This is a genomic window from Streptococcus sp. AS20 (assembly GCF_000524255.1).
In the GTDB taxonomy this organism is placed as follows: domain Bacteria; phylum Bacillota; class Bacilli; order Lactobacillales; family Streptococcaceae; genus Streptococcus; species Streptococcus constellatus.
This window is the reverse complement of record NZ_JANS01000005.1, coordinates 402659-460329: the sequence shown is the minus strand read 5'-3', so window position 1 is coordinate 460329 and position 57671 is coordinate 402659. Positions and strand designations below refer to the sequence as shown.

Sequence of the window (57671 nt, the reverse complement as noted above, 5' to 3'; positions counted from 1 at the left end):
GATGAAGATTGATATTTTGACCCTATTTCCGGAGATGTTTGCCCCTTTAGAGCATTCAATAGTTGGCAAGGCGCGCGAAAAAGGATTACTAGAGATTCACTATCATAATTTTCGAGAAAATGCAGAGAAATCGAGACACGTTGATGACGAGCCTTATGGGGGCGGTCAAGGAATGCTGCTCAGAGCGCAACCAATTTTTGATGCTTATGATGCGATTGAAAAAAAGCAGCCACGAGTCGTTTTGTTGGATCCTGCTGGTCGAACATTTAATCAAGCCTATGCGGAAGAACTTTCTCAAGAAGAAGAATTAATCTTTATCTGCGGGCATTATGAAGGTTATGATGAGCGGATTAAGAGTTTGGTGACAGACGAGGTCTCTCTTGGAGATTATGTTTTGACCGGTGGAGAGTTGGCTGCTATGACGATGATCGATGCAACGGTACGACTGATTCCTGAAGTTCTTGGTAAGGAAGTTAGTCATACTGATGACAGTTTTTCATCAGGTCTTTTAGAATATCCTCAATATACTCGTCCTTATGATTTTCGTGGAATGGTTGTGCCAGATATTTTGATGAGCGGTCATCATGAAAATATTCGAAAATGGCGTCTGTATGAGAGTTTGAAAAAGACTTATGAACGTCGTCCAGATTTATTAGAAAAATATGAATTAACAGCCGAAGAAGAAGGAATGCTAGAAGAGATTCATAGAGAAAAGAGCAATGATATAAAAGATTAAAAGTTTTCTAATTTAGAGGACTTTTTCTTATTGTTAAAAAAATAGATAAAAAATTCTTGACAGTTAATTTCTATCGTGGTATCATATTAACCGGTTAATAAACTGGTTAAGGAGTAGTTTATGAAATTAAAGAAATATTTATTTTCTATTTTTGTGGTAGGATTGACTTTGTTGTTGACAGCGTGTGGAACAAATACAAAAAAACAGAGTAAAGGTCTGAAAATTGTAACAAGTTTTTATCCGATTTATGCTATGGTCAAAGAAGTATCAGGCGATTTAAATGATGTTCGGATGATTCAATCAAGTAGCGGTATTCATTCCTTTGAACCATCAGCCAACGATGTAGCAGCTATCTATGATGCAGATGTCTTTGTTTATCATTCTCATACGTTAGAATCTTGGGCTGGAAGTTTAGATCCGAGTTTGAAAAAATCTAAAGTGAAGGTACTTGAAGCTTCAGAAGGGATGAAGCTGGAGCGTGTGCCGGGATTAGAAGATGTAGCCGCTGGTGAAGGAGTGGATGAAAAGACTCTTTACGATCCACACACGTGGTTAGACCCAGAAAAAGTGGCAGAAGAAGCACAGATTATCGCTGATAAACTTTCGAAGATTGATAGTAAAAATAAAGAAACCTATCAAAAAAACGCGAAAGAGCTGGCAGGTAAGGCAAAAGAATTAACTAAAAAATATCAACCGATTTTCAAAGCTGCAAGGCAAAAAACATTTGTGACTCAGCATACTGCCTTTTCTTATTTGGCGAAGCGATTTGGATTGAAGCAGTTGGGGATTGCCGGGATTTCTCCAGAGCAGGAACCAAGTCCGCGCCAATTGACGGAAATTGAAGAATTTGTCAAAACTTATAAAGTTAAAACCATTTTTGTGGAAAGTAATGCTTCATCAAAAGTTGCGAAAACTTTGGTCAAATCTACAGGCGTTAAACTAAAACAATTAAACCCTTTGGAAGCTGATCCGCAAAATAATAATACTTATCTTGAAAATCTAGAAGCCAATCTAGCGACATTGGCAAAAGAATTGAAAAAATGAGGAGAATCATGAAGAAAAAATATCTTATCGGTTCTGTTGCAGTTGTTGTCTTAAGTTTATGTAGCTATGAGCTGGGGCGTCATCAGACAGTATCTAGCAAGGAAAATAACCGTGTTGCTTATGTAAATGGAAAATCTAAAGCAAACAAGGGCAAGCAAGCAGAGAATTTGTCGCCTGATGAAGTGAGCGCAAAAGAAGGAATCAATGCGGAACAGATTGTTGTCAAAATTACAGACCAAGGTTACGTAACTTCTCACGGTGATCATTATCATTATTATAATGGGAAAGTCCCTTATGATGCGATTATCAGTGAAGAGCTGATTATGCGGGATCCAAACTATACCTTGCAGCAGTCTGATATTATCAACGAAGTGAAAGATGGCTACATTATCAAGGTAAATGGGAAATATTACCTTTACTTGAAAGATCCAAATCATACCAGTAATGTTCGTACAAAAGAAGAAATTGCTCGCCAAAGGGCAGAATATAGTGGCAAAGGCCATAAGGGAGCGAAAGGTGGTGCTGTAACAACAGCTGTCAAAGAAGCTCGTGCGCAAGGTCGTTATACGACGGATGATGGCTATGTCTTCAATCCGACAGATGTGATAGAAGATACTGGAGATGGCTTCATCGTACCGCATGGTAATCATTTCCACTTTGTGCCTAAGAAAGATTTGTCTCCTAGTGAGTTAGCTGCTGCTCAGAGCTATTGGGACAACAAACACAAATCTGGCGGTACGACATCAACTCCGAGTCCAAGTCCAACGCCATCAAGACCATCAAATGGCGGAACTACACTACCTTCTATTCATTACCAACCATCAACGCCGGGAACACAGACCCATCAGGGCAATAATTATCATGCGCAGCCATCACAACCAAGTCATCAGAATACTCCATCTGCTCATCAAGAAATCATCAATCTGTTAAAACAACTGTACTTGATGCCGTTAAACCAACGTCATGTGGAATCTGATGGTTTGATATTTGACCCAGCACAGATTACTAAAAAATCTTCTAGTGGGGTGGCAGTGCCACATGGTAATCATTATCATTTCATTTACTATAGTCAAATGTCGCCACTAGAAGAAAAAATTTCGCGGATGATTGTTCCTGGTACGGACTATTCAGAAGCGAAAAAGCTAGCTGGTCAAAGTAATCAACAGACAAACCCAAGTAAACCGAACCAAGATACGGGCAAGGACCAAACACAGCCAAACAAACCTAATGATGGCAAGCAAACTGAGCCAAGCAAAGAGCCTGAAAATCCAAAAGAAGAACCATCTGAGACAGAAGTGACGGATGAACAGATTCAAACCTTTATCAATAAGGCTGAAAGTTTGATGAGTAAGGTGACAAATGCTAGTCAAAAGGCAAGCTTTGAAGAGCAACTCGCTGGTATCAAATCTGGCTTCACTCTTGGAACAGAAGAAAAAGCAACAGTGCTTCAAAAAGTGAAAGATTTGTTGTCTGAAATCGTCAAGGCGGTTGATCCGGAAACACAAGCGGGACTGACAAAGAAAAATGCTGAAATCGTTGCTGCTTTCAAGAAAGTCTTAACACCAATTCGTCAAACGCTTGAAAGCAAAGGGGATAAAGCACAACTGGCAATGGTTGAAGACCTCATGCAACAGGCTGCCAATCCGAATGTGGATAAGCTTGCCTTATTGGATAAGGTTTTGAAATTGTCAAGTGAGGTACAGCACCCTGAACGCGCAGGCAAAGCAAATTCGCAAATTGCTTATACGGCTGATGAAGTAGCATTAGCTAAAGCTGCAGGTCGTTATGCAACATCAGACGGCTATATCTTTGATCCACATGATTTGACGGAAGACCAAGGCGATGGCTATACAGCTCCGCACATGAATCACAGTCATTATATTCCTAAGAGCGATTTGTCCAAGTCAGAAAGACAGGCGGCAGAAGCTTATATGAAGAATAAAAAGCCTCAAAAATCTGAAGATAACCAAACGAATCCAAATAAGGAAACAGCTTTGTCTATTTACAATCGTGTAACCCCAGCTAAAAAGGTGCCGGTTGAAGCGATGCCTTATAACACAGCCTATGTTGTAGACATGAAAAACGGTCAGCTCATTATTCCGCATTATGACCATTATCATAATATCTCTCTTTCTTGGTTTGATCAAGGACTTTACAAAGCACCTGACGGCTACAGCATGGAAGATTTCCTTGCGACCGTGAAATATTACGTCACTCATCCAGAAGACCGTCCGCATTCTGACAATGGTTTTGGTAATTCTAGTCAGCATGGTAAGAAAAATCAATCAGATAACGGAAAGAACTATGCACCAAATGAAGAGCCAAAAGAGAACGAAGACAAGTCTGCAAATAAAAAATCGGATGCTCAAAAGGAAAAATCTGAGGAAACAGAAGAGCAGCCAACTGTTGATCCTGAAGAAGCGGCAGAAGATGCAAGAGCAAAAAGCTACGGTTTATCAGTACAAGAATTTAAAAAGAAACTGATTAAAATTGCTTTCAAATATAATGTTAGCTTAGAAAATCTCAGCTATCAACCAGCCAATAAAACAGTTAGCTTTACAGATGCTTCAGGTACAACAAAAATTGTCAATATCCTCACAGCTGAAGTGGTTTCTTAATATGCACCCCTCAAGAGTTGAAAACTTGTTTTTCAGCTCTTTTGCTTATTCTATGTTTATAGAGGGAGATTTTATCGTGTTCGCTGGGCAGCTAGGATAAATTAAAAGCGATTCATTCCGTCCGAGGGTCAGCTTGTTTCAACTAAAAGTGGTTCGCTCCATCCGAGGGTCGGATTGCTTCAACTAAAAGTGGTTCGCTCTATCCGAGGGTCGGATTACTTCAACTAAAAGTGATTCGCTCCATCCGAGGGTCGGATTACTTCAACTAAAAGTGGTTTGCTTCGTTCGAGGGTCGGATTGCTTCAACTAAAAGTGGTTTGCTCCATCCGAGGGTCAGCTTGTTTCAACTAAAAGTAGTTCACTCTGTCCGAGGGTCGGACGATCTTCTATAAATTGACAAATCTATCATTTTTGAGGAATTACTTTACTGGTGGTATAATAGGTCATAGAGAAAGAAAAAAGGGATACACGTAATGAAAGATAGACCAGATTTTACAACGATGAAAACCTATCAAGAGTTTTCACACTATTATTGGTATCGTACAGAATTAGCAGATATTTGTAAACAATTGGGATTGGAGTATTCAGGTGTCAAAACAGAGCTAGAAGAGGAAATCAAACAGTATTTTGCAGGGAATGTTGTTCAGAAGAAAGTTCCTTTAAAAACCAAGAAAAAGCAAGGCATAGAGCTTACTTTAGACACGCCCTTGTTATCCTGTGGTTTTGCCTTTAATACCCGCTTTCGGGAGTTTTTCGCCCAGCAGACAGGTGTTAGTTCATTCAAGTTTACAGCGGACATGGCGGCAGCTTGGCGGAAGGTAAAAGCAGAAAAGGATGGCGAGTTTACACTGCGAGATATGTTAGCAATTTATCAAGGTCAATCAACTTACGCTAAGTATGACAATACCAGCTGTCAATGGAATCAATTTGTCAAAGATTTCTGTGCTGATAAAAATAATGCTGCTTTCCAACAAAAACTTAAAGTTGCAGCTATTCTTTGGCAGAAAGTGAAACATTCAACTGCTTCTAAAGTCTATCACCAGCAGCTAGTAAAGAACTATTGGGATGATATTTTTATGTATCTGAAAGGGAAATAGGAGGTAGTACTTGTCCATTTGCGAAAAAACAGTCACGAGGCTGTTTTTTTGGTATAATAGAGAGTATGAATCAATCAGAAAAAATTTCAAATTATCAATTACTTTTAGCACAGCTTGAAGCATTACTTGAGGGTGAAAGCAATGCTTTAGCTAATCTGTCAAACAGCTCTGCTTTGCTAAATCAAACCTTGCCACATTCCGTTTTTACCGGCTTTTATCTTTATGACGGAAATGAGTTGGTTTTAGGACCTTTTCAAGGTGGTGTATCCTGTGTGCACATTGCGCTAGGAAAAGGAGTCTGCGGAGAAGCTGCCGCCAAACGGCAGACGGTGATCGTTGAAGATGTTACTCAGTATGGTAACTACATTTCCTGTGATAGCAGGGCACGTAGTGAGATTGTGGTGCCTATGGTAAAGGATGGTCGCTTAGTAGGAGTTTTAGATTTGGATTCTCATCTGCTGGGGGACTATGATGAGATTGATCGGGAATATTTAGAAAATTTTGTAGCCATCTTGCTAGAGAAAACAAATTGGAATTTTGAGATGTTTGGAGACAAAGCCTAATGTATCAAGCTTTATATCGGAAATACAGAAGTCAAACTTTCGGTCAGTTAGTTGGGCAGAAAGTTGTAGCAACAACTTTACGGCAGGCAGTTGAACAGGATAAAATCAGCCATGCTTATCTCTTTTCAGGTCCTAGAGGAACAGGAAAGACCAGCGTAGCCAAGATTTTTGCCAAAGCCATGAATTGCCCTCATCAAAAGAATGGTGAACCTTGTAATGAGTGCTATATTTGTCAAGCTATAACAGAAGGAAGCCTAGAGGATGTTATTGAGATTGATGCAGCTTCCAATAATGGTGTGGATGAAATCCGAGATATTCGCGACAAATCTACTTATGCTCCTAGTCTAGCAAAACATAAAGTTTATATCATTGACGAGGTTCATATGCTCTCAACTGGAGCTTTTAACGCTCTTCTCAAGACTTTGGAAGAACCGACAGAAAATGTGGTTTTTATCTTAGCAACGACAGAATTGCACAAGATACCAGCTACTATTCTGTCACGGGTGCAACGCTTTGAGTTCAAGTCAATTAAGACCAAGGATATTGTTGCTCATATTGAATGGATTTTGCAGCAGGAAAATATTGGATTTGAAAATGATGCGATGCAGGTTATCGCCAGACGGGCAGAAGGTGGGATGCGGGATGCCTTATCTATCTTGGATCAAGCTCTCAGTCTCACTCAAGACAATCAGCTGACAACAGCTATTTCAGAAGAAATTACTGGCTCTATTAGTCTAGGCGCACTAGATGCTTATGTGACAGCTGTGTTGACGCATGATACATCAGCAGCATTAGAAAACCTTGATGTGATTTTTGATAGTGGCAAAAATATGGCTCGTTTTGTCACTGACCTGTTACAATATCTTAGAGATTTGCTCATTGTTAAAACGGGTGGTGAAAATACCCATATAAGTGAAATCTTTTTAGGTAATCTCAATACACCACAAGAAAGATTGTTTGAGCTGATTGAGATTGCAACGAAAAGCCTTTCGGAAATTAAGAATAGCTTGCAACCCAAGATCTACACAGAAATGATGACCATTCGACTGGCAGAAGGGCAAGAAAAAGCAGAATTACCATCCAATCTAGTAAGCGAGATAGAAACACTAAAAGATGAAATTAGCCAGCTTAAGGGTCAATTGGCAAGTTTACAGTCAAGTTCTGCACCTAGCAATCCGGTACAGGGAACACAATCAGCCAAAACAAGCAAAGGATACCGAGTAGATCGTCATAAAGTAAATGCGATTCTGCAAGAGGCAGTTGAAAATCCTAGTCTGGCTCGGAGTAATTTAACTAAGTTGCAAAATGCTTGGGGAGAAATTATTGAAAGTTTAGCTGGTGCAGATAAAGCACTTTTAGTTGGTTCTCAACCTGTTGCGGCTAATGAAAACCATGCAATTCTTGCATTTGAGTCGAGCTTTAATGCAGAACAAACCATGAAACGGGAAAATCTCAATACAATGTTTGGGAATTTACTCAGCAATGTGGCTGGATTTTCTCCGGATATCTTAGCTATTTCGATGACCGACTGGACAGAGATTCGGGCTGAATTTTCCGCTAAGGCGCGTGGAGAAAATGTCAATTCAACAGAAGAGACAAAGGAAACCATCATTCCAGAAGGTTTTGCTTTCTTAGAAGAAAAAATTAGCATTCAAGAGGACTGAATTTAGATTTTTCTATTTTTTCATGCTATAATAGAATTATGACAAGACAACAATTTCTTACAACAGCTTTTTTCACAGCAATTGAAACCTATTTTTTTAACGAAGCAATGATGTCAGGACACTATTTATTTGCTGTTTTTTGGGCATTTCTAGTCATTCGCAATTTACAAGTGAGCTACGTCATGGGAAAAATAGTAGACGAAATCGATAAACATATCAAACGAAAAAAATAAAAAGAAAGGTTGAGGTAAAATTCCTTGACCTTTTTTCTTCTGTTTGATTTAAAAAATCTGCACATGGTAGAATAAAAGGAATTGATTTTGTTCCGAAAAAAGAAGGAGAAAGTTGATGGTTACTCAACCTTCTCCTTCTTTTATTTACCAACTTGTTAAAGAAACCTCACCGCTGTTTAGCCACATTTCTTGTCCGGTATCTAATTGGATCAATAGCTGCCCGGTATCTGATATTTCCTTGGCAACTCCTTTGTATTCTTTGTCATTCTGGCAAAAAGTGATTGTCCGACCTAAGATAAGAGAATGCTGTTTGTAAAGGTAAATCAGCTCGTCTGGATCACAATCATAAAAATCTTTCCAAATTTCAGCAATGAGTTCATTGCGCGTGATAGGTTGCTTTTCGTGGAAGAGAGAGTTAGCTTTATTTTTTAACTCTTTAGGAAAATTAGAGATTGCAAAATTGATACCCACTCCAATAATCACATCAGTGACTAAGCCGGTTTCGACAGAAGTAATAGCTTCAGTTAAAATGCCGGCTATTTTCTTGCCTTTGTAATAAATGTCATTCACCCATTTAATTTCCATCTCCATTAAAGTGAGATCTTTGATGGCCTTGTAAATGGCTCCGGCAGTCAGGATAGTATAGGCAGGAATTTGTTTAAAAGGCAGATTGGGCTTCAAGTGAAGCGTCATATAAATTCCTCCTTGTTCTGGAGCAAAATAACTTCTGCCAAAGCGTCCACGACCAGCTGTCTGAGAAGAAGCAAGATAGAGCGTATTGGCAGGCTTACCAGCTTCAATACCAGCTTTGGCATCCAACTGAGTGGATTGGCAGTTTGGATTGAAGGAAACGTGGATGGGAGCAGCTTCTTCTATTTTTTTAGTAATCAGCAAGTCACCAGAGATGAGTTTATAACCTTTATTTTTTATGGATTCAATACGAATCCCTTCTTTTTCCAAACGCTGAATAGCTTTCCAGATAGAAGTACGTGAAATCCCTAACTTTTGTGCTAATTTTTCACCACTGACATAGTCAGACTCTTGGCTAAGAATGTCAAATAAAATTTCGTATGTTTTCATGTCTATAAGCTGCTCTTTCTTAGGGTTAGTTTGGTGGCGAGTGTTACCATACGTGGAATGGTTGAGCTAGGATGTTGAAATTTCTCATGCAGCAGTTGTAGTCCTTGTCTACCCATTTCCTCTGTAAAGACAGTAACCGTGCTGAGTGGTGGATAGACGTACTTGGCAATAGACGTATCATTAAAAGCAATTACATTAACACGATCTGGCACAGGAATATCTGCTTCTTGCAGTGCTCGAAGTGCACCCACAGCTAAAGCATCACTTGCTATGAAAAATGCAGTCGGAAGTTGTTTGCCTAAATTTTCAATCAATTCTTTCATCATAGAATAACCTGATTCAGATGAAAAGTTTCCTATTTTGACATATTTTTCTTGATAGAGTTGTTTTTTAGTTAGGTAATGTTTAAATGCTAGCAAGCGTGGATCGGATAGAGTAGTGGTTTTGTCAGAAGTTTGTTCTTGACCAATCAGCAATCCAATTTGTTGGTGTTGCTTTTCTAAAAAGTGATTAAGAACAGCTATAACAGAATTTTCAAAGTCTGTCGTGACGCAGCTATGTCCATAGGCAAGCGTATTGCTATCAATAAAGACAAGTTTATCTGTGTAGAGTTCTAGTTCTTTAATTTTTTGAGTGCTAAATTTTCCAATCGCGATGATGCCATCAACTTGATCGAGATGATTTAATTCTTCATTATTGAAAAAGCGCATAACATCATAGGCCAATTCTTGAGCTTTTTTCTCTACCCCAATACGGATGGCATAATAGTAGAGGTCATCTAGTTCTTCCTCTTCGGTGTACCATTCTACAATCGCAATTCTACGACTGTGGGAATTGCGATTGCTTCCTCGTTTTATTTTTTTATACTGTAGTTCTTCTGCAATGTCAAATATTTTTTGGCGCGTCTCATCGCTGACAGACATGGATTTGTCATGATTTAAAACGCGTGACACAGTTGCTGGAGAGACACCAGCTATGTTTGCAATATCTTTAATGGTTGCCATTATTTTCCCTATTCTCTCTAACGAATAAGTATATTATACCTTAAAAATTAGTAAAATACAAAAAATATTTAGTAAAAACCTAGAAGCTTTTGTTATCGAATTTTATCTTTAAAGACCTTTAAATATCAGTAATTAAATTTGGTAAAAATTTACTAAAATACTTGAAATTTTACTAATGATGTTTTATAATAAAGATACTAAAACGGTTACAAAACTATACAAAAAGGAGATCTCTTATGTCAACTACTATGTCTATTCAACAATTGCGTTCAGATTTTGCAACAGTTTTTGGAGCAGAAGCAGAGCACACATTTTTTTCACCAGGCCGCATTAACCTAATTGGTGAACATACAGACTACAATGGTGGTCACGTCTTTCCTGCGGCTATTTCACTAGGAACTTACGGAGCGGCGCGCAAACGTGACGATAAGACACTTCGTTTTTATTCTGCGAACTTTGAAGACCAAGGGATTATTGAGGTGCCTTTAGAAAATCTTCGTTTTGAAAAAACGCATAATTGGACAAATTATCCAAAAGGGGTACTTCATTTCTTACAAAAGGCAGGGCATGTCATTGATAAAGGAATGGATATCTATGTCTCTGGGAATATTCCAAATGGTTCAGGTCTCTCTTCGTCAGCTTCATTGGAACTATTGACAGGAATTATTGTAGAGAAACTGTTTGATTTAAAATTGGAACGCTTAGATTTAGTAAAAATCGGTAAACAAACGGAAAATGAATTTATTGGTGTGAATTCAGGAATCATGGATCAATTTGCTATTGGCATGGGAGCTGATCAACGAGCGATTTATCTGGATACCAATACACTTGAATATGACTTAGTACCTCTTGAACTTAAGGATAATGTGGTTGTTATCATGAATACAAATAAGCGCCGTGAACTAGCAGATTCCAAATATAATGAACGACGTGCTGAGTGTGAAAAAGCTGTTGAAGAACTTAACCGTAAGCTGTCTATCGCAACCTTAGGCGAGTTGGATGAGTGGTCCTTTGACGAGTATAGCTATCTGATAGAGGACGAAAATCGTCTTAAACGGGCTCGTCATGCCGTCTTGGAAAATCAACGTACTTTGCAAGCGCGGGCAGCTTTGCAAGCAGGCGATCTTGACAAGTTTGGTCGTCTGATGAATGCGTCCCACGTTTCATTGGAGCGTGACTATGAAGTGACTGGTCTAGAGCTGGACACCTTGGTTCACACGGCCTGGGAGCAAGAAGGTGTTCTGGGGGCTCGTATGACCGGAGCAGGCTTCGGTGGTTGCGCCATTGCTTTGGTTCAAAAAGATGCAGTCCCAGCTTTTAAAGAAGCAGTTGGCAAAAGCTATGAGGAAGTAGTTGGATACGCTCCAAGCTTCTATATCGCTGAAGTTGCATCGGGGACACGAGTTTTAGACTAGGAGAGAAGTAAATGGAAGCTGTATTATTTGATTTGGATGGCTTATTAGCTGATACTGAGATCATTTCTCTAAAAGTTTATCAAGAATTGCTTGAAGATTTTGGAATTCCTTTCACAGAAGAAACATATTCTAGAGAATACAGTGGACATAGGGAAGAGGAGAATGTTCAACGATTTTTGGATACCTATGATTTACCTTGGAACTTTGACCAGACCTTGGATAAAGTTTATGAACTAGAAGCTCGAATATTAGCCAAAGGTGTAAATTTAAAAAAAGGTGCTAAAAATTTGCTTGCTTTTTTGCAAAGAGAAGGTATTCTAATCGCCTTAGCAACTTCAAGTGTTGAATCTAGAGCTAGAATTATCTTGGATAGTAATGGTATACTGTCCCTATTTGACCATCTAGTTTTTGCAAAAGATGTAAAGCGAAGCAAACCTTACCCTGATATATTTTTAAAGGCCTGTAGTGATTTGAATGTTTTACCAGAGAATTGCTTAGTACTAGAGGATAGTGAAGCAGGGATTGAGGCAGCGTATAGAGCTGGGATACCAGTCATTTGTATTCCAGACTTAAAAATACCAGCGCAGTCTTTCTTAAATAAAACAGAACAAGTTTTTCAGGATTTAGATGCTGTCAGAGACTATTTAGAATGTAAGAAGGAGAGTCAATGAGTCAGGGAGTTCTAGATGCATTTATCACAGAAGTCATTTCTGAAAGTTCATTTGAGGAAATGGATCGAATCTACCTGACCAATCGTGTTTTGGCACGAGTGGGAGATGGTGTTTTAGAAGTTGAGACTGAGTTGGATGACTTGATTGACATCAAGGACCAGCTGGTTGAGGAGGCAGTTAGATTAGAGACGATTGAGGATAGTCAGACTGCGCGTGAAATCCTTGGTGCTGAACTTATGGACTTGATTACCCCTGCCCCTAGCCAGCTCAATCGGGACTTCTGGACGACTTATGCCTCCAATCCCGAGCAAGCTGTAGCTGATTTTTACCAGCTTAGTCAAAAAAATGATTACATCAAGATCAAGGCTATTGCTAAAAACATTGCTTTCAAAGCACCGACCGCCTATGGAGATTTGGAAATCACCATCAATCTTTCTAAACCAGAAAAAGATCCCAAAGAGATTGCAGCAGCTAAGAAGGCCAAAACGAGCCATTATCCAGTCTGTCAGCTTTGTTTTGAAAATGAAGGGTATCAAGGTCGACTAGATCATCCAGCACGATCTAATCATAGAATTATCCGTTTTGACTTAGTCGGACAAGAATGGGGCTTTCAGTATTCGCCCTATGCTTATTTTAATGAGCATTGCATTTTTTTAGATAGCAAGCATACTCCTATGACTATCAGTCGTGCTACTTTTGAGCGCCTTTTGGACATTGTAGAAATTTTTCCGAGCTATTTTGCAGGTTCTAATGCTGACCTTCCTATCGTGGGAGGATCTATTCTCACACATGATCATTATCAAGGGGGAAGGCATACTTTTCCTATGGAAAAAGCAAATCTGGACAAAGTTTTCACCTTTGTAGGATTTGAAACCGTAGAGGCTGGTATTGTCAACTGGCCTATGTCGGTTTTGCGGTTGAAATCAACTGATAAAGCTGCATTGATAGAGTTGTCGGATACGATTTTACAGAAATGGCGTGCATACTCTGATCCGACTGTTCAGATTTTAGCTGAGTCAAATGGTGAACAACATCACACTATTACTCCTATTGCTCGGCGAAAAAAGGGCAAGTTTGAATTAGATTTGGTTCTTCGAGATAATCAAACATCCAAAGAGCATCCGGATGGTATTTATCATCCTCATCAAGATGTTCAGCATATCAAGAAAGAAAACATTGGTTTGATTGAGGTCATGGGCTTAGCGATTCTTCCACCTCGTTTGAAAAATGAATTAAAAGAAGTTGAAGAATTTCTTTTGGGACAAAGAGAAGAAGTGGCTCCTTATCATCAGGCATGGGCTGACCAGTTAAAAGCTCATCATCCAGATGCAACACTAGAATCAGCGCAAACAATCGTGCGCGCTTCAGTCGGTCGGATTTTTAAACGCGTCTTGGAAGATGCGGGTGTTTACAAGCGAACAAAAGAGGGGCAAGCGGCTTTTATGCGCTTCATTGAGTCTATAGGTCTTGTAAAATAATGCTCATTTTATGATAAAATATAAAAATTTAGGGTGAATTGGCTTATGTTAAGATAATGATAGAAACAACTTGAAAACAGTCTTTGACAATATTGAGAGTTACAATGTTTGATACTAAAATCCAGTGGGAAGTTTGCTGGATTTTTCTTTGCGGAAATTTGCAATTGAAATGCATTCTTTTCAGCTAGCATTTGAAAAACTCTCATCTTCATGTTACAATTAAGAGAGCAAATTAAATACATAGAGGTAATATTGTGGCTTTTGGTGATAATGGACAACGGAAAAAAACAGGATTCGAAAAATTGACTTTGATTGTAGTTGTTATCATGTTGTTGGTAACTGTTGGAGCGATCTTTGCAAGTGCGCTTGGTGCTCTGAGTAATTTCTAGTCCTCGAACGCTTGAAAGAGCGTTTTTTTAAAGTGAAAATCGAGAAAAGAGAAAAATATGAGTATGTTTTTAGATACAGCTAAGATTAAAGTCAAGGCTGGAAATGGCGGTGATGGTATGGTAGCATTTCGCCGTGAAAAGTATGTCCCCAATGGCGGTCCTTGGGGTGGCGACGGCGGTCGTGGTGGCAACGTCATTTTTGTCGTAGATGAAGGGCTTCGTACCCTGATGGATTTTCGTTATAATCGTCATTTTAAAGCTCAGTCTGGTGAGAAAGGAATGACCAAAGGAATGCACGGTCGTGGTGCGGAAGATTTGATTGTTCATGTGCCGCAAGGGACGACGGTTCGTGATGCCGAAACAGGAAAAATTCTAACAGATTTGATTGAAAATGGTCAAAAATTTATCGTGGCGCACGGCGGTCGCGGCGGTCGCGGCAATATCCGCTTTGCAACACCTAAAAACCCAGCACCAGAAATTTCTGAAAATGGTGAGCCAGGTCAAGAACGTGAGCTACAGTTGGAGTTGAAAATTCTAGCAGATGTTGGTTTAGTTGGCTTCCCGTCTGTTGGGAAATCAACTCTGCTAAGTGTTATCACATCCGCTAAACCGAAAATTGGAGCGTATCATTTCACGACAATTGTACCTAATCTTGGAATGGTTCGAACGCAATCTGGTGAATCATTTGCTGTGGCAGATTTGCCTGGATTGATTGAAGGTGCAAGTCAAGGAGTAGGATTGGGGACACAGTTTCTTCGCCATATTGAACGAACGCGTGTCATCTTGCACGTCATTGATATGTCAGCTAGTGAAGGGCGTAATCCTTACGAAGATTATCTTGCAATTAATAAGGAATTGGAATCGTACAATCTTCGTTTGATGGAGCGTCCGCAGATTATTGTCGCTAATAAAATGGACATGCCTAATAGTGCAGAAAATTTGAAGACATTTAAGAAAAAATTAGCAGAAAATTATGATGAATTTGATGAACTGCCACAGATTTTCCCAATTTCAAGTTTGACCAAACAAGGATTATCAATGCTGTTAGATGCGACTGCAGAATTACTAGATAAAACTCCTGAATTTTTACTTTATGATGAGTCTGAAATGGAAGAGGAAGCTTATTATGGCTTTGATGAGGATGCTCCTGCCTTTGACATCTCACGTGATGACGATGCAGCTTGGGTACTTTCAGGTGATAAATTAGAAAAACTTTTTGTTATGACGAACTTTGACCGTGAGGAAGCAGTCATGAAATTTGCCCGTCAATTGCGTGGTATGGGTGTAGATGAAGCCTTGCGAGCTCGTGGCGCAAAAGATGGGGACCTGGTTCGTATCGGCAACTTTGAATTTGAATTTGTGGATTAGAAAGGAGTGATACTGTGGGTGATAAACCGATATCCTTTCGTGATGAAAATGGTAATTTTGTTTCTGCAGCAGATGTCTGGAATGAAGAAAAGCTCGAAAAACTTTTTAACAAACTCAATCCGAACCGAAAGTTTCGTTTGGAGCGTGAGAAATTAGCACAAAAGAAAAAAGAATAGGACTTGCTCATTTTTGAGCTAAGTCCTATTTTTCAGTTTGTAGCAATTTCATTCAATAAATCTTGTGCAGTTGTTGTCGGATTGACGCGAACACGGTTGAGGGTTAAAAGTCCGTCATTAAGAGAAGCCAGTCCGTTGTTGGTTGTCAATCCCATTTTATAACCAAGGCTTTCAGCAATCTGTGTCGTTGTTTGAGTATAACGCCCTGAAGGATATGCAACCGTTGTCGTATTTTGTGAAAGGTTATTGTCTAGGTATTGTTTGGAAGCTTGTAATTCTGTCGTTTGTGTCTCTGCATTTGCAAGGGATAAATCCGGATGGTTAACCGTATGATCTTCAAAAGACATTCCCTTTTTTTTCATTTCTCTGATTTGCTGCAGAGTTAGCATATCTTCGCGCCCATTTTCGACAAAGCCAGTAATGACATTGTTTGTTGCTTTCATTTGATATTTTTGAAGCAATGGAAAGGCGTTTGTATAGAAATCCCTCAGACTATCATCGAAAGTCAACCAAACGACTTTTTTATTTTCCGGAAGGACATTTTCAGTCAAAACTTTATATGCTTCTTCTGGAGTAAGAGTATAATAACCAGCATCTTTTAAGGCTTTTAAATGACTTTCAAATGTTTCTGGTGAGACAATTAAACCTGCATTTGCTGCTTCAGAAGGATCCATATTATGAATCGCATGATACATCAAAATAGGAAATTTAACCGGTTGATCCTGTTTCACCCATTTGATTTTAGTCTTTTTGTGACTAGAGTCCATTGTCTTTTTAGCTGTTGATTGTGAGGAAGAAGATTTATTTACTGTTGAACCAGCAGATTTTGTTTGGTTATTAGCGAGGTTTACTCCAGAGTGTTTCCACATGAATGTCCCTGCGATTACTAGAATGACCAATAAGATGAGACTAATAATAGTGCGCCGTTGTCTCCTTTTACGAATACGATTTCGTGCAGAACGATTACCAGAATGTTTTCCCATTGTAGAACTCCTTTGATTATTAAATCACTAATTTTATTGTATCATAATTCTTAGCGTCAGTTTATAAAATTTTAAAGAATAATTTATTATTTTTATAAAAAATATAAGAATTTGCTCAGTAGAAAAAAATAAGTTTATTTGCTATAATGAAAAACATAAAAATCGCAAGGAGTGCCTATGTCTATTAAAATTGCTTTACTTGGTTTTGGAACAGTTGCTAGTGGTGTTCCATTTTTATTAAAAGAAAATAATGAGAAGATTGTGCAAGCAGCTCATTCAGAAATTGAAATCACGAAAGTATTGGTGAAAGATATTGCTGAAAAAGAGCGCTCGTTAGCAGCTGGGAATCATTTTAATTTTGTTACGACAATTGACGAAATTTTAAATGATAAGGAAGTAAGTATTGTTGTTGAGTTGATGGGGCGTATCGAACCAGCAAAAAACTTTATTACACGTGCATTAGAGGCGGGTAAGCATGTTGTTACCGCAAATAAAGATTTGTTAGCAGTTCATGGTGCGGAGTTGCTTGAAATTGCTAATAAAAATAAGGTGGCTCTTTACTATGAAGCAGCGGTAGCAGGAGGGATTCCGATTTTACGCACACTTGTTAATTCTTTAGCATCTGATAAAATTACGCGTATTCTCGGTGTGGTCAATGGGACGTCTAACTTCATGCTGACTAAAATGCTAGAAGAAGGTTGGTCTTATGAAGCAGCGTTATCTGAAGCGCAACAACTTGGATTTGCAGAAAGTGATCCAACCAATGATGTCGATGGCATTGATGCTGCTTATAAAATGACTATTTTGAGTCAATTCGCCTTTGGCATGACAGTTAAATTTGAAGATGTTGCTCATCAAGGCATTCGCAAGATTACACCAGAGGATGTAACAGTTGCGCAGCAATTAGGCTATGTTGTCAAATTAGTTGGTTCTATTGAAGAAACAAAATCAGGTCTTGCTGCAGAAGTCACACCGACTTTTTTACCAAAATCTCATCCTCTTGCTAGTGTGAATGGTGTGATGAACGCAGTCTTTGTGGAATCTATCGGGATTGGTGAGTCGATGTATTATGGTCCAGGTGCTGGACAAAAACCTACAGCAACAAGTGTTGTTGCGGATATCATTCGGATTGTTCGCCGGATCAACGAGAGAACTGTTGGAAAAGCTTTTAATGAGTTTCAACGTGAACGAGTCCTTGCAAAACCAGAAGATGTTAAGAGTTCTTACTACTTTTCAATATTGACACCGGATTCGAAAGGTCAAGTTTTACGTTTGGCAGAAATTTTTAATACTGAGGATGTTTCCTTGCAGCAAATCTTACAGCAAGGAACAGACGGAAATACTGAACACGTTGTGATTATTACCCATGCTGTCAACAAAACACAACTAGAAAATGTCACTCGAAAGTTGCAGGCAACTTCTGGTTTTAAATTATTGAATACGTTCAAAGTATTAGGAGAATAAAATGAAGATTATTGTACCTGCAACGAGTGCTAATATCGGTCCGGGATTTGATTCGGTTGGTGTAGCTGTCAGTAAATATCTGATCATTGAAGTTTTAGGAAAAAGTGACCAGTGGATTATTGAGCACGATTTAGGGCGGCGCATTCCTTCAAATGAACGGAATTTGTTGATTAAAGTAGCGCGTCGAATTGCTCCAGCCATCCGACCTCATCATTTAAAAATGACGACTAATATTCCTTTGGCGCGTGGTTTGGGATCTTCTAGCTCTGTTATTGTTGCAGGGATTGAACTAGTCAATCAATTAGCAAATTTGCAGTTGTCAAATGCTGAAAAATTGAATCTTGCGACCAAAATTGAAGGACACCCAGATAATGTGGCACCTGCTATTTATGGTAATTTGACGATTTCTAGTTATGTAAACGGAGAAGTTTCAACAGTTGTGACGAAATTTCCAGAAGTAAGCCTTATTGCCTACATCCCAAATTATGAATTGCGCACAAAAGATAGCCGTGGCGTTCTTCCAAAAGAGTTATCTTATCAAGAAGCTGTTGCTGCAAGCTCGATAGCAAATGTGGCAATTGCTGCTTTAATGAAGGGAGACATGGTAGTAGCGGGACAAGCTATTGAGTCCGATCGCTTCCATGAGCACTTTCGCCAAGGCTTGATTAAGGAATTTCCCAAAATCAAGATGATGGCAAAAGAAAATGGTGCGTATGCGACTTATCTATCAGGAGCAGGACCTACTGTGATGATTCTAGTACCAAAAGAGCGCTCGAATACACTAAAAGAGAAGATAGAAGAGCAACAATTTAAAGGACAAGTTTTTGAACTTCAGGTTGATTGCAAAGGCGTTCGAGTAGAAAAATAAGAAAAGGTAAAGAGTTGACATGACCTGCATCCCAAAAAGTTGGACAGAAACTTTAACGATTGGGGGTGCAGGTTAACATTAGTGCAACTCTTTTTATATTTCTACAACTAATTTCCTCTTGTCTAATTATTTAAAATTATGCTATAATAAAATTAGAATATATAAAGGGGTGTAATTATGAATAAACTTGATTTGCAGGCACTTGCGGATGAGTTGGGATTGCAGTTTGATGAAACATCAACCGTTATTTTTGGACAGAAAGATGGTTATACTTTCTATATTGAACAAATGAATCAAAAAAATCAATACCGTATTTGTTGTTCGGTAAAAAATGGCGAAGCGTTGCCTTCTTTGGAAGAATTTAAAGAGTTGACGAAGTCTTCTAAGGCATTGAAAACCTATCAAGTTAATTTGTATAAATCAAGCTTTGATATTAAAGTAGGTATGACCAAAGGAAAAACACGTGAGCATATTCGTCAGGGCTTACAAGATATTATCTCTTTTTTGAAAGAAAGAAATTTTACAAATGTGTGCGAGCAGACAGGAAAAGCAGGACAAGTGGATGTTTATCAGGTAGGAGGAAATTTGTTGCTTCTTTCACCAGAAGCCTTTCAGGAATTAAGTTCGGATTTGTCTATCGCCAATCAAGCTTATGATCATCAAAAAGAAAGTATCTTAGCAGGTACAGTAGGGGCATTTCTGGGAAGCTTGATAGGGGGAATTGTTACCTTAGTGATTGCTCAACTTGGTTGTGTAGCTGTTGTCTCAGGAATTGTCATGGGAGTTTGTACAGTAAAAGGGTACGAATTGTTAGGTAAAAAGTTGTCTAAAGTTGGTATCGCGATTAGTGTTGTTTTTATGCTTATCATGATGTTGGTTGCGCACCAATTTGACTATGCAATTCAGCTTGCAAAAGCAGAAAGAGCAGATGTTTTTACCGCTTTTACTTATCTGACAAATTATATCTTAAATGGCAATGAAGTACATATCTCTTATTGGACAAATCTTGGTTTGCTATTATTGTTCACAGGTGCTGGGGCTGTGGGTACGATTATCAGTGCTCTTTCCGCACAATCACAGAAATATCTTACAAGAAAATTAGGGTAAGTTTAAATGTTTTAAGGCTTGGATTTTTATCTGAGCTTTTTTAGATTTAACTTACAAACTATTGAATATTTGCTATGGTTATTCGTCAAAATATTTAGCATGTTATTTTTACTTAGTCTAATTGAATTGTCGTCTCAACTATGCTACAATCAAGCTATGATCTTCAATAAATTAGGTAGAAAAAAATTTGTAAATCAATATTTACTGAAAAAGATGATTGCTTTTCGACGGAATAGTTTTATTAAAATTACGCAAAAAACCTTGGTATCACTATTTCCTTTTTTCTTGCTGACAACGATAACAATGGTTTTGTCAGAGTCGGTTTTTTCAGTAAATGGCTATATTAACAACCTATTCAACGTTCGCTCTTGGTTTCCGTATTTTTCGACAATTGGATTGGTTTTGACAAACTGTACTGCTTTGATAGGTGGGCTGTCGGGCCCGTTAGCGACTTATTTTAGCGCGAAATATACGGCTGGTCACTATGGACGTAGCACAGGAACGGCAGGAATTACTGCTTTTATTTTTAGCTTGTTAATTCATTCGCGAAAGTTATTCTCCGCACTTTTAAAAGATGGTGCCTTGATGAGAATTAGCCTTCCTGTCAATATCAATTTAATAGTTGCCATATTGATGGGTTATATAGTAGGGCAAATCTTTCGCTTTTCGAGTCCAAGTGATGATCAAATTGTGGATAAATATTTTGTTTATCGTCCAAAAACAGTTCGTCCCATTCTTTCTTCCTTGTCTCTAGCACTTATTTACAATTTCTTTCTGTTCTTAGGTAATCGTTATAATGTATTTTCGACCATTTCTAATTTTTTCTCAAACTTAATTGTTAATCGAAATAATATCTTCGTGATTGAAATGAACACTGCCTTACGGACTTTTAGTGCTTGGATTGGAAATAGCAATCTCTTTAACAATATTCCTTTTGTCAATGATTCGTTTGCATTAGATAATCTTAATTATGCTTTAAAACAACATACGACGAGAGGAATTCCTTATCCCTTTTCCTCAACAAATCTTTATGATGCCTATGGTATCTTTGCAGGACTTGGTGGAGGATTGGCACTCTTGGTTGCTATTTTATGGAAATCTCGTAGCGACAAAGATCGTGATGTTAGTTTGAAAAGTATTTTCCCTTCTCTTTTTAATCATGGCGCTGCCTTCATGGTTGGCATTCCTATATTTTTCAACTTTCTTTTTTTGATTCCTTTTATTCTTGTACCCATGATAAATGTCTTTATAGCCAGTATTTTTCTTTATTTCAGACTAATGCCACCAGCTGTGTATCCGGTTCCTAGCGGAGCACCGAGTGTACTATATGCTTTCATTGGGACAGGAGGAAGTTTGCGAGCTCTAGCAGTTGGTATTTTCATTTTTATCATTGATGTTATGATATATCTTCCATTTGTTACATTTAATGATCAGATTCATGATGAACTTCGTCGAGTAGATCCAAAAGGAGGTAAGCATGACTAAACAAGTAAAACTTGTTTTGCTAACGGTTTTAATTTTCCTCATTGTTTTAGCAGTCCCCTCTTATAGTTGGACAAGAAAAAATATCGATGAAATTGCTAAATTTTATAATGCTCGTTTGTCGCCAATCATTATGATACCGGGAAGTTCTGCTACAGAAAATCGATTCGATAGTTTGGTTCAAAAACTAAATCAAAGACGTCGTGGGGTTAAGCATAGTTTACTTAAAGTGAAAGTATGGAACGATGGACGGATTACTTATAGCGGTTCGATTGCTGCTAATGACAATGAACCGATTATTGTTATTGGATTTGAAAATAATAAAGATGGTTATAGTAATATCAAAAAGCAAGCTAAAATGGTTAATGCTGCGTTTGAGGACTTGCAAGGAAAATATAATTTCAATAATTTTAAAGGATTGGGGCATTCTAATGGCGGTTTGATTTATACAGCATTTATCGAGAATTATCTTGGAGATTATGATGTGAATCTAAAAAAGTTAATGACAATCGGAACGCCTTATAATTTTACTGAAACAAATATTAATAACAAAACAGAAATGTTAGCTGACTTTATTAAGAATCGTAAAAATATTCCTAGGACCTTAGCGATGTACTCCGTAGCAGGGACTATTACTTATGATTCGGATGAATTGGTTCCTGATACAAGTGTAAGTGCTGGTAAGTATATCTATCAAGGACAAGCAGCTCACTATACAGAAACTACCGTCACAGGAGAAGATGCACAACACTCTGACTTGCCAACCAATGATGAAGTTGTGTCGTTAATCCAAGAACGCCTTACGGACAAAGAAAACAAGAGGAACCAAAAAAATTAGTGGTTTAATGGTAATATCAACTTTTGGGGGTCAGTACAGCTTCGTTCTCTTTTTGGAGAATTGAGTGCTTTTAGACTATTTTATCCCAATACTCCATCAAATATCTTTTTGCTCTCCTCAAACATGTGCTTTTCGGCGTAAAGTCTCAGAACTTTCTTAACAATTACCTGAGATGTTTTTTAATACTTTTTGAGTAGCTAACCTCATTTTAGAACTTTCAGTGGAGAGAATAGAGAATGCGTAAAAACTATTGCCTAGTATGTGTCCCAAATTGGGAGAATTGAATAAATAATATTGAGAGAACGCAAAAAAAGCGTTCTCTCTTTTGTTTTTCTCAAAACCAATTTTAGGAGCTGTTCTGTTATGAATATGAATCAGAAAAAATTACGTGCTAAACAAAGACAATCAAAGAATATGGTGATTGTAGAACTCATGGAATTGACAGGGTGGTCACGTGATCGTGTTATTGCTTCACTTGGCTATCTTGAAGCTACTAGAATGATAAAATTTCCTGAACAAGGTGGAATCATGCTGAGAGCAGGTGAGGTGAAATAATGGCATACGGAAGAATTTCTTTAGAACAAGCTCTAAACAGTGATAATTTTTATCAACTGCCTAAAGTAATTATTGGTACTAAGTTTTACAGCAAACTAAAAGCAGAAGCCAAATTATTATTCATGCTTTGTAGAGATCGTTTGAGTGTCTCACTTGACAGCACCCGAAAAGGAGATTTGAGGTTTGTGGATGAAGCAGGAGATATCTTTATCTATTACTCCATTGAAGAACTTGCTGAAGATCTTGGTTGTGGTAGAGCGAAAGTTATTAAACTAAAAAAAGAGTTGATCAAATATAGCTTAATTGATGAAGTTAGACAAGGATTAAACAAGGCTAATCGTATCTATGTGAAGAATGTTATTACTGATATTCAAATTCTAAACATGACTTTTGAAGAAGCACAACCCCTCTTAAACCCAGTAAAATCAACGGAAGTCTCAAAATCGAACTTCCAGAAGTTCGAAAATGGAACTTCAAGAAGTACCAAAAACGAACTTCAAGAAGTCTCAAAATCGGACTCAACTTATATTAAAGAGAGTAAGACTAAAAAGAATAAGAATAAAATAATTCTTTCTGAGGATGAGGAGGAATCTCCTTCTCGAAATTTGGAAGAAAAGAACCTAGAATTACTTTCTCGAAAAGTGGATAAAGCGACTCGTTATGATAAGGAGTACATTTGGAATCTGGTTCATGAACAGTTATTAAAAGATAACTTTACAGAGACCACAGTAAGCTATATATTGTTAAATTTTGAAGAGCGTTATCAATATGCTTTAGACAATATGAGATATGCTAGCTCCTCGGAGAGGATTGCTGAATATGTCTTTAATGGACTACTAGCAGAATGGAATAATATTGTAAGAAAACGGGAGGGGATAAACTAATGGCACTTTTTGGAAATAATAGAGAGTCACAAAGAATGGCTGCAATGCGAGAAACTCAAAAACCAGCAGAAGAGCTAGAGATGTTGATTGAGTATTATGATAAAACAACAGAAACGATTTCAATTACATTCAACCCAGAAGAATTACAACAATTGGTTGGCAATTCCTTATCAACTGGAGCCAGTATGAATTTTACAAATGTACAACCACCTTTTGTAATCAATCCAAGGTGGGTTAAAAAAGTGACTCTTGCAAAAAGGCAGTAGATTCAAGAGGAAGTCTATGACACTGATTGCATACATTTTTAGATTTTTGACCTAAGCAAGTCATTAAACTACTTAAAGTTCTTTGACAACTGAATAGACCGACTGTCCCGATTAGCATGGCTATAGCGTAAAAAGAAGAAGGAGGGGCGGTGTTACTACCAGAAAAGGATATCTGGTGCTAGCCATTAAAACAAAAGTACATGACTGTATATCATGCCTAAAAGGGTAGTCATAAGGTACTTTAAGAGTAAGGGTTCCTAGACTTAAACCCTGCGTAAAAAACACGGCAAAGACTTATTTTAGAGTCTTTCAGCATGGCTGTCAATTCAGCCTTTCATTCAAACCAAGAAGGAGAGACCTCTATGAATGAAATTAAAAGTCAATATGATACTGAGGTAACTATCTCAGATCTAAAAACACTAGGGTTACATGGTAACGTAACCGCCTATCTTGAAACGGGTGAGACGCTCTTTTTAAGAGCTAAATATGGCATTATTAAGCGTCAAGCTATTGTTAATGGCCAACGTCAAGTTGTTGATGTTGTAGTTCCTTATGCGGATATTTACAAGAAAATCAGAACTGTTTCACGTAAACATTTACTGATTGCTCGTAAAGCAAGGCGTTTAGGAAGACCAATATTGATACTCACGGGCAAAGGTTACCATCGCCCTCAAAAAATAAAGAATAAATTTAAAAAGAAAAAGGAGATCATTTAATATGGATTTAGTAAGAACAGTTGTTGGAGCACTTGGAGTTGTTGGAACAGTTCGTGGACTTTTTGGTATTTGGCAAGGCTGGGAAGACTTCTCAGTCGGAAAGAAAAACGATAATGTACAACAACAAGAACGTGGCCAATCAGGTATGCTCTATGGTGGCATGCTGGCTGCTGGTGCTTCAGGTATCGCAGCGGGAATTGTTGCCGCATTGAGTGGACTCCACTTCTAAGGGGGGATTTGGTGAATGCAAGTGAATTAACAAAATCTTTAGCAGGCTATAATTCAACGGTTAATGATACAGCCAATGCTATTGCTAGTGCTACCCGTCCTCTTGCAATTATAATCATTTCAATTTTCTTTTTGATTGAAATGGACTCCTGGTGGAAGACCATGAAACAAGAAGGAGGAGGGTTAACGTCTGAGTTATGGATGGAAATTGCCTTTAAATATATTATTGCTTATATGCTAGTCATGATGACAGGACGGATTTTTGGTGCTATACTAGAGATAAGCAATATTGCAATCAAAATGATTAACCATGTTGTACCAGCTTCATCTGTGGATTTCAATTCTGAATTAGGTCATATTAAGGGCTGGTTTATCAAGAATGTTATCACTTTTATTGGTGGTGGTACTCAATTTGTTGCTAAATTATCAACGAAACTGATTGTGATGATGCGTTTCTTCCAAATGTATCTTTTAAAAGCTATTGGGCCTTTATTAGTGGCTTTCTTTGTTTCAGATATTACTCGTCCAACAGCTATCAATATTTTAAAATATTTTGGAGCAGTTGCTTTTCAAGGTGTATTAGTCTTTATCGTTCTTAGACTTTATCCAGCTCTTGTCACTAGTGACTTGTTGTCTATCAATATGTCTGGAACTTGGGAAAGCTGGGTTACAGCTTTTACATCCATTGCTAAAGGAATTATTTTTATCTTCCTGTTGTGGGGAAGTCAACGTCAGGCAAAATCACTTCTAGGAGTGATGTAATCAAATGAGGAGGTAAAAAGGATGGCGGAGAATAAAGAATTGTCAAAAATAACCATTCATGCACACGATGAAGAAGAAGCTCACCGTTTGGTCTCTGCTGTATTTCAACAAGAACATAACCATAGTCAAACTCAGGAGGCAACTAAACCTAATTCTTCAAGTAAGTTTATGGTGGCAGTCAAGACCATTGGCTATGTGCTTCTGGTTGCTGGAGAATGGCTGTTAAAAATGATTCTTTTCCTCCTGATGACTCCTATATATTTATGGTATTTTATACGTAATTGGATTGGTTCTGCAGTTGTTATCTTGGTTGGTTACTTTATAATAGCTTTAGCTTATTATAATTTTACTGGGCAGAATAGCCTAGTATCAAATGGTGATACGATTACAGCTACTCTATTTAGTGAAACCAAAGGAATGATTCTTTTAATTGTAATTACTGTCTTTGCAGCATTGGCAACATTTGGAGAGATTCGAGATGGTCTTGACTAATATTAGAAAAGAAATAATTTAGCACTTTACAACTCTGTAAGGTGCTTTTTGTATGACGAGGAGTGATGGAGTGAATAATAAACTTGGATCAGAATTTCTTAGGAAATTTGATAACTATGAACGGCCAATTCTATTTGGTCGTACCAAGCGCCAGCTTGTTTTTTTGTTGGGAATTTGTTTTGGAGCAGGATTGAGTATCCTGCTTTATTTCTTACACTTTCCAAAATTTGTGACTTATGTTTTATTAGCAGTCATTGTGACACCCTTTATTCTTTATGGAACGAAAAAAGACGTAGAGCTAAAAGAAATTTTTAGATTTAAGTTCACTATCCAGGAGCGTGTGTTTATGACTGACTACCAGAAAGGAGAAAGCTATACAAAACATGATTTTAAACCTAAAAAAGGGGTCAAAGAAGTTAACCAAGGCTGAAAAAGAACGTCGTGGGCGTCTCAGACGCTTGGTAAACCCCAGTACACAAAATTCTATCTATTTTGCTAACCTTTTTGAGGATGGCTTAATGAATATTGCAGGAAATGAGTGGTCACGAACTTACCGCTTAGGTGATACGGCTTATAATTCTGCCAATACTGAAGATAAAGTAGAAGTGATTGACACAAATGCTGAAGCAATCAATAGTCTGGATGTTGGTAATACCTATCAGTTGCTCGTTATCAATAGACGGATTGAAACGAACGCTCTTGATAAGGTCTTGTATGAGGAAGAAGATGATGCTTATGATGATTATCGTCAAGAATATAATCAGATTATCCAAAATCGTTTTTCTTCTGACCGTCGGAATTTCAAACTTGAAAAATATGTAACACTTTCAACACAAAGTTATGAACGCCAACAGGCAGACTTGCAACTGCACGAGTTGGCCGATACTATCCATGATCAATTTGCGGAAATGGAAATTACATTTGACGAATTGAACGGATTAGACCGTCTTCATATTTTTAATTGGTTTCTTCATCATGAAAGTGTCTTTCCTTACACTTATAAAGATATGGCTCTTTCAGGTTTGTTTGCCAAGGATTTTATTGCTCCTAGCTACATGAAATTCATTGAAGACCGCATAAAGATTGAGCAGAAACAAGCCCGTATAATGTTTGTTCGCCACTACCCAACTTGGTTAACTGACAAACTGATTAAAAAAATAACGGATGTAGGGGTAGAGATGGCGCTTACTGTTCAGGCAACGCCTTATGAACCTGGGGATTTTACTCAAAAATTGACGAACCAACAATCTATTGTCAAAATTGAAATGGTCAAAGATCAACGCCAAGGAGCTATGCAAGGACTTGATCCTGAGCTTGCTACTTCAGGAGTAGCTAGGGAAACAAGTGAAACGACTCGTAAATGGCGAGAAGAGATCACGGAACACGACCAAAAGGCCTTTTCTGGAATGATTGCTGTCTATGTGGTAGCAGATACTTTGGAGGAATTGAATCTAAATAGCGATAAGATTAAAGCAGCAGGTCGTCAGCTAGGAGTGCGTTTTGAAGATTGTTATCGATACCAAGAACAAGCGCTTAATACAGTACTTCCAATTGGGCACACTTTCTTAAATGTTAAGAGTGAGTTTGTACGTCCAATGACTACTAATAACCTAGCTACTCAAATTCCTTTTACAAACGTTGATTTGCAGTCTGATAGCCCTCGAGCTCTTTATTATGGTCAAAATCAACTTTCTCATAATGCTATTACCCTAAACCGTAAAGAACTCAATGCTGCTAATGGTGTTTGTATCGGTTCGTCTGGTTCTGGTAAAGGGATGACCATTAAAACAACTGAAGTCATTCCAACTATTCTTAAATTTCCTGAAGATCGTATTATCATAGTGGATCCTGAAGGAGAGTACACAAAGATTGGCCATGAGTTCAATGGTCAAGTCATTGATATTTCCACAAAGTCCGCTACTCATATCAATCTGTTGGATTTGACGAACACGGATGAACAATTATTCAATGAGGACGGAACAGAAATTGATTTGATTGCTGATAAGGCAAACCTTTTGATGGGATTATTCGAGTCTGTTTTGAAAGAAGTCACGGATGATCATATTACCATTATTGATCGTGTGACAACAGAGGTTTACAAGCGTTATGACCACCCAACTCTAAAGGAATGGCAAGATGTCCTAGAAGAACAGCCAGAAGAAGCAGCTAAGGAATTGGCCACAAAAGCTGAAATTTATACCCGAGGCAGTCTCAATCTATTTGCACATGAGACCAATGTTGACCTTACTAATCATCTAGTTGTCTTTAATCTAAAAGGCCTATCTAAGAAATTGAAACCTTTTGCTTTGATGGTTCTTCATGATTATATTTGGCAACAAGTTATTGATTGTCAAGGTATCCTGACTATTCGTCTTTTCTGGGATGAATTACATCTGACCTTCCGTAATCCAACGGATGCTGCTTTCTTTGCGGAATTGTGGGCACGTATTCGGAAGTATGGTGGTATCCCTACAGGTATTACTCAAAATATTGGAACAATCATTAGTTATGAGGAAGGTCGTAACCTTCTTTCTAATAGTGAGTTTATGATTTTGTTGAAACATCGTAAGCAAGACTTGCAGAGTCTTAGTCAAGTGATTGATATCCCTGAAGCACTGATTAAGTACATTAAGCATCCAAAAGAAAAAGGATCTGGTTTAATCGTTGCGGGATCAACTATTGTCCCATTTGAAAATAAAATCCCTAAAGGAACTAAACTATATAACTTAGCAGAAACAGATGCCTAAGTGAGGTGATGGGATGACAGAAGAGAAGCAGTCAACTTGGGTAGAACAAAAGATTGCCCAACGTAGACGTATCAAAGAACAAGTTAACCAACGTATTCAAGAAAATCAAACTCAAAACAAACCCCATAAAGGCGTTAAACAAGCCCGTCGTTATCAACGTGAAGCCAAACAAGAGGTCAGTTCAGCTAAGCAAGAGTATCGTGTCATTAAAAAGACACAAGCTGAAAGTTTAAAAGCCTCTAAGGAAAAGTTAGATCAGGCACGTGAAAAGTACAAAGTCTTTAAGAAAGTTCACAAAGCAGCGGTTAAACGAAATGGTGGATCCAGGACTAAAAAGGTGACTCGTAAAGGGTATCAAACCACCCGAAGTACTGCTGAAAGTACGGTTAGAGACAATGATACTCTGGGAGATATTGCTTCTTCTCGTCAAAAGATTAGACATAATCAAGCAACCGTTCGACAAAGCAAGAAGATAGCTAAATACTCCTATAATCTTGGTAAATCAATGGTAGGAGGTGCTTATAATCTTGGAAATCGTGGTTATAATTTCGCAAGAGGTAGAGGGTTCACCAGAACTCTTAAAAATGAACGCTGGGAAACCAAAGTAGCTAATCGATTAAAGAAGATAAGAGGCCGTTTAGCACGTTCTAAACTAGGAAAGACGGCTAAAACTACTTCAAGGGTTTTTAACGTATTTACGAAACCAGCACGTACTATTTTGAAAAATCCACTATCTTTAAAGGCTTATATTACTATGTTTGTGCTATTCTTGATTTTAGCTATTTTTACAGGTGGAAACCCACCAACGGCTATGGAACAGGATGAATTTGAACTCAATCAGTCATGGTTGTATCTATCAAAGATTGATCGTGAAAAATCGACGGATAAGGTTGATTATTGGACAAACATTGATGATATTGTTTTTTATATGAATTATAGATATGGGGATTATAAATTAGATGATAGGTGGATAACCAGTAATCAAGTAGGAAGTGATGTCTCGAAAACATATAAGAATGCCTTGACCAGTATCTGGAATCATTTAAATAGTGATACTGATCATCTTAAAGAAATGGCTGATTTGTATGGAAAAGATAGTAAAATAGCATGGATGATTCTCTCAAAAGATGAACGGAAAGAATATGAGGAGCTATTATCAGAGTCTAAAGAATTGGGACGCTATAGCGTTTATCAGGAATTAGACAACCCATTCTATACAGATAAAGACGAGGCCCATTATAATAGCCCCTTGCGCATTATCAAACGTTTTGGCTATATCAGTAAAAGCAAAATCTATTATGGGTCAGTTCTTCAGGCTAATGCAGGGCAGCAACTTTTGGCGGTTATGTCTGGAACTGTTAAGGTTTCAGGCACTGATATAACGATTGAAACCAAGGAATCTAAGTTTACTTATAAAGATGTGTCAGGTATCCGTTTCAAGACAGGAGATACCATTGAACAAGGTACGTTCATTGGAACTGTTAAGAGCAGTACTGGTCAAGAAGTTTATTACCAGAAACAAGAAGAAAAGGCGACAAAAAAACAAAAAGCCAAATGGACGTACGTGAACGTTGGTTTTTACTTTCGACTGGTGAACTACACACAGACTACCTCTGTCATGACTAATCTTGATATTTCAGGAGATTTAGCCCAACGCTCTAGAGCCGTTCGGGATCACATTAAAAAGAAAATTCCGAATGCGACAGATAATGGAATAGCTGCTGTGCTTGGAAATTTTGCGACAGAAAGTAACATCAAGGCTAAACGAGCAGAAAGTGATTATTTAAGTCCACCGATTGGGGCAACTGCTTCTTCCTGGGATGATGAAAATTGGCTCAATATGGGCTTTGCTCAAGGAGCCAGTGTCGGCTCTTTAGTCATTCACCGCGGCTTAGGACTTGGCATGTGGACAGATACTTCGGATGGAGCAATTCGAAATACACTTCTTAGAAACTATGCAAAGTCAAAAGGGAAGAAGTGGTATGACCTGGAGCTGCAGATTGACTTCATGCTAGAAGGAGATAATCCTTATTATATTCACATTTTAAAATCTATTTTAACGAGTAATGAGAATGTCGCTACCTTAACCACCCGTTTCTTAAACCAATGGGAGGGCAATGCTGGGGATAAGCTCGCCCAACGTCAAAATAATGCGAAACAAATGCTGATGTATTTCAAACAAACCATTAAGGGAAGTGGAACTCTAGCTTCTTCTTGGAATTTTCCGGAAGAGTATCGAAGCCAAATCAAACAGCCGCCATCAACGGCAGCCATGACAACTCAAGCAGGCAATGGCTATCCAGTTGGGCAATGTACCTGGTACGCTTATAATCGTTTAGTAGAATTAGGAAAAATTACAGATTTATCTGGTAGTTATGGCTACTTAGGAAATGGGCAAAATTGGGTCATGTCTCTTATTGGAAAAGGTTGGAAACTTTCTGCGACTCCAGTTGAAGGAGCAGTCGTCTCTACTGCTGGGGGATTTGATGGTACGTTGCCACAATATGGGCATGTTGGCATAGTAGAGGTTGTCAATGCTGATGGTAGTTTCTTAGTCAGCGAGCTCAATTACGCAGGAAATCAATCGCAAATCCATTGGCGAGTATGTCGTCCAGCAGCGTACTATACCTTTGCAACAAGATGACAAAATAGAAAGGAACGAATATTGATGAAAATGTTAGATATGGACAAATTGAAACGGGTAAAAGTCATTGGGCTTGTTGTTGGTGCTGTTTTATTATTACTTATTGGATATGGTATAGGGGCTAGTGGTAAAAATACTAGCTCTAATCCTTCTAGTAAAGAAAATAAGACGACCACAATCAAGTCAGAAAAAACAAAAGAATTAACCCAAAAGCAGGTAAAAAATTTTTTAGTCTCGTATTATACGAAAAAAGATCTTAGTGAAAACCGTAACCGATACAAAGAATATATGACGGATGCCATGTATAATCAAGAGACTTCAACTGAAGATGAAGCAACTAATCAAGCTTATAAAGGCTACGTGGTAGATTATATCTTTAAAGAAGCGGAAATTTACATTGATACAAAGAATAAGGTTGCTATTGCTAAAGTTCGTTACACCAATACTTTATTAGCAAAGAAAAATAATTATGAAAAAGCTCAAAAGAATGTGTCAAATGAATCCACTCTTCGTTTGACCTATGTGCAACAAAATAATAAATTGTTGGTCAATAAAAAGGAATCAATATTGCTGGTATCTAATACTGAGTCAAACAGTGATTATCCTAATTATGGTACAGCAACAAGTAACAACGGCACAACTGCAAATTCAGACAAAACAAAGTAAAGGAGGAAGAAAATGGCTAAAAAACAAACGAGTGCAGATCTTAAGAAACGCTTGGAAACGGGAGAGGAAGCACTCCGAAAACTTCAATTACAGGCTGATGATATCGCTCAAAAAGTCAAGATTCAAGTCCAAAAGAATCGAAATTTAGAGGCAGAGTATATCACCCTTTTGCTTCAAGAAAACAACAAGTCTAGAGGCGACCTGGAAAAGCTGATCGCTTCTAGTCCATTAGGAGGAAATTAAACATGTTTATTGTTAAGGATTTAGAAACTGACACAGAGGATCGATTTGAAACACGAGATCAGCTGTTAGCTTTCCTAGATATTGCTAGTGCTCGTGTACGCCAAGCTAAAAGCAAAGAGGAGAAAATTTTAGAACACTTTGACCAGGATGGTAAACAACTTGAAAAAACAACTATATCTCTCCCCATTGAAACGGATGCGGATGCTTATTTAATCAACTTTGGAAAGCTTAAAGATAAATCAGGCTTTCCATTTCCCAGGCGTCCTTCAGTCAGTGGTTCAATCAGTTCGTCTGAGAAATCCTCTAAGGAAGAAGTGCCTGTAAAAAAGACTAAACAAGAGGCAAAAAAACCTCTCTCAATACCATATAAGCAAGAAATACCGAGACAGACAGCAGTGGCTAGAGCAAAGCGACCTTCCTTGATTGTTTTTCTCTTTCTGTTATGGAGTCTTGGGGTAGCAGCGTTAGGTTCTGGTCTTTACCAGGAGAGGCAAACTACACAATCTTTGACTAATCGGGTATCGCAGCTGGAGACTTTGCAAAAGAAGATACCTGCCATTGATGCTTTCAGCCGTTTCTTCTTACCCAATTATTTCACGGGTAATCAAAAATATTTTTCAGAATATCTTTCAACAAATCTCCAGAAGAAAAGTCTGGATTCCCAAACAGGTACTCTCCAATCTGTAATTTTGGAAGGTATCACATATAGAAAAAAAGGCTATCAGGTTAGTTATGTGCTCTCTGTCAAAAAGAATGGTGACACAAGAGAAACTTTGCGCCTGGCGTTTACGGTTAAGGTTAATCCTAAAGCAGCTCATGGTTATGAAGTAATATCAGCGCCTAAAAGCAGTAACTATCCAAAATAGTTTGGCCGTCTTTTTCTTAAAAGCCTATAAATAAAGTATTTAAGACAGTATATTAAAAGTAAAGGAAAAATTATCATGAAAAAAACATCATTTATTGCACTTGTTACACTATCTAGCTTGGTTCTTAGTCAGGCAGCAGTTTTTGCGGACGAAGGTTCAGCTCCCGTTGATTCAACAGCCAGTGTCGTTGTCACACCTACACATCCTTCATCAACTCCCTCAAAGACTAATCCTACACCTACCATCCCACCTGTTGACAATACAGCAACGCCAAATGTAACACCCCCTAATTCTGATACGTCGACTAGTACAGCACCAACAACTCCAAGTACTACAGAACCAAGTAAGGATGATGCGGTATTACCAAAGGATTCTTCTTCAACTGTAAAACCTAGTACAGATAAGCAAGACACAACACCATCCCCCTCTAAAGATACCACACAAAAACCATCTTCCCAGCCAAGTCAAACCGATACGGCTAGTGCAGGTACAACAGCTACAGATAATAAGACAGTGACTGTTCCAACGGTTGATGGCGGAAAAACAACCTTAACTCCAAGTGTAGATGTACCAACTAATAAACCTAACGTATCTGCGCAAACAGCTGTTGATGCAGGTGCTAGTCAAGTTGGTACGACTTCACAAGTGACAGGTCAAATTGTTCAGAATGTGACTCCAGCTGCTCCAGTTTACACTAATACGGGTTATCAAATTGTCTCAACCGTGAATAGTCAGGTAGTTGTAGCTTATGCGGACGGTTCCAGAGCTACAGTCAGTCCAGAAGAAGTTGGAGGGACAGTTAATGCAGATAAAACTATTTCAGTCACTGATCAGGCAGGAGAAAAGAAAACCCTTCCTCATACAGGTGAGAAAGCAGGAGTGTTAATGATGACACTAGGTCTTGGCATTCTGGCTTTAGTTGTGGCGGTTCTTTTTAAAAGAGAAACACTCAAACGTTAATAAATTGCTGGCAGCGGTAAGCAGTTACTTGCTGCTTTTTGATTAGGAAAGGAAATTGAATGGAACAGGAACAAACTCTATATAAAATTAAAGATGTTAGCAAGCTAACCGGGGAATTATTCCTCAAAATTTTGTTTTATATGACTGAGACGATTCAAGACCGTATCCAGACTTATCAAACTAATAAAACTTTTGTAGGAGAAACCAATTGGAATAAATTTATGGCCACGGATGCCCCAAAGGAAATTAAGCAGTTTCGCAGTGAAGAGATGAATTTGGAACGGTTAAAAGAATATTTAAATGATTATCAAATTGGTTTCAGTGTGAGAGAAATGCCAGATAGTACTATGACTCTAGCTTTTGAAACTAAAAATAAGGCCATGGTAGAGCAGGCCTTTAGTGATACACTTGAGGCAGTTGTTGAACCTGATAAGTTGGCCAAGGTCAGTCAAAAACTGGTAAAGACACCAGAAAATATGAATGTTAAAGAACGGTTAGCTTATTACCAGGAACAAAGTAGAGCTGCTATCCAAGCTAAACAGGCCACTCAAGTGACTAAAGTAGCAAAGAAAGAATCCATCAAAGAAGAGGTGAAAGCATGACTGAAGAGAGAAAGCAGCGCGCCTTTAAACCTTACTTAGTCTTGGGGGGAATCTTCTTCTATTTAGGACACTTTATAACGAAACTATTCCTGATGGCTCCTGACACTATTAGCATGTCAGACCCTCTGGGAATAGGACGATTTCAATGGATGATACAGCATCCATTTGCTAATGGTATTATTGATCTGCAGCCAACATTGATTTCTCTAGGAGTTGGCGGCTTGGGCTTTTTAGTTGCTATATTTCTTTATCTGAGGGTAGAAGATACTGGTACCTATCGCTCCAGAGAAGAACATGGTACAGCCCGTTTGGCGACGACTACGGAGCTGATGGGGTTACGTGATGAACTACCAGAAAATAATATGATTTTGTCACAACATGCCCAGATGGGACTTTATAACAAACGACTCCCGTATAGTAAGCAGGTTAATAAAAATGTGGGGATTGTTGGTTCGTCAGGGCGAGGTAAAACTAGAAATGTGTTTAAACCCAATATTTTACAGAGCAATATCTCATTTATGATGACAGACCCAAAAGGCCTGACAATTCATGAAACGGGAAATCATTTGCTTAGAAAAGGCTATAAATTAAAAATATTTGATTTAATCACCTTCTTAAACTCAGATCGCTTTAACGTCTTTCATTATATGGATTCTGAGTTGGATATTGATAGAGTAACAACATCAATCATTGAGGGAACGAACGTATCTACCAATACAGGAGAGAATTTCTGGATGCAAGCCGAAACTCTCCTTATTCGGGCTTTAATTGGTTACTTGTATTTTGATGGCTTGATTTTAAAAAAGTATATGCCAAATATTCCGATGGTGGCGGATATGTTACGGTCTTTAAAACGAGAAGACCCTGATGTTTCAAGCCCGATTGAAGAAATGTTTGCAGCTTTGGAAAGAGATTTACCAGGAAACTATGCTTGTAAACAATTTGATTTGTTTATGGCTAACTTTGGGGGACAAACTTTTATGTCTGTTTTAGCAGTAACATCCGCTCGTTTTGCGGTATTTGACCATGACGCTATAAGGAATATTGTAAGTGATGATACGATGGAAATTGAGAAATGGCAACTTGAAAAGACTGCTGTATTTATCTCCATTCCAGAGACAGATAAGTCTTACAACTTCCTGGCTAATCTTTTCTTTACAACAGTATTGAAGGTGGCTCCAAAGGTTGCTGACGAGATTATCAAAGGTGAACGTGAAGGCCTTGGTTATGATGATTTAATTCATCTGAAATTAAGATTTGATGAATTTGCCCAGCTTGGTGTTGTTCCTAATTTTACAGAGTCACAAGCATCTGTCCGTTCTAGAGAAATCTCCATAGACTTTGTAGTGCAAGCTAGATCGCAGGTAGAAGGACTATACGGTAAACATAAAGCTGATACGATATTTAATAACTGCGGTAGTTTGATTTATTTAGGGACAAATGATGGAGACACCATGAAATATTTATCAATGCGTTCTGGAGATCAAACGATTAACACTAAAAATCAGTCTGTTACTTACAGCCAACAAGGATCTTCTAGTGAAAGCACTCAATCACTTGGTCGCACACTCTTTAAACCGGATGAAATTGCTCGTATCCCACTTGATGAAACGCTGGTCTTTATTGATACCTTTAATGTTTACCGAGATAAGAAATTTGTTCTGGAGTCTCATCCGTTTTATGATGAACTATCAGAACATCCAAATGATGGGAAATGGTATAAATACAAACGTTACATGTCTGATATTGACGAATGGGAAGAAAATGTTGCTAAAGAGTACCAAATTGAGGAAACACCTGCTGGTATTGATGAATTTATCTCACAATACCCTGCTGCTTAAAGAATGCAAGTAAAGCTACCTGGTTAGGTAGCTTTTACTGATGGAGGAAAAAACATGACAACAACACTAAATCCAACCCATTATGGGATGGGCTTTTTTGAAGAGGCAGAAAGAACATTACCGTCTTATGCGCTTGTTGAAGCTGTACGACAACTTGTTCTTAATCAAGAAATCAAAGAAGATACTCCTAGAGCTATGATTGAAACTTTACTAGTTTCAAGGAGTCTAAAAGAGTTAACCTATCATGACTTTTTAAAAATTGCTCCTAGCCTCTTTTATTATGAACGTCATCAGATGAAACCATTAGAAGTCAATCTCTTAGAACCAAGTCGTGCTATCTATGAACAAATAAAATCAGAGGCAGAACACTATTTTGATACTTCAATAAAGAAAGGAATCAGAAATGGCAACAGTTGAAGAATTAAAGAAAATGTCTATCCTTGATGTTGCCCAAGCTTTAGGGATGGAAATGAAGCGTCAATCAGGCAATACTTACTATTGGACAGAACATGATTCATTCAAAATCAATACCAATCGTAATATTTGGCATTGGTTTTCTCGAGATAAAGGGGGAAATGTCTTTAGTCTTGTTCAAGAAATTAAAGGGGTCTCTTTCAAAGAAGCTAAACATTTTTTGGAAACAGGAGAATTTGCAAAGGTTGTTATTGATGAAAAACCACCTGAACCTTTTCGATATATTTTAGAGCCTTATGAACATCCTAATTTTGACCTAGGGCGAGAATATCTCAGAAAGGAAAGGGGATTGTCTGAAGAAACAATTGATGCTTTTCTAAACCAGGGAAACCTAGCTGAAGCAACTCGTAAAAAGGGAGATTATTTTGAACCAGTTATTGTCTTTAAATCTAGGAATGTTGATGGCAAAATAATTGGAGCAAGCCTACAAGGAATAGTTGAAAATTGGGTTCAGTATCCTGAAAGAGGGCGCTTAAAACAGGTTATGACACGTTCTGATGGTATGTCAGGCTTTAGCTTTGATATTGGAACACCTAATCGTCTTATCTTCCTAGAGGCACCTATTGACCTTATGAGCTATTATGAGTTGCACAAGGATAGTTTAGAGAATGTTAGGCTAGTTGCAATGGATGGTGTCAAAAAGAGCGTTATAAGTCGTTATACGGCTGATTTACTAACAGATGGTAGATTTAGTCAGGAACGGTCACAAAAGGACATCCTCAACGCTTTAGATAACATTTTGAAGACAACAAGCACTTTTGAAGATAATCCCAATCTTATTACTCTTGCCGTTGATAATGATGAGGCAGGATTGAAGTTTATTGAAAAACTGAAAGAAGATAACATTCCTTTTCAAATCGATCTTGCCCCAAAAAGTGATGGCGTTAAGAAAATGGACTGGAATGAGTATTTGCAGAAAGAAAAAGCAGGCGAAAAAACGATGGCAGAAGAGAATGATTATAAGGAGTTTCAGATTCCTTTTTTTAATACAGAAATACTAGATCGTTATGTTGAAGAAGTTATGCAACATTATACTGATGATATTAGTACAGCAGAGTATCTTTTCCCAGATGGTCGGATGGTCAGTTCTTGGGAATATGGTGCAAGAGGCGATGACCATCGAGCGATTCGTAACTACTTTGATGTAATGGGGCGACCAGAGTTAGATATTTTGAATGACCATCCAAAGGATTTCTGGAATTTGGTTCATAATGGTCTAGGAGCCGTTCGTCTCGTACCAGAGACCCAAACGGCTTTACTCTTAGAAGGTCAATCACTAACTACTATTCAGAAAGAAATACTTCAAAGCAGTTCATTAAAGATAGAGGTATATCAGGAAGGTCAAACGATTACATCAACTTATCTAAAGAGACTTGGAGTTTTGTCAGTGGAAGAAATGGATGCTACTATGCAACAACCAACAGTTAGCTTAGAAGAATTGTATCAATCAGAATTTCTAGCTGGTAAACCAGATGTGATGGAGTATTTACAAGAAGAGAATGCTAGTTCTGAAGAAGTTCAATCCGTTATTTCTTATTTGAAAACACTTGATACAGAGCGGTGGGAATGGATCACACCAGTTCAATATTATTTAGATGAATTGCGTCAAGAACAACATCTAAAACAATTAGAAAAAGAGAAACTAGAGTATGGAGAAGAATTGTTTTCAATCTATCATTCTCCAGAATTTAATACGAAACCATTTGTGGTTGACTGGCTCAAGGAGCAGAATGCGACTGCCAGTGAGGTGCAACACGTTCTTGATTTTATACCGACAGTCTATCAAGAAGACTGGTATAATCCAGATGTCTGGAAATCTGAATTAGATGCTGAATTGTCTAGTTTTCGAGATAAAGCAAAACAAGTTCCTGATGTTAAACTAGATAGTACAGAACAAGAGAAAGAAACTAACCTATCAATGGAACAACAAAAAGCTCTTGACCGAAGTCAAGAGCCATCTAACACTGGGGGCGAATTGTTCAATCGCAATTTCAGTTCTTTAGAAACCGAAGTTTCAGGGATAGCACTGCAACCCGAAGAGTCAAAGACTCAACCTGATTTTCCTGCCAATGTTCACTTACATTTTAACATTGACAGGACAACAAAGTCAAGGTTTAAATTACGCAGTGGCTATCACTATCCTGAAGAGAAGGACGTACGTATACTGAACAGCTATTCAGATAGTTTACAAAGTTCAGCCCAACATTATTTGAACGATTTTGCAGACCAGAAAATTATTTACGCTTTCAGTGAAGAGGAGCAAGTCCGCTTTTTAGAAGTCGACTTTGAAAAGCGACATTGGATGCACTTAACTGGTATCATGCCCGTTTATGACGAACATCTACCTTCAGTTGCAGAGAAATTCATTGATGAAATCGCTTCTGGTCACACTACATTTAAAAATGTGACACTTGGTCAAGGATTTAATGACAAGATAAAAGTTCTGCCAATGCTGTCTGAATTGCTGGAAGCTAAAGCCTTTACTTTTAATGATTTAAGCACTGTACAAAAATTTCAACGTCTGGAACTGGAAAAAGGTATCAAACCTGAAAATAAGGATCTGATATTAGCATTGAAGACCGATGATCAATCAACCTTTCCTGCCTCGCTTATGAAGCTCTCTCAGAAGATTTATAAAACAATTGAACCTGATCAAAAGGTCGTTTTAGGAGTGTTTGCGAAAAAGGACAATGAAATTAGAACCTTATCTGTCAATCGAGATTATATTACTGACGGGGGTAAAGAAATGCTGATGACCTTACAAGAAAACAGAGCTATAGACCAGATGAAAGCTGAAGAGAAGAAGCAAAGACAGGCACAAAAAATTGAGATTGTTCAAGACTCAGATGCGGATGGCTTATCTGATGAGGTGGAGTACGGCCAAGGAACAGATCCTTTCGGCCCTAATGTTAAAGATACGCAAATAGAAAATATTTCTCAACCAGAAATGGATACTAGAAGTGTATCAGAAATGATTGCTGCTAATGATACTAGGACTCTTGCACAACATATGAAAGAAGGAGTGAAGCAGTATTTTGACTCTGACCAATATAAGACATTTTTAACGGCTATGAGCCATTTTAATAACTACTCACCTCGTAATATTCAATTACTGTTAGCGCAAAATCCTAAGATAAGCAAGGTTGCTTCTGCCAATTGTTGGAGTGAAGAATTTGGTAGATATATCAATAAAGGCGCAAAAGCTTTGAGGGTTTGGGCACCCTCAACAGTGACTCAAAAAGATCCTAAGACAGGTCAATCGATGCTTGATAAAAACGGAAATGAAATCAAGGTTACTCGTTTTAGATTAGTACCTGTTTTTGATGTTTCACAGACTAACGGAAAGGAACTTCCAAAAGCAATCTATGAATTGGAGGGGACACATGAAGACTATGCTAACCTTTACCGTGCAGCTAAAACTGTTTCATTGGACAAAGGCGTTAGCTTTAAGATTGACTCTAATTGGAGTCAAAAAGGGAATGGCTATTACTCGCCAAAAGCTAATGAAATTGTGATTAAAGGAGGGATGTCTGAGCAACAAACCCTTAAAACAATTTTTCATGAAATGGCACATAGTGACCTTCATAATCCAGAAAATATATCGGAAAATGCAATGAAAAGAAGTACAGCTGAACTTCAAGCGGAGTCTGTTGCGTACGTGGTTGCTAATCATTATGGACTGGATACAAGTGAGTATAGTTTTGCTTACCTGGCAGGTTGGTCAAGAGATCCTAAAGCACTTTCAGATTTAGAGGAACAACTTTCTATTGTCCAAAATGAAGCTAAAAGTTTAATTAGTCGTCTAGACACTGTTCTAGAAAAACAAGTCACCAAGACAGTAGCCCAATCGAAATTCATGGAACAGATGAATCATTTTAAGAAACAGTCACAAGAAAAACTAGCAGCTAAACAGAAAGAGAGGGAACAAGAAGAACCGCCAAAAAAATCACAAGCTCGCCAAGAGCTGAACGAACCTTAGAGCCTGTTCAATCTTTAATGGCAGACCTCAATCGAAAACGAAAAGGAGATAAACATGGACAACGTAGAGATGATACTGATGAGTAATTATTATCACATTTATCCTAATGGAAACCAGACACGAAACGAAAATTTTATTAGTCTTCCTCGTAAAGGAGCTATTCATAAATTGGAGGAAGATTTTAACTTTTTGTTAGAAGTCGACTCAGATTTAGTTACTGCTTATCAGGAAACCATTGTTACTTTAGAGGAAATGACAAACGAAGAATATGAAGCCTTAAAAGGCACACTTGTTTAGTCAAAAAATAATACAAGAAGGGTACGCTAGTACCAGAAAGGGGCTTGGGGATTCCCCCAAAAGTTTCAAATGTTCACCAGTCAAAAGGGAGCGAGTTGCTCCTTTTTAACTGGTTGATAGATTTGGAAAAAGGCAGTTGTATATACAAATGCTATGCTTGCCGGTATAAAAGAAATGTGATTGGTAGGTCAGAAATAAGTTAGAAAGGAATAGAGATATGATAGAAACAGATACACGAAGAAGTCGCCCCATTCAAAAGCTATTTTGGGTGGATAAAGACGAAAATCAGAAAATTAAAGCGCAGATGGCTAGTGCTGGAATTGATAATTTTTCAGTCTATGCTCGGCTGATGTTGTTGCATGGAGAAGTCAAGGTGGTTGACTTCTCAGCACTAGACAAGTTACGTCAGGAAATCAATCGTATTGGAGTAAATGTCAATCAAATTGCCAAATATGCCAATACCAATGAGACCATTAGTCAAGAAGATTTGTCCCAAGTTTTTGAGGAACTAAAGACTGTTGAAGCTCTTGTTCATCAGACAGTCAAGGCAGCAGAGAAAGGAATTATCAGCTATGGTTGTGACTAAAGTTCTTCAGATAAAGAATGTTAATAAACTTCATCAGGCGGTTAAGTACATTCTAAATGATGCTAAAACATTAGAACTAAGTCAGGACTCTAACAACACTTTTCCCGTAACATTAAAAGATGGTCAACTATACCAACAACTCATATCAGGACATTTAATAGCCAATCCAAAATATGCAGCAGATGAAATAATCTTGACCAAAAAGTTAGCTGACCAACGTTTAGGACGGACAGAAAAATCAGACTTAATTACGGGTAAAGGTGTCTTAGCACACCACATCATTCAATCTTTTTCACCCGATGACAATCTCACTCCAGAAGAAATTCATGAGATTGGGCGAAAGACTGTGTTAGAGTTGACAGGTGGTCACTACGAGATGGTCATGGCAACTCATGTAGACAAAAATCACATTCATAACCACATCATTTTTACTACGACTAATAGCACTACTTTAAGAAAGTTTCGCTGGCAAAAAGGGACGAAGCATGCTCTAGAAAAAATCTCAGACAAGCATGCGGAGATTGCAGGTGCTAAAATCATTGATAAGGAGAAACCGTTTGACCATACTCGCTATGAAGCCTATCAGAAAAAGAATGTATTTAAACTGGAGATAAAGTCACGTTTGGAATTTCTCTTGAAACAGTCAACGACATTGGAGGATTTTAAGGAGAAAGCCAAGGCTCTTGATTTAGCCGTAGATTTCTCAGGGAAGTATGTGAAATATAGATTATTGGATAGCCAGCAGGAACGTAATACCAGAGATAGTACTTTATCCAAAAAAGGACGTTATTCTCTTGAAAGCATCACTGAACGAGTCACAAAGAATGAAGTTGTGCTCCCGCTAGAAGATATTAAATCAGCCTATCATTTGGAACAAACGGAGAAAGCGGATGACTTTGAAACACGTTTGACGATTGAGACTTGGCAGGTGGCGGAAGAAACTCGTTCAGGAATTTATCTTAATATTGATTATGGGGTGCGCAATCACGGAACTATTAAAATTCCTTACCGTCAGGTAGAGAAAAAAGAGGACGGTAATTTTGAAATTTTTATCAAGCGAAGTGACTTCTTTTACTTTCTCAATCCTGATAAATCAGAAAACGATCGTTTTGTTCGAGGTGATACGCTGGTAAAACAATTGGCCTATGATAGCGGAGAATATATTCTCAAAAAGAACCCTGCTATTTCCAAATTGGATCAGTTAGTTAAAGAATTTGAGTTCTTAGCAGATCATCACATTACAGATAGCGAGCAGTTTCAAGAAACCGCTACTCGTTTCATGAAACAATTAGATGAAACGGATACCATCTTAGAAAAAATTGACCAAAGAATGGATCGTCTTAATAAAATTTCAGCAGCTCTCCATGAAGTACAGGCTGAAGATGGGACACGTCGTCAAACAGCTTTGGCAGTCTTAGCGGAGTTAGGTATTTCTCCCGATAGTAAGGTGGCAGTTTTTGACAAAGAATTAGTGGAACTAACCGTTGAACGAAATGCGCTTAAAGAAAAGGTCGAGAACTTGACACGTGACTATAAGGCTTATGAAGAGGTGAAAGAAAATGTTAAGTATCGCAGTGATAAGTCGAATACACTTTAGGACAATGAGGTATGCCCTATTGACCTAATGGTCAGTTGTTGATTTTAAAGGCCGGAACAAGCGGACAATAGAGTTCGGCAAAAAGGGGGTAAGAAAATGACAAAAATTGGCTATGCACGAGTCAGTACCCAAGACCAAAATCTAGAGCGACAGTTTGAGCAGCTGAAGGACTGTGATAAGGTTTTTCAGGAGGCAATTAGTGGAGCAACTAGAGAACGTCCTCAGCTGCAGGCACTGCTGGAATATGTCCGAGAAGGAGATATAGTTGTGGTGACAGAACTAGAACGGTTAGGGAGAAATAACAAGGAGCTAACCGAAATTATGGCAACTATCCGAAGAAAAGGAGCAACGTTAGAAGTTCTGAACTTGCCTACGCTTCGAGGGATTGAAGATGATAACCTGAGACGACTCCTGAACAATCTTATTCTGGAGCTTTACAAGTATCAGGCACAGGCAGAGCGAGAGCGGATAAAAGAGCGGCAGAAGCAAGGAATTGTACTTGCCAAGGCACAGGGGAAATACAAGGGGAGGAAGGCGCTCTATACAACAGATGATGAACGTCTGCAACATGCCTTTGAACTGTATCAGAAAGGTTATACGGATAAAGACGTGGCGAGATTGACAGGTATCAACGAGCGAACGTTTAGGCGGTATCGGGAGAAGTATAAGATAAAAAGATAATTATAAAAATAGGTATTAAAATCATTATTAAAATATTGATAAAAATAGCTATTTTTATGTTGATTTTTATATTGATTTATATTATAATAAATGTATGAAATGGCAGGGAGGAGTACAATGAATATTTTTGATGCTTATGAATTTGATCATCTAGCTAAAGATGTTGCAAAAAATGGTACTTTAGAAGAATGTCTAAAATTACTTGATATTGTTTACTTTGAAGGAAGTCAGAGAGAAGGAAATGAAGGCAGAGATGTCTTTGAATTTACCAAAAGTCGTACCATAGCCATAGAAGTCCTATTTAAGGAAAGAACGATACGTTTTTGGGGTTGGATAGGAGACAGAGGAACTGGCGATTACTTATGGAATTATGTATTTGAAGAGTATAAAGTGTTATTTGCTAAGATTTTAGATTTACTTTTAGCAAAATATTTCTCATCATCCGAAGTAGTTACCTGTGAAGTTGTGGGATGTAGTAAATCAGATACTATAGGTCGCTGGTTGGAAAATAAAGATGAGAGTAAATAAAGAAAGAGGTTATCTTTTATGAAGCTAATGAGTTTTGTAGCTATAAAAGGAGGTGTTGGGAAAACTACTCTAGCCCTCCTCAATGGTCAGTATCTAGCGAGTAAAGGCTATAAGGTCTTATTTATAGACCTTGACCACCAGTGCAACCTGACACACTTCTATGATGTCTATGAGGACACGTCAACTGTTGCCAATATTTTTGCAGGTTCAGATGATGTCACTATCTTATCTGTTGCTCCGAACATTGACCTGATTGCAGGATCAATGAAACTAGATGAATCAGAAAGGAAACTAGAGACCAACCCCAATCAGAATATGTTCCTGTATGACTGGCTAGATGATAACTATGAATCAAAAAGACTTGACCGATATGATTATGTTATTTTAGATTGCCGTCCTGATTTTGGAATTGCGACTAGAAACGCCATCGCAGTCAGTCATGTGCTTTTCAGTCCAATTATTCCCAGCGACTTTGCTTTTGAGTCAAAGGATAATTTAGAAGTTCGACTAGAGCAATATCGCAAGACTGAGATTGTTCGTCCTAGTCGTGAATCATTGATTACAGCTCAACTGTATTTCTTGCCAAACATGATTAAGCATAACACAGCTAAATCAAAAGAGCTGTTATCAGCACTTAAAGATGAGGATTTTGTAATGGATGCCATTCCTCAAAAAGAATTGTTTAATCGTGCCACCAAAAATGAGACGGTTATTGATATGATGGCTAAACCAACTTTAATGAGTGAACATCGGTCATTCTTTTCAGCCCTAGAAAAAACACTTCAGGAACTTCAACGAGTAACTGATGAGGCTTAATTTTAATCATTATTTATATCACTATTTTTATATCTATAAAAATCACTATCTAAAAGAGGTATGTCATGGCTTTTGAATCTAAGAAAGATAAAATCAGCAAAGTTCTTCAAGAAAATTTGAAAGAACCTCAACCACAAAAGAGACGAGGGAGAAAAGCAGGTCGTCCGTCAGGAAAGACTAAGTTTCCTTATCAGTTTACCTTAAAGCCACAAAATCGGGAAAAACTGGATAGAATTGCGGAAGCAGCAGGATATAGTGGAGCATCCACTTTCCTTGATGAATGGATTGAGAAATACGAAGAATAGTTATCATGTTTTTTATCACTATTAAAATCATGATATAAATTAATATAATTATATTGCCCTTTTCTGATTAGGGGGGCATTTTTCTTTATCTCAATTTGCGGTATAATAAATTTTTATGCTAGTAGAAGAGGTGAGTAGATGGATCTATCAGTCTTAGATGAGAGGGATTTTTTCGTTGCTTTACAAGAAAATAACCGCAAGACATTCCTCAAAATGATTGAAAAATATGAGAGCTATATTGCCCCTATCATGAGAACCCAAGGCTTCAAGAGAATCAATCAGAAAGAGCGCACTGTTATTTTTTCTTTTGGGGAGATGACTTTTTCACGGAGTAGGTGGAAGAAAGGAGATGTTGTCAGGATACCTGTTGATGAAAAGTTAGGACTTAAACCACGTGCTAGGTTCTCACAAGAACTCCTTTATCAGCTAACCACACTCTCTAACTTTATGCCGTATCGTAAAGTGGCATCGGTGATGGAATTGCTGAAGAATATTTATATCACAAAAAATAGCGTTCAACGAGCGCTAGAGACAGCAGGGAAACTCCTGAAAGAGCGGGACGAGTACCGAGTATTAGCAGTTCCTGAAGAGAAAAAGAGAATCAAACCAGAGATTCTATACGTAGAAGGAGATGGTGTTTGGGTGAAACAATCTCATCCTGAAACGGAGACCAAGTCCGTTGAATTAAGTCATTTTGTCGTTCATACTGGTAGCAAGAGAGGAAAAAGGAACGTTTTAAAAAATAAGATGGAAGTGGTTTCGACACAATACTATAAGGCGAAAGACAAACTCATTGACTTAATCTATAATCACTTTGAGATTACACCTAAAACACTCATTATCACCAATTCAGATGGCGGTCATGGTTATTCACCACATATTTTTCAAGACCTAGCAAGTGCTTTTAAACCCAAAGCTCATTTTCATTTTTGGGATGCTTTTCATGTGCATCAGGCTTTGAAAATCAACTTAACTCCTTTATCAGCAGAATTGACAGAAGAGGCTTTTAAGGCTATTAAGAAACGAGATAAAAGTAGGCTAAAGACTGTTTTAGATACTGCAGAATCTTTGATTGATTCGGATAACAAATTTGAGACCTTTGGTCGTTTCAAGAGGCAGCTGCTTAGAAATTTTCAGTACACGGTTACACCTGAACAGATGGGATTGAGTTCCAGGGGTATTGGGATTATGGAAAGTCAACACCGTAAAATTGCCTATCGAATGAAGAATAGAGGGATGTATTGGAGTAAAAAGGGAGCAGATACAATGAGTCGTACGATTCTTTTGAACCATACTGGCGAGCTAAGAGATCTCTTCTTTGGCAATTGGCGGACGGAGTACGAGAAAATACAAGAGATAGATGACACACAAAGAGAGCGTCTTACTACTTTTAGAAAAGTACATCATGCTTTGCCGGATGTTCGTCCTTCTCGAAGAGTTAAGAGTTATTTGTATAAGAAGTAGATTATAAAAACACTAAATCCCTTAAGATTTAGCGCTTTTGTGTACAATTTTAACATGAAATGCTTGCATTATTTGTAGGATATGGTATAATACAGCTATAGAAAAACACGAAGAAAAGGCGCTGAGTGCGACAACACTCAAACGCCCACCGATTAAACAAGATGGGCTTGTTAATCAGTTTAGAAATATTGTAACATCAAAAGAGCAATAAATCAAGACTGAAACAGGAAAAAAGTCCAAACGTTTCGGTCTTGATTGTCGTTCTCTTGATGATTTTTCATTTTCTCCCAAAAACAGACACATTCCTATTGCCTAAAATCTCTTGACAAATCTTTCAATCTATTTTATACTTAATGCAATTAAATACAACTTTAATCATGTCCTGTGAGGCATAAAAGTAATCATTAAAATGGATTAGTGCGCTAATCTGCTATTTTACTGTAAACTTTTGGCTCGGGATTTCCTGAGCTTTTTGATTTATAGGCTGTATTCAATTAATAAATGTAGTCTGTGAGCTACAATTAAGGAGGATGTGCATGTCTTTAGACAAAAATAATAAGCGAGCATTAGTTGCTGCAATTGTTGCATCAGGAACGGACGACTTAAACGTCATGTTCTTAGCTTTTTCGATGTCATCTATTATTTCAGAATTAGGTGTTACTGGAGCGCAAGGAGGCTGGATTGCAACAATTACCAATCTAGGAATGTTGGTTGGAGGCCTGCTCTTTGGTATACTGGCAGATCGCTATCACAAGTTTAAAGTTTTCAAGTGGACGATTGTTATTTTTTCATTAGCAACAGGGTTGATTTACTTTACACAAAATATTTATTATCTATATCTCATGCGTTTTATCGCTGGGATAGGCGTTGGTGGAGAGTATGGAGTTGCCATCGCGATTATGGCAGGTATTGTTCCTATTGGAAAAATGGGGCGCATTTCATCTCTGAATGGAATTGCAGGGCAAATCGGTTCTATTACTTCAGCGCTTTTAGCAGGTTGGTTGGCACCGGCACTTGGCTGGAAAGGTCTTTTCCTCTTTGGGCTTGCTCCTATTGCTTTGGTTTTGTGGATGATGCTAGCGATTGATGATGATCATATCCGAGATAATGGCAATGTGACATTAAAAGCAGAAGGACGCCAGTCTGTTAAAATGAGTGAATTATTTAAAACACCATCTCTAACGGCTCAGACAGTAGCGCTTATGGTTATGACGACGGTACAAATTGCTGGTTATTTTGGTATGATGAACTGGCTTCCGACCATTATCCAGACAAGTTTGCATATTTCTGTAAAAGATTCCTCACTTTGGATGGTTTCAACGATTTTAGGGATGTGTCTGGGAATGCTCACCTTCGGTCAAATCCTTGATAAATGGGGACCGAGATTCGTTTATTCAATCTTTCTTCTAGCATCCTCCATGTGTGTTTACCTCTTCCAATTTGCCAATTCAATGCCTGCCATGATTATCGGCGGTGCGATTGTTGGTTTTTTTGTAAATGGAATGTTTGCGGGTTATGGTGCGATGATTACGAGATTGTATCCAGCTCATATTCGCTCCACGGCTAATAATGTCATCTTAAATGTTGGCCGAGCAATTGGAGGATTTTCATCTGTGATTATTGGGAAAATTTTAGATATCTCGAGCGTTTCAATGGTCATGATTTTCCTAGCAAGCCTTTATTTGATTAGCTTTGCTGCCTTGTGGACGATTAAGAATTTAAAAGCAGAACGTTACTCACTATTAGGAGAAGAATTGGTTGCAGAAGAAATATAACAATAGTATTAGCATAATTAGGAGACTGAGCTTAGGTCCGGTCTCTTTTTTCGGGCAAGCAAAATATATGGAAGTAGTTATTGAGTAGTATTTTGCTCATTTTTTAAGAAAGGCTGTAATGTGCAAACATTACAGCCTTTCAACGTTTTTTCCTGCTATTGCTATTTCACGATATAATAAAATCAAGTAAGTACAGGAGGAAATGGAATGAATTTTAAACAGCTATCTTATTTGGCTCTGTAATTTCTGTAGTGGGTAAAACTACTTTAGGAATTATGGAACCGATTTTGATGATTCATTTATCAAATTGAACTTCATCCAACAGATACTCAATGAATTTATCCCCCATTTTAGATAAGCAAGCTTTTTCATGTTTAATATAAACCAGCTCAATAGGGTCATCAATATCTAGCGGAATGGAAACAATATTGTCACCGTTGAGATTGCTGTTGAGAATACCAGTTGCGATAGTGTAGCCGTCAAGACCAATCAAAAGATTGAAAAGGGTTGCTCGGTCACTGACAACGATGGATTTTTTATGGTGTTCTTGGGATAGGATTTCTTCTGAAAAGTAAAAGGAATTGTGGGTTCCTTGATCGTAACTGAGGTAAGGAAAATCTTCTAAGTCTGATAATTGAACCAGTTTCTTCTTGGCTAGAGGATTGCTCTTGCTAACAAAGATATGGGGCTGTGCGGTAAAGAGATGAGTGGCAATCAAGTGATTGTCATCTAGCATTTTAGAGAGGACATCGCGGTTGTAGCTGTTGAGAAAAAGAACACCAATCTCGCTACGGAAATTTTTGACGTCGTCAATGATTTCCCAAGTTCGGGTTTCCCGCAGGAAGAGCTCATACTTTTCCATATCACTCTTCTTGAGTAGAGAAACGAAAGCATTGACCACAAAGGCATAGTGTTGGGAGGAAACGCTGAAAAGTTCTCGGTTAGCAATGGGATTTTTATAACGTTCTTCCAGCAGCTGGGTTTGCTCCACTACCTGACGAGCATAGGAGAGAAATTCCATGCCGTCCTTGGTCAGAGTAATGCCTTTGGGATTGCGGATGAAAATTTCAATACCCATTTCATTTTCCAAATCACGCACAGCATTAGACAGACTGGGTTGGGTGATAAATAACTGTTTGGCAGCTTCGTTCATACTGCCCGTTTCGACGATTTTAATAATATAGTGCAATTGTTGAATTCTCATAAGCTTATTTTATCATATTGGAATTGACAAAACACATTTGAAGTTGTAAAATAGATTAAATTTAACCTTTAAGAAAGTCCAGCGAGGCTTCCAAGGTTTCGGGTGAAGGAAGAGTGAGAAAACCGACTCTTTATTTTCGTGAGGCCTTGTGTATATGCAAGGTCTTTTTTAATAAAGAAATGAGGTAGAAATGACAAGCAGCTCATGCGAGAAGAGACTCGGAAAAATCATGTTGGAAAAGATGACCATTGTGCACCAAGAGAAAATTGCTCCACGAATTTTTGCTATGGATTTACGAGGAGAAATGGTTGGCCAGATGCAGGTTGGACAATTTCTGCATATCCGAGTTCCAGATGATACAAAGCTTCTACGTCGTCCTATTTCGATTTCAGAGATTAACAGAGAACGGAAAATCTGTCGGATTATTTACAGGATAGAGGGAGCAGGTACAGAACTCTTCTCTCGGTTGGAAAAAGGTTTTCAGTTAGACGTCATGGGGCCTCAGGGAAATGGTTTTGATTTATCTGGTTTAGGTATTGCAGATACAGCTCTAATTATAGGAGGTGGAATTGGTGTTCCCCCCTTGCTACAAGTGGCAAAAGAATTACATAGCAAGGGAGTGAAGGTCACTTCAGTTCTTGGATTTGCAACAAAAGCAGTTGTCATTTTGGAAGAAGAAATGAAAAAATACAGTCGTGTCCTGATAACAACAGATGATGGTTCTTATGGTCGCAAAGGCTATGTTTCCTCCATTGTGAATGAGTTATCAGAAGATTTTACTGCGGTATATGCTTGTGGAGCTTCTGGTATGCTCAGATATGTGAATGAAACATTTTGCAGTCATCCGCGAGCTTACATTTCTATGGAATCACGAATGGCGTGTGGAATGGGGGCTTGTTATGCTTGTGTACTTCATGTTGTTGGTGAGGACCAAGCAGTCAATAAGCGGGTTTGTGAAGACGGTCCAGTTTTTGAGACTGGTACAATCGTGATGTAGGAGGTTGATATGTCTAACAGTCGTTTAGCAATTTCTCTTCCTGGCTTGGAACTGAAAAATCCAATTATTCCAGCTTCGGGGTGTTTTGGTTTTGGTCAGGAATATGCCAAATATTATGACCTCAATGTACTTGGCTCCATAATGATTAAGGCGACCACGCAGTACCCTCGTTTTGGCAATCCGACGCCACGAGTGGCAGAAACACCAGCTGGTATGCTCAATGCTATTGGACTACAAAACCCTGGGGTAGATGTGGTGTTGACAGAAAAACTTCCTTGGCTGGCTCACCATTATCCTAGTCTTCCGATTATTGCTAATGTTGCGGGATTTTCTAACGAAGAATATGCTTTTGTTGCAGAAAAAATATCTAAAGCTCCAAACGTCAAGGCTATTGAACTTAATATTTCCTGTCCCAATGTTGATCATGGTAATAGGGGCTTGCTAATTGGTCAGGTGCCAGATTTAGCATATCAGGCTGCTAAGGCAGCGGTAGACGTGTCGGAAGTGCCAGTCTATGTAAAATTGACACCTAGTGTAGCAGATATTACACAAATAGCGAAAGCAGTTGAAGATGCAGGAGTTTCTGGTTTAACCATGATTAACACTTTAGTTGGAATGCGATTTGATTCAAAGAGCAGAAAGCCGATTATTGCAAACGGAACAGGTGGCATGTCGGGGCCGGCAATTTTTCCAGTTGCCTTGAAGTTAATTCGTCAGGTAGCACAATCTAGTAGTTTACCAATCATTGGTATGGGTGGAGTAAACTCAGCAGAAGCGGCCATTGAAATGTTTATCGCAGGAGCTTCAGCGATTGGTGTTGGGACAGCAAATTTTACAAACCCTTATGCGTGTCCTAATATTATTGAGGATCTACCTAAAGTCATGGATAAATACGGTATTGAAAGTTTAGAAAGCTTGCGAACAGAAATTAGAAAAAACTTGTTGTAGCCTCATTTTTTGCTTGACAATAGACGGAGTAAATTATAAAATAATTGAAATGGAACCTTTAAAGAAGTCCAGAGAGGCTACTAAGGCTGATACGGTTTAAAGCGGCAGTAAACTGTCAATTTTCGTGTAACCTTGCCTCAGGCAAGGTTTTTCTATAGCTCTTAAGAAGTTTGTACGAAGTGTGCTTAAAAGTTTCGGCGGGGATTTAAGACGATGGGTAAAGCTTTCGTTAGGAAGTGTCAGTGACTTTACTTCTATTGAAATTAAGCGGTCAGGATTAGCAAACGAAACCGTAGTACAGACAGTATTTCAAGTTATTAAGACCCTGTGTCCAAAGGTTAAAACGACAAACTGCCTATAAATTAAATAAGGAGATGAACCTATGTGTGAAGAACGTCCTATTATTGCTCTTGATTTTCCCTCTTTTGATGATGTTAAAACCTTTCTGGAACATTTTCCAAAAGATGAAAAGCTTTATGTCAAAATTGGTATGGAATTTTTTTATGCTATTGGTCCAGAAATCGTTCACTATTTGAAAGGTTTGGAACACAGCATTTTCCTAGATTTGAAATTGCATGACATTCCCAATACGGTGCGCTCGGCTATGTCTGTTTTAGGAACTTTTGGAGTAGATATGGTCACTGTGCATGCAGCAGGTGGTGTCGAGATGATGCGGGAAGCTAAAAAAGTTTTGGGAGATAAAGCAAAATTAGTGGCTGTAACTCAGTTGACTTCTACTAGCGAAGCCGATATGCGAGACTGCCAAAATATCCAAACAACTGTTTCAGAATCGGTTGTCAATTATGCTTGCAAAGCTAAAGAGGCCGGCTTGGACGGAGTTGTGTGTTCAGCTCAGGAAGTTAAGCTGATTAAAGCGGCGACGTCAGAAGATTTTCTGTGCGTTACTCCAGGTATTCGACCAGCTGGTTCTGAAATTGGGGATCAAAAACGGGTCATGACACCGCAAGAAGCACATCAAATTGGTAGTGACTATATTGTGGTTGGACGTCCCATTACACGAGCTGCAGATCCAGTAGCTGCTTATCGCGCTATTAAGACGGAATGGATAGATGGCTAGAAAAGTATATCAAGCAATCATTGACAGACCCATCGGTTATCAAGATAGTTTTGGAAATCGTTATCCTATCAATTATGGTTATATTCCGAATTTGTTTGCTGAGGATGGCGAAGAGCAAGATGTTTACATTGTGTCGGAAAAGGTACGAGAACCGTTAGAATACTTTGAAGGAGAATTGGTTGCTGTTATTCATCGACAAGATGATGTTGAAGATAAATGGGTGTTAACTTTATCTAGCGAGATCGTCACTTTAGAAGACATAAAAGAAAAGACTTATTTTTTGGAACAATATTTTGATTCCACTATTGAATTATTATAAAGGAGAAATCATGACTTTAGCAAAAGATATTGCGCGTGACTTACTGAAAATTGAGGCTGTTTACTTGAAGCCGGAAGAGCCTTTCACTTGGGCTAGTGGCATCAAGTCTCCAATCTACACAGATAATCGTGTGACCTTGGCCTATCCAGAAACGCGGACTTTGATTGAAAATGGTTTTATTGAGAAAATCAAAGCTGAATTTCCAGAAGTAGAAGTGATCGCTGGGACAGCAACAGCAGGTATTCCTCATGGTGCTATCATTGCTGATAAGATGACTTTACCATTTGCCTATATTCGTAGCAAACCAAAAGATCATGGTGCTGGGAATCAAATTGAAGGTCGAGTAAAAGCAGGTCAGAAAATGGTCGTGATTGAGGATTTGATTTCAACTGGAGGGTCGGTTCTGGATGCGGTGGCTGCTGCTAAGCGTGAGGGGGCTGACGTCCTTGGAGTGGTAGCTATTTTTACTTATGAATTGCCTAGGGCAGAAAAGAATTTCTCAGATGCGGGTGTTCGATTGGTAACGTTATCGAACTACACTGAATTAATCAAGCTGGCGGAACAAGAAGGCTATGTTTCGGCAGAAGGCTTAGCTCTACTTGAGAAATTTAAACATGATCAAGAAAATTGGCAGGGATATTGATGAGGAAGTCCTTTCCCACGAAATGAGAGACTATTAACTTTTTCGTCAAATAAATTTGCAGCGAGATTTAATTTCTAAGCTTATTTTTCTTCTTTTAACGATATTTGTTTATACACCACTCATGAGTTTTGGTATTTTAATTGACTTTTTTGTTCTGAGGATTCTGGGTCCAATTAGAGGTTAAGCAGCAATCTGATGATTGTTGTTTTTTTAAATAGAGAAACAAATTAGATTTTGATATAATGGTCCTATGCTAAAAATGTACTCTTTTTTCTTTGGAATCTTGCAAAAAATCATGTTCATTATGGGCTTGCATTGGTTTTTTACTGCTATTATTCATCTAGGGACAATTTCTAGTCTTGCTTTGATTGGAGCAGTCATACTAGTATTTCTAGCTTATCGTTATCTAGAAAATTTAAAAAAATGCTACCACTACATGATGAGACACAAAGTTGCTATTATGATAGCAGTGATTGTATTTCAGTTGGCAATGCTTTTGTCTGCTCAGTTGCTGATTCGGCGAGATGCAGCAGTTGTTTTCAATGGTGCTTTCAAGTACTCAAAAGAGACTTCTATTTCCAGTTATTTGACACGCAATCCTAATAACTTGTTTCTCTTTTTGTATGAGCGCTTTTTTTATAATATCTTTGGAAGCTCAGCTTTATGGATTTTGCAGGGATTAAATATATTTTATGCCGATATAACGGCACTCATTTTGTACAAGGGAATGAAAAAATATGTGAGTGAGTCTGCTGCTGATGTGACATTTAGTTTGTATGTCTTGCTAGTTGGCTTTTCACCTTATTTTTATTCGATGTACACGGATATATGGCCTCTTCCGCTCATTGCTTTACAAATATTCTTACTTTTTGATTTATTTGGGCTTCGATGGCAGGATAAGAGGGTACTCTTCATAAAGACAATCGGATTAGGTTTGATAAGTGGTCTTGCAGTGCTGATACGACCAACTGTGTTGATTGTTATTATGGCAGGTTTTATTTTGCTGTTGTTCAAAAAGGAATGGAAGAAATTTATCCTAATCTTTTTCACCTTTCTCCTATCGTTTGGCGTAACTTCTATCGGCGGAAACTATCTGAAAGCGACGCAAACAGAAGTGACATTGATACAAGAGAAAGGATTGTCTAAAAGTCCTCTGCTCTTTATTGACTTAGGGTTGACTTTTATTGGACACGATCAAGAAGACATGAAAGAGGGCTTGCTTCAATACATTGATGTGGATCAGAGAGAACAGTATAATAATGGAATGTTTAAGCAAGAAAATGTAAAAAAAGAAATCAAACGACGCTTAAAAGAATATTCGTTTTTGGGATTTCTCAATCATCTTTACTATAAGCATTCATTAACTGTTTCAGAAGGAACTTTAGGTTGGTTATATCGAGATGTGGAATATGAAAAAACGCCTTATATCTCCCCTCTTTATCCTTATACAAAAAAGAATCTTGTGGCACAGTTTATCAGAACTTATTTTTTGAGTGTGGATAAGAGTGAGTATCGCTATTATGAGATTGTGAAGCAAGTTGTTTGGATTGTGATGAGTGTAGGGATTATTTTTGCCTTATGGAAATATCATGCAGATGATAAATTGAATGGTATCAGTCTTGCAGTTTTTGGAGGTTTGTTGTTTTTGCTAATTTTTGAAGGTGGAAAGACGCGGTATTTGATACAATTTTTACCCCAAATCATCATGTTATCTGCATTAGGTTTGACTGAATATTTACCGGATTGGTTAAAAAGCAAGAAAGGAGAAAAGATAGAATGAGAAAATCATTTTATACTTGGTTGATGACAGAGCGCAATCCCAAAAGTACAGAGCCGAAGGCAATACTAGCTGATTTAGTTTTTCATGAATCAACTTTTCCTAAGCATACGGATGATTTTGATGAAATTAGCCGCTATTTAGAAGAACATGCTGATTTTTCCTTTAATCTTAGTGATTTTGATGCAATCTGGGAAGAATATCAAGCACATTAGTTCGGGAAAAAGATAGAATTTTCCGAGTTACTTTGCTATAATAAAGTAAATAATGTGAAGAAAGAGGTTCTTTGTTTGCAAGAACATTCAGTAGAAATCATCCTACAGCATCCAGATGATACATTTCATCTTTTTGGTTCTAATGAACGTCATTTGCGTTTAATGGAACAGGAGTTGCGGGTGACGATTCATGCGCGGACAGAAATTGTCCAGATTATTGGTGAGGAGATGGCCTGTGAAGAAGCCCGTCAGATTATTCAGGCTCTGCTAGTCTTAGTTAACCGTGGAATGACGATTGGAACGCCAGATGTAGTGACAGCTATTACAATGGTCAAAAATGGTGAAATTGATAAGTTTGTGGCTCTATATGAAGAAGAGATTATTAAAGATTCTTATGGTAAACCCATTCGAGTTAAGACTTTAGGGCAGAAAATTTATGTTGATAGTATTAAGAACCATGATGTTGTCTTTGGGATTGGACCAGCAGGAACAGGTAAGACTTTTCTTGCTGTGACTTTGGCTGTGACAGCTCTGAAGCGAGGGCAGGTTAAACGGATTATATTGACTCGTCCGGCGGTTGAAGCTGGTGAGAGTCTAGGATTTTTACCAGGGGATCTAAAAGAAAAAGTAGACCCTTATCTACGACCAGTTTACGATGCATTGTATCAGATTTTAGGCAAGGATCAAACAACGCGCCTTATGGAGCGAGAAATCATAGAGATAGCCCCCTTGGCTTACATGCGTGGACGAACATTAGATGACGCTTTTGTCATCTTAGATGAAGCGCAAAATACGACTATTATGCAGATGAAGATGTTTCTGACACGACTTGGTTTTAATTCTAAGATGATTGTCAATGGGGACATTAGCCAGATTGACTTGCCGAAGAATAGTAAATCAGGTCTCATTGATGCGACAGAGAAATTGAAACATATCAAGCAGATTGATTTTGTTTATTTATCTGCAAAAGATGTTGTCCGCCATCCTGTAGTAGCGGAAATTATCAAGGCTTATGAACATTCTACTGAAGTGACACATAGTCATTTTTCTAAAGAAGAACATTCAAGTTTGGCTAGTTCCGAAATCGTTGGCGACCCAATCAAGGAGAAGGAATTAGAAGATGATGAAGGAAAAGCTCTTGGCTAATCTGGACAAGTTTCACACGACTGATCTTGGGAAAGTCCGTCTGCAAAAGCATCTGCTTTTGAGAGAGGAAAATCCAGTTTTATGGGCTAAGG

59 protein-coding genes (2 of these 59 running past the window's edge) are annotated in these 57671 nt (G+C 38.1%); 55 read left to right on the top strand and 4 right to left on the bottom strand.

Going from position 1 to position 57671, the window contains the following annotated elements:
- The 8 genes from rimM to HMPREF1514_RS03215 form a co-directional block, all read left to right on the top strand.
- Nucleotides 1-12, top strand: partial view of a ribosome maturation factor RimM gene (gene rimM / locus HMPREF1514_RS03250; RefSeq protein ID WP_037597177.1) — the final stretch only. The gene continues 507 nt to the left of window position 1, outside the view; 12 of the gene's 519 nt are visible here — the last part of the coding sequence; its start codon lies beyond the left edge, outside the window; the stop codon is at nt 10-12.
- The gene (trmD, locus tag HMPREF1514_RS03245; protein ID WP_037597176.1) at nt 2-736 is read left to right on the top strand and encodes a tRNA (guanosine(37)-N1)-methyltransferase TrmD; all 735 of its coding nucleotides are present in this window, start codon (nt 2-4) and stop codon (nt 734-736) included. The genes rimM and trmD overlap by 11 nt, the downstream gene beginning before the upstream one ends.
- Before the next feature lie 120 nt (nt 737-856).
- The gene (locus HMPREF1514_RS03240; RefSeq protein ID WP_037597174.1) at nt 857-1780 is read left to right on the top strand and encodes a metal ABC transporter solute-binding protein, Zn/Mn family; all 924 of its coding nucleotides are present in this window, start codon (nt 857-859) and stop codon (nt 1778-1780) included.
- An 8-nt stretch (nt 1781-1788) separates the two neighbouring features.
- Nucleotides 1789-4398, top strand: a complete 2610-nt coding sequence (locus tag HMPREF1514_RS03235; RefSeq protein ID WP_037597172.1) for a pneumococcal-type histidine triad protein — start codon at nt 1789-1791, stop codon at nt 4396-4398.
- Nucleotides 4399-4871: 473 nt separating this feature from the next.
- A complete protein-coding gene (locus HMPREF1514_RS03230) occupies nt 4872-5495 on the top strand; it encodes an SAP domain-containing protein (protein ID WP_037597170.1) in 624 nt (207 codons plus the stop codon).
- A gap of 65 nt (nt 5496-5560) precedes the next feature.
- Nucleotides 5561-6058 carry a GAF domain-containing protein gene (locus tag HMPREF1514_RS03225; RefSeq protein ID WP_003069453.1) on the top strand — a complete coding sequence of 166 codons (498 nt, stop codon included), beginning with the start codon at nt 5561-5563 and terminating at the stop codon, nt 6056-6058.
- Nucleotides 6058-7722: a DNA polymerase III subunit gamma/tau gene (dnaX, locus tag HMPREF1514_RS03220; protein ID WP_037597167.1), complete on the top strand. Its 1665-nt coding sequence runs from the start codon at nt 6058-6060 to the stop codon at nt 7720-7722. The genes HMPREF1514_RS03225 and dnaX overlap by 1 nt, the downstream gene beginning before the upstream one ends.
- Nucleotides 7723-7760: 38 nt before the next feature.
- Nucleotides 7761-7955, top strand: coding sequence for a DUF3272 family protein (locus HMPREF1514_RS03215; protein WP_020997743.1), 195 nt, complete (start codon nt 7761-7763; stop codon nt 7953-7955).
- Nucleotides 7956-8099: 144 nt separating this feature from the next.
- Here HMPREF1514_RS03215 and birA read toward each other — a convergent pair whose 3' ends face one another.
- Nucleotides 8100-9035 (bottom strand): bifunctional biotin--[acetyl-CoA-carboxylase] ligase/biotin operon repressor BirA, encoded by a 936-nt coding sequence (gene birA, locus HMPREF1514_RS03210; RefSeq protein WP_037597166.1) that lies wholly within the window; start codon nt 9033-9035, stop codon nt 8100-8102.
- Between the two features lie 2 nt (nt 9036-9037).
- Nucleotides 9038-10039, bottom strand: a complete 1002-nt coding sequence (locus tag HMPREF1514_RS03205; RefSeq protein ID WP_037597164.1) for a LacI family DNA-binding transcriptional regulator — start codon at nt 10037-10039, stop codon at nt 9038-9040.
- Between the two features lie 236 nt (nt 10040-10275).
- Between HMPREF1514_RS03205 and HMPREF1514_RS03200 the strand changes: the two genes are divergently transcribed.
- The 6 genes from HMPREF1514_RS03200 (at nt 10276) to HMPREF1514_RS09415 (ending at nt 15536) form a co-directional block, all read left to right on the top strand.
- Entirely contained in the window at nt 10276-11454 is a 1179-nt protein-coding gene (locus HMPREF1514_RS03200; protein ID WP_037597162.1) for a galactokinase, read from the top strand.
- Nucleotides 11455-11465: 11 nt separating this feature from the next.
- Entirely contained in the window at nt 11466-12125 is a 660-nt protein-coding gene (locus HMPREF1514_RS03195; RefSeq protein WP_037597160.1) for an HAD family hydrolase, read from the top strand.
- Nucleotides 12122-13603 (top strand): UDP-glucose--hexose-1-phosphate uridylyltransferase, encoded by a 1482-nt coding sequence (gene galT / locus HMPREF1514_RS03190; protein ID WP_037597158.1) that lies wholly within the window; start codon nt 12122-12124, stop codon nt 13601-13603. Before HMPREF1514_RS03195 ends, galT begins: the two co-directional genes overlap by 4 nt.
- 254 nt (nt 13604-13857) lie before the next feature.
- Nucleotides 13858-13992 carry a DUF4044 domain-containing protein gene (locus HMPREF1514_RS09115; protein WP_003024272.1) on the top strand — a complete coding sequence of 45 codons (135 nt, stop codon included), beginning with the start codon at nt 13858-13860 and terminating at the stop codon, nt 13990-13992.
- 57 nt (nt 13993-14049) lie between these two features.
- Nucleotides 14050-15360, top strand: coding sequence for a GTPase ObgE (gene obgE, locus HMPREF1514_RS03185; RefSeq protein ID WP_037597156.1), 1311 nt, complete (start codon nt 14050-14052; stop codon nt 15358-15360).
- A gap of 14 nt (nt 15361-15374) precedes the next feature.
- A complete protein-coding gene (locus tag HMPREF1514_RS09415) occupies nt 15375-15536 on the top strand; it encodes a hypothetical protein (protein ID WP_006269581.1) in 162 nt (53 codons plus the stop codon).
- 32 nt (nt 15537-15568) lie between these two features.
- Here the strand turns inward: HMPREF1514_RS09415 and HMPREF1514_RS03175 are convergent, their stop codons facing one another.
- Entirely contained in the window at nt 15569-16519 is a 951-nt protein-coding gene (locus HMPREF1514_RS03175) for a polysaccharide deacetylase family protein (protein ID WP_037597153.1), read from the bottom strand.
- A 177-nt stretch (nt 16520-16696) separates the two neighbouring features.
- Between HMPREF1514_RS03175 and HMPREF1514_RS03170 the strand changes: the two genes are divergently transcribed.
- The 32 genes from HMPREF1514_RS03170 to HMPREF1514_RS03015 all read left to right on the top strand — a co-directional run bounded on the left by HMPREF1514_RS03170 (nt 16697) and on the right by HMPREF1514_RS03015 (nt 49252).
- On the top strand, nt 16697-17983 hold the full coding sequence (locus HMPREF1514_RS03170) for a homoserine dehydrogenase (RefSeq protein WP_037597152.1): 1287 nt from the start codon (nt 16697-16699) through the stop codon (nt 17981-17983).
- 1 nt (nt 17984) lies between these two features.
- Nucleotides 17985-18851, top strand: coding sequence for a homoserine kinase (thrB, locus tag HMPREF1514_RS03165; RefSeq protein ID WP_037597150.1), 867 nt, complete (start codon nt 17985-17987; stop codon nt 18849-18851).
- Between the two features lie 177 nt (nt 18852-19028).
- Nucleotides 19029-19958 carry a hypothetical protein gene (locus HMPREF1514_RS03160; protein WP_037597149.1) on the top strand — a complete coding sequence of 310 codons (930 nt, stop codon included), beginning with the start codon at nt 19029-19031 and terminating at the stop codon, nt 19956-19958.
- 156 nt (nt 19959-20114) lie between these two features.
- The gene (locus HMPREF1514_RS03155; protein ID WP_037597148.1) at nt 20115-21443 is read left to right on the top strand and encodes a PTS sugar transporter subunit IIC; all 1329 of its coding nucleotides are present in this window, start codon (nt 20115-20117) and stop codon (nt 21441-21443) included.
- A complete protein-coding gene (locus HMPREF1514_RS03150) occupies nt 21436-22278 on the top strand; it encodes an alpha/beta hydrolase (RefSeq protein WP_037597146.1) in 843 nt (280 codons plus the stop codon). The genes HMPREF1514_RS03155 and HMPREF1514_RS03150 overlap by 8 nt, the downstream gene beginning before the upstream one ends.
- Before the next feature lie 363 nt (nt 22279-22641).
- Nucleotides 22642-22833, top strand: a complete 192-nt coding sequence (locus HMPREF1514_RS03145; RefSeq protein WP_003043393.1) for a hypothetical protein — start codon at nt 22642-22644, stop codon at nt 22831-22833.
- Nucleotides 22833-23717: a replication initiator protein A gene (locus tag HMPREF1514_RS03140; protein ID WP_037597145.1), complete on the top strand. Its 885-nt coding sequence runs from the start codon at nt 22833-22835 to the stop codon at nt 23715-23717. Before HMPREF1514_RS03145 ends, HMPREF1514_RS03140 begins: the two co-directional genes overlap by 1 nt.
- Nucleotides 23717-23983: a thiopurine S-methyltransferase gene (locus HMPREF1514_RS03135; protein WP_037597143.1), complete on the top strand. Its 267-nt coding sequence runs from the start codon at nt 23717-23719 to the stop codon at nt 23981-23983. The genes HMPREF1514_RS03140 and HMPREF1514_RS03135 overlap by 1 nt, the downstream gene beginning before the upstream one ends.
- Nucleotides 23984-24345: 362 nt before the next feature.
- On the top strand, nt 24346-24699 hold the full coding sequence (locus HMPREF1514_RS03130) for a hypothetical protein (protein WP_037597142.1): 354 nt from the start codon (nt 24346-24348) through the stop codon (nt 24697-24699).
- A 1-nt stretch (nt 24700) separates the two neighbouring features.
- Nucleotides 24701-24928, top strand: a complete 228-nt coding sequence (locus HMPREF1514_RS03125) for a hypothetical protein (RefSeq protein ID WP_003043547.1) — start codon at nt 24701-24703, stop codon at nt 24926-24928.
- A gap of 11 nt (nt 24929-24939) precedes the next feature.
- Nucleotides 24940-25689, top strand: coding sequence for a hypothetical protein (locus HMPREF1514_RS03120; RefSeq protein ID WP_037597141.1), 750 nt, complete (start codon nt 24940-24942; stop codon nt 25687-25689).
- A gap of 21 nt (nt 25690-25710) precedes the next feature.
- Complete coding sequence (locus tag HMPREF1514_RS03115; protein WP_003043521.1) at nt 25711-26181, top strand: hypothetical protein; 471 nt, start codon at nt 25711-25713, stop codon at nt 26179-26181.
- Between the two features lie 70 nt (nt 26182-26251).
- Nucleotides 26252-26611: a PrgI family mobile element protein gene (locus HMPREF1514_RS03110; RefSeq protein WP_003043212.1), complete on the top strand. Its 360-nt coding sequence runs from the start codon at nt 26252-26254 to the stop codon at nt 26609-26611.
- Nucleotides 26565-28928, top strand: coding sequence for a VirB4-like conjugal transfer ATPase, CD1110 family (locus tag HMPREF1514_RS03105; RefSeq protein WP_037597139.1), 2364 nt, complete (start codon nt 26565-26567; stop codon nt 28926-28928). Before HMPREF1514_RS03110 ends, HMPREF1514_RS03105 begins: the two co-directional genes overlap by 47 nt.
- A gap of 13 nt (nt 28929-28941) precedes the next feature.
- Nucleotides 28942-31572, top strand: coding sequence for a phage tail tip lysozyme (locus HMPREF1514_RS03100; RefSeq protein WP_037597138.1), 2631 nt, complete (start codon nt 28942-28944; stop codon nt 31570-31572).
- A 24-nt stretch (nt 31573-31596) separates the two neighbouring features.
- On the top strand, nt 31597-32238 hold the full coding sequence (locus tag HMPREF1514_RS03095) for a hypothetical protein (protein ID WP_084635977.1): 642 nt from the start codon (nt 31597-31599) through the stop codon (nt 32236-32238).
- A 12-nt stretch (nt 32239-32250) separates the two neighbouring features.
- The gene (locus HMPREF1514_RS03090) at nt 32251-32481 is read left to right on the top strand and encodes a hypothetical protein (protein WP_003043203.1); all 231 of its coding nucleotides are present in this window, start codon (nt 32251-32253) and stop codon (nt 32479-32481) included.
- A 2-nt stretch (nt 32482-32483) separates the two neighbouring features.
- The gene (locus HMPREF1514_RS03085; protein ID WP_003043458.1) at nt 32484-33347 is read left to right on the top strand and encodes a hypothetical protein; all 864 of its coding nucleotides are present in this window, start codon (nt 32484-32486) and stop codon (nt 33345-33347) included.
- Nucleotides 33348-33422: 75 nt separating this feature from the next.
- Nucleotides 33423-34307 (top strand): LPXTG cell wall anchor domain-containing protein, encoded by an 885-nt coding sequence (locus tag HMPREF1514_RS03080; protein WP_037597136.1) that lies wholly within the window; start codon nt 33423-33425, stop codon nt 34305-34307.
- A 59-nt stretch (nt 34308-34366) separates the two neighbouring features.
- Nucleotides 34367-34909, top strand: coding sequence for a hypothetical protein (locus tag HMPREF1514_RS03075; RefSeq protein ID WP_037597134.1), 543 nt, complete (start codon nt 34367-34369; stop codon nt 34907-34909).
- Nucleotides 34906-36750, top strand: coding sequence for a VirD4-like conjugal transfer protein, CD1115 family (locus HMPREF1514_RS03070; protein WP_037597133.1), 1845 nt, complete (start codon nt 34906-34908; stop codon nt 36748-36750). The genes HMPREF1514_RS03075 and HMPREF1514_RS03070 overlap by 4 nt, the downstream gene beginning before the upstream one ends.
- Before the next feature lie 54 nt (nt 36751-36804).
- Complete coding sequence (locus HMPREF1514_RS03065; RefSeq protein ID WP_003043642.1) at nt 36805-37167, top strand: hypothetical protein; 363 nt, start codon at nt 36805-36807, stop codon at nt 37165-37167.
- On the top strand, nt 37154-41203 hold the full coding sequence (locus HMPREF1514_RS03060; RefSeq protein WP_037597132.1) for a PBECR4 domain-containing protein: 4050 nt from the start codon (nt 37154-37156) through the stop codon (nt 41201-41203). The genes HMPREF1514_RS03065 and HMPREF1514_RS03060 overlap by 14 nt, the downstream gene beginning before the upstream one ends.
- A gap of 54 nt (nt 41204-41257) precedes the next feature.
- Nucleotides 41258-41500, top strand: coding sequence for a hypothetical protein (locus HMPREF1514_RS03055; protein ID WP_003043254.1), 243 nt, complete (start codon nt 41258-41260; stop codon nt 41498-41500).
- 217 nt (nt 41501-41717) lie between these two features.
- Nucleotides 41718-42086: a plasmid mobilization protein gene (locus tag HMPREF1514_RS03050; protein WP_037597131.1), complete on the top strand. Its 369-nt coding sequence runs from the start codon at nt 41718-41720 to the stop codon at nt 42084-42086.
- The gene (locus HMPREF1514_RS03045) at nt 42073-43683 is read left to right on the top strand and encodes a relaxase/mobilization nuclease domain-containing protein (RefSeq protein ID WP_037597130.1); all 1611 of its coding nucleotides are present in this window, start codon (nt 42073-42075) and stop codon (nt 43681-43683) included. Before HMPREF1514_RS03050 ends, HMPREF1514_RS03045 begins: the two co-directional genes overlap by 14 nt.
- A gap of 96 nt (nt 43684-43779) precedes the next feature.
- Nucleotides 43780-44364 (top strand): recombinase family protein, encoded by a 585-nt coding sequence (locus tag HMPREF1514_RS03040; RefSeq protein WP_037597129.1) that lies wholly within the window; start codon nt 43780-43782, stop codon nt 44362-44364.
- Nucleotides 44365-44481: 117 nt separating this feature from the next.
- Nucleotides 44482-44892 (top strand): hypothetical protein, encoded by a 411-nt coding sequence (locus HMPREF1514_RS03035; RefSeq protein ID WP_051426767.1) that lies wholly within the window; start codon nt 44482-44484, stop codon nt 44890-44892.
- An 18-nt stretch (nt 44893-44910) separates the two neighbouring features.
- Nucleotides 44911-45708, top strand: coding sequence for a ParA family protein (locus HMPREF1514_RS03030; protein WP_037597128.1), 798 nt, complete (start codon nt 44911-44913; stop codon nt 45706-45708).
- Nucleotides 45709-45773: 65 nt separating this feature from the next.
- Nucleotides 45774-46013 carry a hypothetical protein gene (locus HMPREF1514_RS03025; RefSeq protein ID WP_037597127.1) on the top strand — a complete coding sequence of 80 codons (240 nt, stop codon included), beginning with the start codon at nt 45774-45776 and terminating at the stop codon, nt 46011-46013.
- Between the two features lie 138 nt (nt 46014-46151).
- On the top strand, nt 46152-47477 hold the full coding sequence (locus tag HMPREF1514_RS03020) for an ISLre2 family transposase (protein ID WP_037597126.1): 1326 nt from the start codon (nt 46152-46154) through the stop codon (nt 47475-47477).
- 536 nt (nt 47478-48013) lie between these two features.
- Nucleotides 48014-49252, top strand: coding sequence for an MFS transporter (locus tag HMPREF1514_RS03015; protein ID WP_003069430.1), 1239 nt, complete (start codon nt 48014-48016; stop codon nt 49250-49252).
- Between the two features lie 295 nt (nt 49253-49547).
- On the opposite strand, the gene HMPREF1514_RS03010 is transcribed toward HMPREF1514_RS03015, so the two are convergent.
- Entirely contained in the window at nt 49548-50456 is a 909-nt protein-coding gene (locus HMPREF1514_RS03010) for a LysR family transcriptional regulator (protein WP_037597123.1), read from the bottom strand.
- Nucleotides 50457-50646: 190 nt separating this feature from the next.
- On the opposite strand from HMPREF1514_RS03010, the gene HMPREF1514_RS03005 reads away from it, so the two are divergent.
- From HMPREF1514_RS03005 to HMPREF1514_RS02965, 9 genes are all read left to right on the top strand, one after another.
- Nucleotides 50647-51453 (top strand): dihydroorotate dehydrogenase electron transfer subunit, encoded by an 807-nt coding sequence (locus HMPREF1514_RS03005; RefSeq protein ID WP_037597122.1) that lies wholly within the window; start codon nt 50647-50649, stop codon nt 51451-51453.
- Between the two features lie 9 nt (nt 51454-51462).
- Nucleotides 51463-52401: a dihydroorotate dehydrogenase gene (locus HMPREF1514_RS03000; RefSeq protein WP_037597120.1), complete on the top strand. Its 939-nt coding sequence runs from the start codon at nt 51463-51465 to the stop codon at nt 52399-52401.
- 382 nt (nt 52402-52783) lie between these two features.
- Entirely contained in the window at nt 52784-53479 is a 696-nt protein-coding gene (gene pyrF / locus HMPREF1514_RS02995; protein ID WP_037597118.1) for an orotidine-5'-phosphate decarboxylase, read from the top strand.
- Nucleotides 53472-53798 (top strand): inorganic diphosphatase, encoded by a 327-nt coding sequence (locus HMPREF1514_RS02990; protein ID WP_037597116.1) that lies wholly within the window; start codon nt 53472-53474, stop codon nt 53796-53798. The genes pyrF and HMPREF1514_RS02990 overlap by 8 nt, the downstream gene beginning before the upstream one ends.
- A 10-nt stretch (nt 53799-53808) precedes the next feature.
- Nucleotides 53809-54441 carry an orotate phosphoribosyltransferase gene (pyrE, locus tag HMPREF1514_RS02985; RefSeq protein ID WP_037597114.1) on the top strand — a complete coding sequence of 211 codons (633 nt, stop codon included), beginning with the start codon at nt 53809-53811 and terminating at the stop codon, nt 54439-54441.
- A gap of 250 nt (nt 54442-54691) precedes the next feature.
- Nucleotides 54692-56221 carry a glycosyltransferase family 39 protein gene (locus tag HMPREF1514_RS02980; RefSeq protein ID WP_037597112.1) on the top strand — a complete coding sequence of 510 codons (1530 nt, stop codon included), beginning with the start codon at nt 54692-54694 and terminating at the stop codon, nt 56219-56221.
- Nucleotides 56218-56433, top strand: coding sequence for a YozE family protein (locus HMPREF1514_RS02975; RefSeq protein ID WP_020997751.1), 216 nt, complete (start codon nt 56218-56220; stop codon nt 56431-56433). Before HMPREF1514_RS02980 ends, HMPREF1514_RS02975 begins: the two co-directional genes overlap by 4 nt.
- A 75-nt stretch (nt 56434-56508) precedes the next feature.
- Nucleotides 56509-57579, top strand: coding sequence for a PhoH family protein (locus HMPREF1514_RS02970; protein WP_037597109.1), 1071 nt, complete (start codon nt 56509-56511; stop codon nt 57577-57579).
- Nucleotides 57554-57671 carry the 5' end (the start) of a DUF3781 domain-containing protein gene (locus HMPREF1514_RS02965; protein ID WP_232216468.1) on the top strand. 125 nt of this gene lie beyond the right edge of the window, so 118 of the gene's 243 nt are visible here — the first part of the coding sequence; the start codon lies at nt 57554-57556; the stop codon falls past the right edge of the window. Before HMPREF1514_RS02970 ends, HMPREF1514_RS02965 begins: the two co-directional genes overlap by 26 nt.

What these genes read in the sequence shown, in the direction of transcription:
- HMPREF1514_RS03145 (WP_003043393.1), top strand. Translation starts at nt 22,642, where the DNA reads ATGAATATGAATCAGAAAAAATTACGTGCTAAACAAAGACAATCAAAG.
- HMPREF1514_RS03215 (WP_020997743.1), top strand. Translation starts at nt 7,761, where the DNA reads ATGACAAGACAACAATTTCTTACAACAGCTTTTTTCACAGCAATTGAA.
- HMPREF1514_RS03020 (WP_037597126.1), top strand. Translation starts at nt 46,152, where the DNA reads ATGGATCTATCAGTCTTAGATGAGAGGGATTTTTTCGTTGCTTTACAA.
- trmD (WP_037597176.1), top strand. Translation starts at nt 2, where the DNA reads ATGAAGATTGATATTTTGACCCTATTTCCGGAGATGTTTGCCCCTTTA.
- HMPREF1514_RS03225 (WP_003069453.1), top strand. Translation starts at nt 5,561, where the DNA reads ATGAATCAATCAGAAAAAATTTCAAATTATCAATTACTTTTAGCACAG.
- HMPREF1514_RS03205 (WP_037597164.1), bottom strand. Translation starts at nt 10,039, where the DNA reads ATGGCAACCATTAAAGATATTGCAAACATAGCTGGTGTCTCTCCAGCA.
- HMPREF1514_RS03095 (WP_084635977.1), top strand. Translation starts at nt 31,597, where the DNA reads ATGAAAATGTTAGATATGGACAAATTGAAACGGGTAAAAGTCATTGGG.
- HMPREF1514_RS03155 (WP_037597148.1), top strand. Translation starts at nt 20,115, where the DNA reads ATGATCTTCAATAAATTAGGTAGAAAAAAATTTGTAAATCAATATTTA.
- HMPREF1514_RS02975 (WP_020997751.1), top strand. Translation starts at nt 56,218, where the DNA reads ATGAGAAAATCATTTTATACTTGGTTGATGACAGAGCGCAATCCCAAA.
- HMPREF1514_RS03000 (WP_037597120.1), top strand. Translation starts at nt 51,463, where the DNA reads ATGTCTAACAGTCGTTTAGCAATTTCTCTTCCTGGCTTGGAACTGAAA.
- HMPREF1514_RS03100 (WP_037597138.1), top strand. Translation starts at nt 28,942, where the DNA reads ATGACAGAAGAGAAGCAGTCAACTTGGGTAGAACAAAAGATTGCCCAA.
- galT (WP_037597158.1), top strand. Translation starts at nt 12,122, where the DNA reads ATGAGTCAGGGAGTTCTAGATGCATTTATCACAGAAGTCATTTCTGAA.
- dnaX (WP_037597167.1), top strand. Translation starts at nt 6,058, where the DNA reads ATGTATCAAGCTTTATATCGGAAATACAGAAGTCAAACTTTCGGTCAG.
- HMPREF1514_RS03015 (WP_003069430.1), top strand. Translation starts at nt 48,014, where the DNA reads ATGTCTTTAGACAAAAATAATAAGCGAGCATTAGTTGCTGCAATTGTT.
- HMPREF1514_RS03125 (WP_003043547.1), top strand. Translation starts at nt 24,701, where the DNA reads ATGGATTTAGTAAGAACAGTTGTTGGAGCACTTGGAGTTGTTGGAACA.
- pyrE (WP_037597114.1), top strand. Translation starts at nt 53,809, where the DNA reads ATGACTTTAGCAAAAGATATTGCGCGTGACTTACTGAAAATTGAGGCT.
- HMPREF1514_RS03055 (WP_003043254.1), top strand. Translation starts at nt 41,258, where the DNA reads ATGGACAACGTAGAGATGATACTGATGAGTAATTATTATCACATTTAT.
- HMPREF1514_RS03080 (WP_037597136.1), top strand. Translation starts at nt 33,423, where the DNA reads ATGAAAAAAACATCATTTATTGCACTTGTTACACTATCTAGCTTGGTT.
- thrB (WP_037597150.1), top strand. Translation starts at nt 17,985, where the DNA reads ATGAAGATTATTGTACCTGCAACGAGTGCTAATATCGGTCCGGGATTT.
- HMPREF1514_RS03030 (WP_037597128.1), top strand. Translation starts at nt 44,911, where the DNA reads ATGAAGCTAATGAGTTTTGTAGCTATAAAAGGAGGTGTTGGGAAAACT.
- HMPREF1514_RS03175 (WP_037597153.1), bottom strand. Translation starts at nt 16,519, where the DNA reads ATGGGAAAACATTCTGGTAATCGTTCTGCACGAAATCGTATTCGTAAA.
- pyrF (WP_037597118.1), top strand. Translation starts at nt 52,784, where the DNA reads ATGTGTGAAGAACGTCCTATTATTGCTCTTGATTTTCCCTCTTTTGAT.
- HMPREF1514_RS03230 (WP_037597170.1), top strand. Translation starts at nt 4,872, where the DNA reads ATGAAAGATAGACCAGATTTTACAACGATGAAAACCTATCAAGAGTTT.
- HMPREF1514_RS03135 (WP_037597143.1), top strand. Translation starts at nt 23,717, where the DNA reads ATGGCACTTTTTGGAAATAATAGAGAGTCACAAAGAATGGCTGCAATG.
- HMPREF1514_RS03050 (WP_037597131.1), top strand. Translation starts at nt 41,718, where the DNA reads ATGATAGAAACAGATACACGAAGAAGTCGCCCCATTCAAAAGCTATTT.
- HMPREF1514_RS03025 (WP_037597127.1), top strand. Translation starts at nt 45,774, where the DNA reads ATGGCTTTTGAATCTAAGAAAGATAAAATCAGCAAAGTTCTTCAAGAA.
- HMPREF1514_RS03150 (WP_037597146.1), top strand. Translation starts at nt 21,436, where the DNA reads ATGACTAAACAAGTAAAACTTGTTTTGCTAACGGTTTTAATTTTCCTC.
- HMPREF1514_RS03085 (WP_003043458.1), top strand. Translation starts at nt 32,484, where the DNA reads ATGTTTATTGTTAAGGATTTAGAAACTGACACAGAGGATCGATTTGAA.
- HMPREF1514_RS03040 (WP_037597129.1), top strand. Translation starts at nt 43,780, where the DNA reads ATGACAAAAATTGGCTATGCACGAGTCAGTACCCAAGACCAAAATCTA.
- HMPREF1514_RS03090 (WP_003043203.1), top strand. Translation starts at nt 32,251, where the DNA reads ATGGCTAAAAAACAAACGAGTGCAGATCTTAAGAAACGCTTGGAAACG.
- HMPREF1514_RS03200 (WP_037597162.1), top strand. Translation starts at nt 10,276, where the DNA reads ATGTCAACTACTATGTCTATTCAACAATTGCGTTCAGATTTTGCAACA.
- HMPREF1514_RS03045 (WP_037597130.1), top strand. Translation starts at nt 42,073, where the DNA reads ATGGTTGTGACTAAAGTTCTTCAGATAAAGAATGTTAATAAACTTCAT.
- HMPREF1514_RS02990 (WP_037597116.1), top strand. Translation starts at nt 53,472, where the DNA reads ATGGCTAGAAAAGTATATCAAGCAATCATTGACAGACCCATCGGTTAT.
- HMPREF1514_RS03240 (WP_037597174.1), top strand. Translation starts at nt 857, where the DNA reads ATGAAATTAAAGAAATATTTATTTTCTATTTTTGTGGTAGGATTGACT.
- HMPREF1514_RS03065 (WP_003043642.1), top strand. Translation starts at nt 36,805, where the DNA reads ATGACAACAACACTAAATCCAACCCATTATGGGATGGGCTTTTTTGAA.
- HMPREF1514_RS03195 (WP_037597160.1), top strand. Translation starts at nt 11,466, where the DNA reads ATGGAAGCTGTATTATTTGATTTGGATGGCTTATTAGCTGATACTGAG.
- HMPREF1514_RS03160 (WP_037597149.1), top strand. Translation starts at nt 19,029, where the DNA reads ATGAATAAACTTGATTTGCAGGCACTTGCGGATGAGTTGGGATTGCAG.
- HMPREF1514_RS03075 (WP_037597134.1), top strand. Translation starts at nt 34,367, where the DNA reads ATGGAACAGGAACAAACTCTATATAAAATTAAAGATGTTAGCAAGCTA.
- obgE (WP_037597156.1), top strand. Translation starts at nt 14,050, where the DNA reads ATGAGTATGTTTTTAGATACAGCTAAGATTAAAGTCAAGGCTGGAAAT.
- HMPREF1514_RS03005 (WP_037597122.1), top strand. Translation starts at nt 50,647, where the DNA reads ATGACAAGCAGCTCATGCGAGAAGAGACTCGGAAAAATCATGTTGGAA.
- HMPREF1514_RS03130 (WP_037597142.1), top strand. Translation starts at nt 24,346, where the DNA reads ATGAATGAAATTAAAAGTCAATATGATACTGAGGTAACTATCTCAGAT.
- HMPREF1514_RS03010 (WP_037597123.1), bottom strand. Translation starts at nt 50,456, where the DNA reads ATGAGAATTCAACAATTGCACTATATTATTAAAATCGTCGAAACGGGC.
- HMPREF1514_RS03105 (WP_037597139.1), top strand. Translation starts at nt 26,565, where the DNA reads ATGATTTTAAACCTAAAAAAGGGGTCAAAGAAGTTAACCAAGGCTGAA.
- HMPREF1514_RS03170 (WP_037597152.1), top strand. Translation starts at nt 16,697, where the DNA reads ATGTCTATTAAAATTGCTTTACTTGGTTTTGGAACAGTTGCTAGTGGT.
- HMPREF1514_RS03140 (WP_037597145.1), top strand. Translation starts at nt 22,833, where the DNA reads ATGGCATACGGAAGAATTTCTTTAGAACAAGCTCTAAACAGTGATAAT.
- HMPREF1514_RS03115 (WP_003043521.1), top strand. Translation starts at nt 25,711, where the DNA reads ATGGCGGAGAATAAAGAATTGTCAAAAATAACCATTCATGCACACGAT.
- HMPREF1514_RS03070 (WP_037597133.1), top strand. Translation starts at nt 34,906, where the DNA reads ATGACTGAAGAGAGAAAGCAGCGCGCCTTTAAACCTTACTTAGTCTTG.
- birA (WP_037597166.1), bottom strand. Translation starts at nt 9,035, where the DNA reads ATGAAAACATACGAAATTTTATTTGACATTCTTAGCCAAGAGTCTGAC.
- HMPREF1514_RS03035 (WP_051426767.1), top strand. Translation starts at nt 44,482, where the DNA reads ATGAATATTTTTGATGCTTATGAATTTGATCATCTAGCTAAAGATGTT.
- HMPREF1514_RS03060 (WP_037597132.1), top strand. Translation starts at nt 37,154, where the DNA reads ATGGCAACAGTTGAAGAATTAAAGAAAATGTCTATCCTTGATGTTGCC.
- HMPREF1514_RS03235 (WP_037597172.1), top strand. Translation starts at nt 1,789, where the DNA reads ATGAAGAAAAAATATCTTATCGGTTCTGTTGCAGTTGTTGTCTTAAGT.
- HMPREF1514_RS02980 (WP_037597112.1), top strand. Translation starts at nt 54,692, where the DNA reads ATGCTAAAAATGTACTCTTTTTTCTTTGGAATCTTGCAAAAAATCATG.